Genomic DNA, 57,671 nt, shown 5'->3' with positions numbered 1-57,671 from the left:
GCTCATCACCTCGGTGCTGGGCATGCTGACCATCGCCAAAAACACATCACGCTCAAGACGCACCAGATTGTCCAAGCGTTGACTGACCGCCTTGATCTGTGCGTATTCTTCAAGGCGCTCGATCAGCTCTGCCTTTGGGTCACGCTCATCGCTTGGCACCTCAGGCGTGGGCAGCAGCAGTTCAGATTTGATCGCAATCAATGTGGATGCCATCAGTAAGTAGTCGCCCGCCAGCTCAAAATGCTCGGTATCTAGCTCACTGATATAAGCCAGATACTGCTCTGTGATAGGCAAGATGGGCATTTGCGTGAGATCGACGTTGTTTTTTTTGACCAGATACAATAAAAAATCAAGTGGCCCGGCAAATTGCTCAAGCCAAATGGCAAAGGCACCAGGCGGCACGTACAGATCATCGGGCAGATGTTGTACGGGCGTTTGATAGATACGTAGCGGTATTTGGCTGATAGCGTTGCTGTCTTTTTTGTCAGGCGTGCTAGCAGACAAAGCCGCTTTATCTAAAGCGGCTGATGGTTTGGTCGTTGAGATTTGCATGTTTAGCACCTGTCCTGATGGCGACGTACTTTGCCACGTAAGGAGCTATTTAAGTTTGGCAAGTGGACGTATTCCAATAGCACGGCGCGCCTTATCTAACTGTTTGCGGCTATGACGGCGCGCTTTGTTTGCCCCCATTTGCAGGATTTCTTCAAGCTCTTTGGGGTTGGCCATCAGCTCCTCATAACGCGCGCGAAATGGCGCAATCTCACTATTTATTTTATCAAACAATACTTGCTTGGCATCACCCCAGCCGATACCAGCGGCATACTGTGCGCGCATATCAGCGATTTCTTCAGCAGTGGCAAACGCTTTGTAAATCTCAAAGAGTGCTGAGTCATCAGGGTCTTTTGGCTCATCAGGCAATTGCGAGTTGGTGACGATTTTCATGATGGCTTTGTGCATTTGCTTTTCAGCGCTGACTTGTGGATTGGGCTCACCAAATAGAGGAATGGTGTTGCTATAGCTTTTGCTCATCTTACGACCATCAAGCCCTGTCAGCAGAGGTATGTCTTCATCAACGACCGCTGAGGGGAGGGTGAAGAGCGGTTTATAGCGATGGTTAAAGGTGCCAGCGATGTCACGCGCCATTTCGATGTGCTGTACTTGGTCACGGCCTACAGGGACGTGGGTGGCGTTGAACATCAAGATGTCCGCCGCCATGAGCACAGGATAGCCAAACAGCCCCATGTTGATGCCTTGATCTGGATCGACATCGGCTTTTTCTGTATTGATATCGACCGCCGCCTTATAGGCATGGGCACGGTTCATGAGACCTTTGGCGCATGAGCAGTTCAAAATCCAAGCCAGCTCTGGTATCTCAGGCACATCCGACTGACGATAAAACGTCACACGCTCAGGGTCAAGACCACAAGCAATCCACGTCGCAGCAATGATTTTGGTTGACTCATGGATGACGGCAGGATCGTAGCAGCCGATGATGCCGTGATAGTCGGCCAAAAAGAAAAACGCCTCATCGTCGCTATTTTGGATCGACTCAATCGCTGGACGAATGGCACCGACATAGTTACCTAGATGCGGGATACCTGTCGGTTTGATGCCAGTGAGGATGCGTTTGTGTTCTTTATTAGGGGCGTCAGTTTGATTAGTCATGAAAAATCCGTGGTTGGTTTACTTTTTAATTTATTAGAGTGATATTAGTATTTTTACTTAAGTAAAAGAGTGGTATTGACGTCAACGACTCAATTTGATGGCGCAAATTATAACAAATTTAGCTACTGCTTTGTTTGAGTATCAATGTCTACTTATAAATATCTGTACGGCCATCAGGGCCGTTTTTGAAGCGGCGATGGAACCACATCCACTGAGTCGGATCAATACGAATCAGTCCTTCTAATATCTCATTGACACGTGTTGCATCAGCCACCTCATCATTACTGGGATAGTTCTCCAGCGCTGGGGTAATGGTCAGGTGATAATGAGGACGTTTGCCTCGCGGTAGGTTATCAGGCGTTTGCCGATAGGTATGCAGTGCCATGAGCGCAGGTGGATGCTGTTTGTCACCCAGTTTTGCCATACGTCTGGCGGCGGTAATGGTGGCTGCTGGTACGCCAAAAAACGGTGCCATCACCCCTTGTTTGAGGCCATAATCCTGATCGGGTGAGTACCAAATCACGTGTCCAGCTTTGATTGAAGTGACCAAGCTGCGCATATCGCGGCTAGAGATTTGCTTACCAAAGATAGTGGTGCGGCCGTTGTAGATAAACCAATCGAGCAATGGATTGTTTTGAGGTCGATACATACAATCGACAGGGAAAAACTGCGCGCTTAGCAAGCCGCCCAAATCCAGCATGGTGTAATGAGCACCCAACAAAATCACAGGGCGATTGTCGTTTTGCGCATTAACCAAATGCTGTAGTCCTGAGATTGAGACAGTACGAGTAAAGACATTGGGGCGAAACCAAGCACACAAGGTCTCAAACACACCGATGCCCTGATTGACAAACACTTGCTTTGCCATCAGCTCGCGCTCAGCTTCTGGTTTTTCTGGAAAGGCCAGCCTAAGATTTATCAGCGTATCACGCCGACGCGTGCCTGCTATGGTATAAACCAAAATACCTAGCTTACGGCCCAACCAAAACTGCCAACGCAGCGGTAGATATATCATCGGTAATATAAAAAAGAATAATAGCCAAATGCCCCAGTATTTGGGCAACAAAAACTGCCATTCAAAAGGCTTTTTTTCTGCTTGTGTGGTGCGTTTGTGGTTTTGTGTGATGGTCGGCGTACCGGCAGGGATGGCAGGTGATTTGCTGTTGTTTTTGGCCGTATGATTAGGCGACGCAGGGCGTGAGCCTGATACATCAGTCTTTGGGTGCTTGCTGGGGTCGTATTGTTCTGGCGCTTTCATAATAAAGATGAGGTAATAAAAGTTACTATCATGATGGGGTAGTGCTGAATACTTTGCAAGGTGGTTTTTGCGTGTAGCAGGTTTTTGTAGAATAGTCTTAGACACATAGCCATAAAAAAACCTTATAAGCTGTGACCAGCTTATAAGGTTTTGCAAATCTACTCTGTGGCTTAATGCGGATAGGACTGTGTTGAGATAAAGTGGCCAATCGCAAAAAGATAAGAGATAGCTTTGATTAACGTTTTGAGAATTGTGGGCGTTTACGTGCTTTACGTAGACCCAATTTCTTACGTTCGACTTGACGTGAGTCACGAGTAACAAAACCAGCTGATTTTAGAGCAGGCTTTAATGTTTCGTCAGCTTCGATCAATGCACGCGTGATGCCGTGGCGGATTGCGCCCGCTTGACCACTGATACCACCGCCTGCAACGGTTACGTATAGATCGTATTCGTTAGCAGAGTCTAGTAACTCTAGTGGCTGACGAACGACCATGCGTGAAGTTTCACGGCTGAAGTATTCATCAAGTGGCTTGCCGTTAACAACGATAGCACCAGTACCTTTCGCTAAAAAGACACGAGCAGTAGACGTCTTGCGGCGACCAGTTCCGTAATTGCGTTCCATAAGTGACTCCTTAGATGTCTAGTTCTTTAGGTTGCTGTGCAGTATGTGGATGTTCTTCCCCGGCATATATCTTTAGCTTCTTAATCATCGCATAGCCAAGAGGACCCTTTGGAAGCATACCCTTAACTGCTTTGTATAGAACATCTTCAGGCTTATGTGCAATCAGCTTGGTGAAGTTGGTTTCTTTGATACCACCTGGGTAGCCACTGTGACGATAGTACTTTTTATCTTGTGCTTTTTTACCCGTTACCGCGATTTTTTCTGCGTTGATGACAACGATAAAGTCACCAGTATCTACGTGCGGAGTATAAGAAGTTTTATGCTTGCCACGTAAGCGAGTAGCAATTTGAGTGGCTAAGCGACCAAGGGTTTTGCCGTCAGCATCTACGACATACCAGTCATGGGTCACTTCAGCTGGTTTTGCACTAAGTGTTTTCATGATAAAACCTTAAAATTAGAATTCGTTGAGAGTTTAGCTGGGAACGGGGCTCTCAAAAAACAGACTGCACATTATAAGCAGTAGCGCCTACGCTTGCAAGCTGCATTGGGGTTTATTTTTGCCTTTATGCATCAAACTGCAGCGTTTGGCCAGTTTTTAAGCGGTTTTAGACATTTTGTAGGTGTTGTGTGATTTTGCTAAAAGCGGTGAGGCAAAGAAAAGCGATTTGCTCATCACTCACTTTTTGCAAGCACGGTGCAATTATGACGGTGCCAGCCGATAAAGTCCAGCGACAACTTGGCCGACTTTGGTTTGTTTCAGGCAATCAAAGCTGATGCTTGTCGGCTCTGTCTGCGCCGCGCAGGTCGTTGATTGGCTAAGGTGATCGGCCAACTGCTGCAATTGATCCTCTAGTGCTTTGTCCGCCTCAAGATACAGCAGCGTGTCACTTGTGATCAGCGACTGCTCGATGAGCGTCGTCAAGATAGGCTGCCATAAGTCCTGCGCATATGGCGGATCGATAAAGACGATATCAAAGTGACGTTGCAAGGTTTGAGTGTGCGTCAGGACATGTTCGGCTGCACCTTGGATAACCTGATAACGATGAGTCTCTAAGTGTAGCTGCGTGGCGCTTTGCTCAAGTAAGCGGCATTGGGCAGAGTTAGGCTCGACAAAGGTAGTGTGCGCGCCGCCGCGGGACAGTGCTTCAAACCCCAATACCCCGCTGCCTGCACAGCTGTCGAGCACATAAGCGCCGTGTATATCAGCCAGCAACCAGTTAAATAATGTCTCGCGCAGGCGGTCGGGCGTCGGACGCAAGCCTTCGGCGTCGACGAATCGGACGATACGGCGCTTGTGTTCACCACCGATGATACGGACATCTCCGGCGCTGCTACTCTTTGCCAGATGGCTGGTTTTGGGTGTGCGGTTTTTAGCGGCGCGTCTGCTTGAGGGTTTTTTTGTCATGGCTTGGGTTACCGTGTCTGATCGTGGTCTTTATTTTGCTTATTATTCCTATGTATCCTATTGTGCCGCTGCATTGGCAGTTTGCTCTGCTTGTGCTTTTTCTTCTTTATCACGCAGCGCATCACGCATGGCTTTGTCAAACGCTTTTTGACGTTTAATGGCTTTTAGCTCGTCTGCTGTCGGTGGCAAGATAGGGTCGTCGTGCCGCTGTAGTACCCAATAATCAAAGAGCGCGCGGCCAATTGGGGCGGCAACGGTACTACCGCCGCCACCGTTTTCGACCAGCACCGCCAGCGCGATTTGTGGGTCATCGACAGGGGCAAAGCCACTAAACCACGCGTGGTCCCAGTGGCGCTTATCGAGCGCAGACTTATCATAGCGTTTGCCTTGAGCGATGGATTTGACCTGTGCGGTACCCGTCTTGCCTGCGATGCGATATTCTGAGGTATAAATACGGCGTCCGGTGCCGTTTTTTACCACGCTCTCCATCGCGTCATGCATGCGTAGCCAGTCTGAGGGCTTGCCATTGTAGTCGATTTTGCCATCAGGTTTGCTGATGATCTTTACATCTGCTGCGCCGTCGCTACTTTTGAGTAGATGCGGGGTGATATGTTGCCCTTTGCTGGCCGTCATGGCGGTGGCGTTGGCTACCTGTAGCGGCGTCGCCAAAAAATACCCTTGACCAATACTGACTGAGATGGTTTCACCCGGTAGCCAGTCTTTATCATAAGTTTCTTTTTTCCACTTCGGCGATGGCATGATACCTGAGCGCTCATGCGGCAAGTCAATACCCGTCTGCTCTCCAAAACCAAAGCGCACCATCCAGTCATGCAGGCGCTGAATACCCATCTCATAGGCGAGTTTATAGTAATAAGTGTCCACCGACATCACCACCGATTTTTTGAGGTCGACTGAGCCATGACCACCGCGTTTCCAGTCACGAAAACGGTGACTGTCGCCTGGCAAGCTAAAATACCCTGGGTCATAGATAGAGGTCTCCCACTCTCGTAGGCCATAATGCAGTGCGCCCAAGCCTTCAAAGGGCTTGATGGTAGAGGCAGGGGGATACATGCCCTGCAGTGCACGGTTGTACAGCGGCTGATCTGGATCATCACGCAGGTCGCCATAATCTTTAAAGGAGATACCAGAGATAAAGGGATTTGGGTCGTAGCTTGGATTACTCACAAACGCCAATACGTCGCCTGTTTTGGGGTCGATGGCCACAATGGCACCGCGGCGGCCATCTAGCTGCTGCTGGGCGACTTTTTGTAGGCCATAATCTAAGCTCAAAGTGATGTCGTTGCCCGCGATCGGTGGTTTGGTGTCTAGTTGGCGAATGATGTTGCCGTGCGCGTCGGTCTCAACCGATTGATAGCCTGGCTGCCCTAAGAGGATATCTTCATAATAATCTTCGATACCGATTTTACCGATGAGGTCAGTGCCTGCATAACGATCCTTGTCGATACGCTTGGTCTCTTTGTCATTGATACGGCCAACATAGCCAATGACATGAGCAAATAGCTCATCATAAGGGTAGGAGCGGGTCAGCTTACTTCGAATCGTCACGCCCCGAAAAAACGGTTTACGCTCGCTAAACTGCGCCACCTGCGCTTCGGTTAGGTCAATCTTGATGGTGACTGGATCGTTTTTGGCTTTATTCAGACGTGCCAAAATATCGGTGATATCCGTCTCTGTCAGATCAAAAATAGGCGCCAGTAAGTTTAAGGTGCGCTCAGGGTTTTCGACCTCATCAGGGCTGAGCATCGCGGTAAAGACAGGTTGATTGTCGGCCAAGATAATGCCGTTGCGATCATAGATATAGCCGCGGCTCGGCGGCGCTGAGATCAGCTTGATACGGTTGTTGTCCGCTTGCGTCGTATATTTATCATGCGCATAGACCTGCAGATAGCCATAACGCAGTATCAGACCACCCAAGCCTAGGAGGATAATAGCGCCAAAGATGATAATGCGATTGGTAAAAATACGATTGACCTGTTCGGTATTGGGAGTCAGCGGTTTATTCATAAAAATCAAAGCCCAAACGGTCAGCGAGTCAATAAAGCTGAGTCAGCAAAACATGGATAACAAAAAATAAGCAAACAAATAGACAGGTTTGCCAAAGCGCGGTAAGAATAAAGGATAATGCAAAGGGTTTCAATCACATAGATGGTCTTTGCTCAAAAAGACATCTTAGCAACTGACTGGCTGATATCTTATGCGGTTGGTGGACAAATTATAACAGAAGCCATGCGCGGGCGCAGTACTCGTCAGCGGGTTTGTCACGATTATCTGCTGTCAGGCGCTATCTGGCCGACCACCATCATCAGGTCCATATAAAGTGAATATCAGTAGACACGACCTAAAGGGCGCGATTGCTATGTTGGGTTAGCTGTATCAGCGCTGGCAGTGGCTCACCGTTATTTGTCAGATGAGTCACAACTTGCGCGCTGTGACGTGTGCTAATAAATAGCAAGTATGCTAAAATCAGGCGATTTGTTTTATAGTCGTTATGATGGCCGCGCGTCTTTTTGCCGCGCTCGAAGTTTGCTAACGCTCATTTACTAGCACCGACAATCAACCTGTCAGGAACCAGATAAATCATGGACGTAACTTCATTGTGGCAGACAATCGCTGAGCATCCAGAGTTTTTTGCCATGCTAACCATCCCGCCGGTGACCGCCTTTGTCACTTGGGCACATGTGTGGATGGCGCTCAAAATGCTGTTTTATCCGATTAAGTTTTGGGGTATTCGTATCCCAAACTTTCCGTTTTTTGGTTTGCCAGGTATTGGCTGGCAGGGTATCGTGCCGCGTAAAGCCGGTAAGATATCGGGGGTTATTGTCGATCAGACATTATCAAAGCTTGGGTCGCTTGATGAGTTTTTTCAGGCGATGGAGCCTGAGCAGATGGCAGCCTTTATCACGGAGACGGTCGATAAAAACCTTGAGGTGTTGATTGATGAAATTATGCTCGATCATTCGCCAGCCTTATGGGGCAATTTGCCATATGCTGTCAAGCGCCGCGTCTATGCCCAAGCGCACAAAGAGCTGCCAAGCATCATGCAGTCCTTGGTGACGGATTTGACGTACCATGTCGAAGATCTCGTCGATATGCGTCAGATGATTGTCAATAAAATGGAGAGTGATCGCCGCTTGATGGTCAATATGTTTTTGAAAGTTGGCCAAAAAGAAATAGATTTTATCTGGCATATCAGCGCTTTGATTGGGCTGGTTTTTGGTATTATCCAGATGTTTATCTTTTTGGTGGTGCCGCAGCATTGGACCGTGCCGTTTTTTGCGGCGATTTGGGGCTTTTTGACCAATTGGATTGCGATTTGGATGGTGTTTAATCCTGTTGAGCCGCGTTTTATACCTTATGTGAAGTTTTTTACAGTTCAGCGCTGCTTTCCGTTTATTCAGCCGCAAATGCCGCACATCGCCCAGTACCGTTTGCAGGGCGGTTTTATGAAGCGGCAAGAAGAGGTCTCTGAGGTGTTTGCTGAGATTGTGGTGCGAGACTTGGTGACGTTAGAAAACATCATGAATGAGATGATGTATGGCGTGCGCGCGCCGCAAACGCGTGACTTGATGAAGTCGCATTTATATCAGGTGTTAGAGTCGCCTGTGATCAGTACTACGCTGCGTGTTGGACTGGGCCGCCGTGAGTATGGTCAGCTAAAAAACACCATTATTGACAAGTCAATCGTGGCCACGATGGTGCCGCTGCGTGATCCTGAGCTCAATGAGAGCCGTGCCAGTAAAATATTTGGGATGTTTCGCGATCGGATTCGGGCACTGACGCCAAATGAGTTTCAAAACCTGCTGCGTCCTGCCTTTAAAGAGGACGAGATGACGCTGATCATCCTTGGTGGTTTGACAGGGTTTTTGGCAGGCTGGCTGCATTTGGTCTTGGTGTTTTTTCCTTCAGTACAGTGATCTGTCATGGGCGCATCGCTGAGTATAAATATAAATAGCAGATACGTTTTTTGTATCAATAATTCCTATTGATACATCACGACAATAGTAGCGAGTTTTACAGCTTCTATAGCCATTAAAACCGCCGTTTTTAACCGTAAACTATGACCGCATAAAGGACTATTTCGCGTTTGCCAGTGGCCAAAAGGCTATTGGCGAATCCTTAATTGTATCCAAGGTAAACAAGGTTAGACCGTATGTTAATCACAGAATTGGGTTATTTTGCCTTGCTGGCCGCCTTTATATTGGCGATTTTGCAGGTGGTATTACCAACCGTTGGCGTCATGCGCGATCACGTTGCTTGGCAGCGTCTCGCGCCCAGTCTCGCGTGGGCACAGTTTGCTGCCATGATTTTTTCATTTGTTGCGTTGATGGCAGGCTTTTATTTCAATGACTTTAGTCTCGTCTATGTCACGCAGCACTCTAATACTTTGTTGCCTTGGTACTATAAACTCTCGGCGACATGGGGCGGACACGAAGGCTCGCTCTTGTTGTGGATGACCATCATGGCCACGTGGTGCGCGCTGGTCTCCTATTTTAGCCGTGGCTTGCCGTTGTCGATGCGCGCGCGCGTGCTCGTGATATTGGCCGGTGTGCAGGTTATGATGCTGGCGATGCTGATTTTTACCTCGTCGCCATTTGATCGCACCTTGCCCAATTTGCCCGTAGATGGGGTAGATCTAAACCCACTTTTGCAGGATTTTGGGCTGATCATTCACCCGCCGATGCTGTATATGGGCTATGTGGGCTTAGCTGTGCCATTTGCTTTTTGTATGGCGGCATTGTGGGAAGGGCGTTTGGATGCAGTATGGACGCGTTGGTCGCGTCCATGGGCGCTAGCGGCTTGGGGATTTTTGACCGTTGGTATCGCTCTTGGCTCTTGGTGGGCGTATTATGAGCTTGGCTGGGGCGGCTGGTGGTTTTGGGATCCTGTAGAAAACGCCTCACTCATGCCGTGGCTGGCTGGTACGGCGTTGCTGCATTCGCTGGCGGTAACCGAAAAACGCGGGGTCTTTAAGGCTTGGACGATTATGCTGGCTATTTTTGCCTTTGCGCTGAGCTTGCTTGGTACTTTTTTGGTGCGCTCAGGGGTGATTACCTCGGTGCACTCATTTGCTGCCGACCCCACGCGCGGGCTGGTGGTTTTGATGATTCTTGGTATCGTTGTGGGCGGCGGCCTGTTGATGTTTGCGGTGCGCGGTTGGCGCTTGACGGTTGAGAGTCAGTATCAGCTGATCTCACGAGAGTCGCTTTTGGTGATTAACAACGTTATTATCTTAATTGCTACTTTGGTGGTATTGCTGGGTACGCTATATCCGATTATCGCTGATTCCTTTAATCTCGGTCAGGTCTCTGTCGGCCCTCCGTACTTCAACGCGCTGTTTGTGCCACTGACGTGGCTGCTGCTCATCGCGATGGGTATGGGCTCAAACATTCGCTGGAAAAAAGACAGCCGTCCGCTCTTGGGCGCTGGCATGGTGATTGCCGCAAGTAGTCTGGTACTGGCTGCGATTATCACCTACTTTGCCAGCCCCTCTGCCATGCTCAATATTGGCGTGACATTGGCGATCAGTTTTTGGGTGTTGTTTTGGATGGTCGTTGATTTCAAAGACAAAACCAAAAACGCCCCGAGTCGTCTGCAGGGGCTGCGCCAGCTACGTCTGAGCTATTGGGGACAACAAACCGCGCATATTGGTGTCATCATTGCTGTCATTGGTGTGGCCTTTACCAGCACGCTCAGCATCGAGCGTGATGTGGCACTAGGGCCAAACGAGAGCGTCCATGTCCAAGGCTATGACTTTACGGTTAAGGACTTTCGCGAAGTCAAAGGCAGTAACTTTGATGCTACTCAAGCTGAAGTATTGGTCAGCAAAGATGGGCGCGATGTCACGACTTTGTATCCTGAAAAACGTAACTATATCATCAGCATGATGCCAATGACCGAAGCTGCCGTTGATGCCAGCCTCATGCGTGACGTCTATGTGGCGCTTGGTGAGCCTATCGCTGCTGACAGTAACGAATGGGCAATTCGTATCTATGTGAAGCCACTGATTCGCTGGATATGGCTAGGCGCAATCATCATGGCCTTAGGCGCGCTGCTCAGTATGCTTGATAAGCGTTATCGCTTTAATAAGGACAAGACACCTGCGCAAGTCGCTGCCAAAAAATCAGGCTTTGCCACGGTTGCCGACTTGGACACACCAGCACCAAAGAGAGGGGCGTAAACACATGAGCTCATCCAACCATTCCTCTGAAAATAGCACCCAAAAAACCTCGGTACAGGGGCCTAAAACCATGAACAAAAAACAGCTAAAAGTATGGTTTTTGATTCCGCTGATTGTGTTTATCGGCTTACTCGTTATGCTGTATATGCGTCTGGGTAAGCCCACGGATATCGTGACCAATACGGCGCTTGAGCGTCCGGTGCCGCCTTTTGAGTTGCCATTATTGTCAGACACCAGCCGTATCATGACCAACGACAATTTGCCCGATCAGCCATTTTTGCTCAATGTCTGGGGCTCTTGGTGTCCCACTTGTATCATCGAGCATCCTTTTTTGATGCAGCTAGAGGAGCGCGGTGTCAACTTGGTGGGCGTCAACTACAAAGACGATATCGGTGATGCGCTCAGCTATCTCAACCGCGGCGGCGATCCGTTTTCGATGTCTATTCAAGATTTATCTGGTCAGTTTGCTTTGGATTTGGGGTTGACCGGTGCGCCTGAGACCTTTGTGGTCGATGGGAAGGGTGTTATTCGCCAGCATATTATTGGGGAAGTAAACGAGAGCAATTGGCAAAGCCGTATTACCCCTTGTCTTATGGTGCTCAATGACGCCAATGATAAAAACATCAGCCCAGATCCAGCTCAGGTTGCGGAGGCATGTAAATGATGGCCAATCACTTATCTACTTTGATACTGAAGCTAGCCGGCGTTGTCCTAGCGTGCTTGCTCAGTAGCGTAAGTTACGCGGCGATAGAGGTATATGATTTTGACTCTGTACAACAAGAAGCTCAATACCGGGGGCTAATCGAAGAGCTGCGTTGCCCGAAATGTCAAAACCAAAACTTGGCCGGCTCTGATGCGCCGATTGCTCAAGATTTAAAGCAAAAAACTTACGATATGGTAAAAGACGGTCGTAGTGACGGTGAGATTCGCGCTTATATGCAAGAGCGCTACGGCGATTTTATCAGCTACAAGCCGCCTGTACGTCCATCGACATGGATTTTATGGTTTTTTCCGCCATTGCTACTGATTGTATTATTGATAGGGTGGTTTTGGCAAAGCCGTCGCCGCCAGCTGGTAGCGAGCGGTCAGAGTAGAGTGACGGTAGATAATACCGCCTCGGAGCTGACTGCCGCCGAAAAAGCCGAACTTGATCGTCTGCTATCGCGTGCCAAGAGCACCGATAATGATGCTCATGACACCACAAGCCCCGAGGACAAAAAATGACCATATTCTCTACTGCTGGCTTATTTATTGCTCTAAGCTTACTGATTGCCTTACTCCTTGCTGTTATTACCATCATGCCATGGCTGCGCGCCGCGCGTACATCAGGCACTTCTGTGGACAATCAGCTACTAGATATCAACGTGGCGGTGTTTCGCGAGCGTCTGGCAGAGCTACAAACAGACAAAGACAGTGGCACCATCGATGATGCTCACTACCAAAACCAAAAGCTCGAGCTTGAGCGGCAATTATTGGATGCCCAACGTGAAGTCACGCCGATGGTCACCCCTGGTATCAAAAGCCGCTTGATCCTCATGGTTTGGGTGCCTGTATTGGCTGCGCTGGCGTATCTGATGGTGGGTGACCGAACGCCTGTGTTTGAGCTGTGGACGGCCGAAGACAAGGTCGGAAAAGTCGCTGATGACTTGTTGACTGGCAAAATCGATCAGCCACCTGTATGGGCAATCGAAAACGGCCAGCAGCTTATCAGCGCGATGCAGACCAATGTCTATCGTCATGCTGATGACCCCAATCGCTGGATGCGTTTATCTGAGCTGTTTTTGTCATTAGAAGCGACAGATTCGGCGCTAGAGGCATTGTCACGTGCTTATCGCTTATCGCCTGATAACGAGGAAATTGCGACGACCTATGCACAGATCAGCTTCTTTGCCAATAAAGGCCAACTAGACGCCACCAGTCGCCGCGTCTTGCAGGACGTGCTGGCCAAAAACCCACGCCACGAAGGCGCGCAAATGCTGATGGCCATGGGCGAGGCGCGTAGTAATAACTTTGAGGAGGCACAAGGCTGGATTAAACGTCTGCGGAGCAGTATCGCTGCCAAACCTGGCGACCATACAAAAGCCTTAGCCAGCCTAGATGAGCTCAGCGCCAATGTCAGCGCCCAGCAGCAGCAAGCCTCAGAAGGTGTAGAGGTAAGCATTAGAATCAGCGCCAGCCTGTTGCCACTTGTCAAGGCGGACGATGTATTGTTTGTGGCGATACGTGATGTCAATGGTGGACCGCCATTTGCCGCCAAGCGCTTACCGATCAGCGTGATCAAACAAGGCGAGGCCACTATCAGTCTAAGCGATCTCGATGCGATGATGCCTGAGCGCACCTTGCAATCGGCGCGTGCAGACAAGGTACAGCTGGCAGTGATCGCTCGTATCAGTCATAGTGGCACCGCGGCGGCTGAGTCAGGCGACTTATCTGGCAACCCTGTGGTCATTAGTGCTGATCAAAATCAGGCCAATGTTGAAATCAATCAACAAATTCCCTAGTATTTATAATGGTTGTTAGTAGCGACTATTACCCACTCAGTAAGCGCGCTGTCGTCGTCACAGCAGCGCGCAACTGCATTATATGAACAGAGAAGTCATTGCGAGTTTTTACTGCAGATAATGAAAATACTTGAGCTTTGTCAAGCCACAAGGTAAGGTAGCTTAGCAACCAACCAATCCCTAAGTATTTATTAGTCCCAAAATCCTACCTATTAAGGAGAGTCGTGTAATGATGCGTATTATTTTGCTAGGTCCACCAGGCGCCGGTAAAGGTACCCAAGCCCAGTTTATTTCTAAAGAGTATGATATTCCGCAGATCTCAACTGGCGATATGTTGCGTGCAGCAATCAAAGAAGGCAGTGAGCTTGGCAAACAAGCCAAAGACATCATGAATGCTGGTGGTTTGGTTTCTGATGACCTTATCATTAACCTAGTGAAAGAACGTATCGCCAAGCCTGACTGTGCCAATGGTTGTATCTTAGATGGTTTTCCACGTACGATTCCACAAGCGCAAGCGCTGGCTGATGCGGATGTTGCAATCGACCATGTCATCGAAATCAGCGTACCTGATGACGAAATCGTCAAGCGTTTGTCTGGCCGTCGCCAGCACCCAGGCTCAGGCCGTGTTTACCACGTCGATCACAATCCGCCAAAGGTCGAAGGTATCGATGATGTGACGGGTGAAGCGCTGATCCAGCGTGAGGACGATCAAGAGTCGACCATTCGTGATCGCCTAGCGACATATCATCAGCAAACCTCAGCGCTGGTAGATTTTTATCAAAACAAAGCGGCTGAAGGTGGTGATGCGCCGAACTACGATAAGTTTGACGGTACGCAAGCGATCGACGATGTCAAACAACAAATCCTAACGGCGCTCAAGGGTTAATCTTGTTATAAGATAACCGATGCCGTGATTGAAAGCCCTGTTTCTTAGCAGGGTTTTTTTGTGGCTGATACGCATTCATATAGCCTTGCCCGCACAACCCTGCTCACACACGACCATACTCACAAAAAAGCCGCTTACCTATGATAAGTAAGCGGCTTTTAATACGCATTTAACACAACAGCTGTCTGCCTTAGCAGCTCACCGCTTATGCATTACCTTGCGCATCAACTTGTGCTTGCTGCTGGCTTTGTGCGTAGGCTTGGTCAAAGTTCACAGGAGCGAGTAGCAACTGCGGGAAGCTACCACGTGTGACGATGTCGCTGATGACTTCGCGTGCATAGGGGAATAGCACATTTGGGCAATAAGCACCTAGAATTTGACCGATTTGGTCTTCTGGAATGTCTTTTAATAAGAAAATACCCGCTTGATGTACCTCAGCGATAAATGCGGCTTCGCCTGCGTTTTTTGCAGTCACGCTGACGGTCAAGACGATTTGATAATGATCGTCGTCTAGCTTTTCTGCGTTGCTAGAGAGATTGATGTCAAGCTCTGGGTTCCACTCTTTGGTAAATACACTCGCGCCTGGCACTTCAAGTGACATGTCTTTTACATAAATGCGCTCTAGTGCCAATTGTGGTTGTGCTTGTTCTTCAGCCATGATAATTCCTCTAAAATTAAATCAAATGATTGGGCAAGTTATGATTAAAAATACTGTGGTTAAAAATACTATGACAAAAGCTTCATCATAAAAGTCTTATGGTAATAGTAGCCGAGATTGAATCAAAAAGATCAATCTCGCCGTTTTATCACACGCATTGCATAATACCGTGTTTTATTTTGCCGCTGCTTATCATTACACAGCTGATGACAAACCGCAAAACAAGGTTGCAAAAAACTTGTGAATTAACCGGCCAATAGCTCGTCAAGCTTGCCTTGTTGGTTCAGTTGATTGAGCTCATCAAAACCGCCGACAAAGGTATCACCCACAAAAATCTGTGGCACAGTGCGATAGTTATTGGTCTTTTGCATCAATGCGCGGCGCTCTTCGCTCGTCATATCGTGCATACCGATTTCTTCATAATCGACGCCTTTGGTTTTTAGTAGTTGTTTGGCGTTAGAGCAGTACGGGCAGATAGGCGTGGTATAAACTTTGACAGATACAGTCATGATAAATCCTTATTGGTCAGTATGGTCGTCAGTAATGACTTTATTATAAAAAACTACGCATAAAAAATATGAATAAAAAACGAAATGCTTAACAGACCCTAGTTATTATAAAAAATACGATAAACAATCATGTGATAAAAATGATGATCATCGGTTACTCACAAGTAAACGTGCGAGGTATTGGGCCGGGCTTATTAGTACAGTGGGGATGTGTCAGGCAAATTCAAGCGAGATGGGCCAAAAAGGCGCTGCAGTGATATAACTATAATCGATTCTAAATAAAAAAGTCATGTGTTTATTAACCAGCAAGGCCGATAAAAATTTCTAGTGTACTGTACCTACACCGCTCGATACTGCAAAAATTTCTATCAGCCTTGCTATAACATTGTTATAGTGAAATGACTATATTACATAAAAAAAGACACCTAAATGCGGTGTCTTTTTGATGGTTACTGGTACTAAATAATGCAGCACCAGCTATTTGTTCAATGACGGCTTGGCCTTGCCTTTGGTTTTTGACTTGGCATCTTTTAAACCAACAAGCGGCATACCAGCTGCCTGCCAGCCGCCAATGCCGCCTTCTAAGCGATAAACGTCATCTTTGCCAATCATTTGAATGGCTGCGCCTGCCTGTACGCCCATGTCGCAGATGATCACCACTGGCTGCTGGATGGCGCGGATTTCTTCTAGGCGATCTTTTAGCTCAGTAAAAGGTATGTTGCGGCTGCCTTGAATATAGCCGGTCAAAAATTTCTTTTTGGCGCGAATATCGATCAGCTGCGCGTTTTGCGAGTTCACCATCATACCAAGCGTGTTGGGCGATATTTTTCTACCGCTACGTTTGTTTTCGATGGTAAAAAACAGCACAGCAAGTACGGCTAATATACCAAACAAAAACGGGTGGTTGCCCACAAATTCTAGCGCACGATCCAAACCATACCTCCAAAAAATAAGTGTTCTATTAAGCCGAGAAGACAGCTCAATGATTTTGAACAAGGCGCTATTATACCGATTAGGTCATCTATAGTAAATGTATGATGAGCAACCTACAGTTTAATAATGCGGATTTAATGAATCGCGTTGTTAATAGGGCTTGGTATCAGCCTCTTCGCTCAAGGTCACCAGGTTTTCGACTCGGCGCTGTAGCACATCACCATCAGCTACCGCTTGCCATAATGCGCAGCCTTTACTGTTGTGAGTGTGACGACAGTCACGGAACTGACAGTCACCAGCGAGCGGGGCAAGCTCAATAAAGCCTGAGATAATATCATCAGGAGTCAGATGCCAAATCCCGTACTCACGAATGCCAGGGGTGTCGACGATACCGCCCTCAGTCAAGTCCTCTGGATTAAACGGCAATAAGCGACTGGTGGTGGTGGTATGCTGGCCAAGTTTCGAGTTTTCGGAGATGACGTTGACCATTTGCCCTGACTCAGGCAGTAGCGCATTGATAAGGCTGCTTTTACCGACGCCAGACTGTCCAGCAAAAATCACCAGTTTTTTATCTATATGACGCTTTAGCTCATCAAGACCTGTTTGGGCGTCGCTACCAGCGATGTTTTCAGGACAGTCAACCGACGTCAGTACGCTCTCGTAACCAAGGGCCGCGTATTGTGCCAATATCTCACTGGTATCGACGCCGTCTTCTTGCGCGAGTAGGTCGGCTTTGTTCAATACCAATAGCGGCTTGACGCCCGCGTGATGACAGACCACCAAATAGCGATCGATCAGGGACGCCGCCGCCGCTGGTAGTGGCGCAAACACGATTGCCAAGATATCGATATTGGCAGCGACAGGTTTGAGCTTATGATAACGATCAGGACGCGAGACAAGAGAGGTACGCGGTTTGACCGACTCGATACGGCCAAAGCCGGTATTGGGGTCAGCTGTCCAGCGTACGTGGTCGCCTGCCGCCAGCATAGGCAGGTTGGTACGCACATGACAGCGCCAGATATCGCCCAATTCCAGCGCTTGCCAAAATGGCTCAGGATCATCAGGCGCAATCTCTGGCTGCACCGGTAACACCGCAGGCAAGCTGGTGATTTGTACTTCTAGCTGCTTGCCATAATGCGCCATGACCACGCCATCCATCAAACTGTCATCGAGGCTGTCTTGACTGTCGAGCTGCTGTTTGTCAATGCGACGAATCTGTTGTTTAGTCAGTTTGCGTTGCCGTATTAATGCCATGGTTTTGACCTATTATAAAAATATTGCTAAGTGTAGCGTGAAAATTTGCTAACATACAGCCTAAACCGTCCGTGGCAGATAGTGGTTTTGTAATACCAGGGCTGATTTGGCACTGTTAAATCCCAAGCCCTCATCTTGTCACCGTAGATAAAACGGCACTTTTTATATAACAACTTGCTCCAAACATTATTGACCATAGGATATTTTATGACTACCGGCGACCATCCCAATAAAATTAAGATCAAAAATCAAGGCAAAAAAGGGCTGGTATGGATTGACTTAGAGATGACCGGACTTGACACCTTAAACGATGAAATTATCGAGATTGCCACTGTCGTCACTGATGAGGATTTAAACGTACTGGCAGAAGGGCCAGTGTTTGCGATTAAAGTATCTGATCAGGTGTTAAATAAAATGGATGACTGGAATACCAAGCAACATGGTCAGTCAGGTCTGATCGATCGGGTGCGCCGTAGTAAGGTGACGCTGGCAGAGGCTGAAGCGGAAACCATTAAGTTTTTGAATAAATGGGTCGATAGCGGTAAGTCGCCGATGTGCGGTAACTCGATCTGTCAAGATCGTCGCTTTTTGGCGCGGCAAATGCCAGAGCTGGAGCGCTTCTTTCATTATCGCAACCTTGACGTGTCATCGATTAAAGAGCTGTGCTTTCGCTGGCGCCCTGATATCTTAAAAAACTTTGAAAAAGGCGGCAGCCATCTCGCATTAGACGATATCCGCGACTCTATTCGTGAGCTTAAGCATTATCGTCAGCACTTTTTTAAACTGATGCCTTAATAAGATTGATAAGTTAAGCTCGATAAGTAATGAGCCTGCATTTGATAAGTGAATAGCCATAAGATAAAGGGTCTGCTAAATAGTTAGCAGACCCTTTATTTTATGACATCTTTTTATTACATTGTTTGGTTTGTAAAAAAAGAAGCTAGACCAGTGAGCTAAATTCAACCAATTCAAAGTTAGCTTTATTGCTATCTGAGTGTGCATTAGTGATCGTCACACCAATCACTGCGTTGACGATTGGTTGCCGCTTCTCTTTATCGATTAAGCGCCAGTCACCCAGCACGTAGCGTTTTTTATCATCGGTCGCTTGATGGATATCTGGACGATGGGTATGGCCATGTAGCAGCGCATCGCTATTAGCCACGGCATGTATCACCGCCTTATCGTTGACGTCCATAATGTGAGCGGCTTTATTGGCGTTGTTTTTCTGGCTTTTTTGGCGCATTTTTTCCGCGATGGCCAAGCGTTTTTCTAGGGATTTATTAAGCAGATACCACTGGGTTAGACGGTTGCGCATGATTTTTCGAAAAAACTGATATTTTTTATCATCAATACAAAGCGCGTCGCCATGCTCGAGACGGTAGTGTTGCTGCTCGATGGTTAACATATACGGCTCATCAATCAGCTCCCCGCCAAACAGGTTGCAAAACGGCTGACCTAGCAGAAAATCACGATTGCCATGCATCACCAATATCTCACAGCCCTTGATGCGCAGTTGTTTTAATTTAGCGATAAGCGGGGTGAGCCAGTGGGTTTGGCGCGCGGCATCTGACAGCGTCAAATAAGCGTCATCGCCGATCCAGACCTCAAACCAATCGCCTAAGATAAACAAGCATTTTAGAGCGGGCAGGGCCAGACAGTCATCAAGCAGTGCCAAAAAAGCCTGCACTAAGGCAGGCTCCTCTGGCGATAAATGCAAATCGCTGATGAATACTTGCCGCACCTGATGTGGGCGGGTCGTTATCAGATGATTGAACGTTTGCATTTATCATAATCCTTGTCGTCTATTGTCAGACTATCAGTAACACTTACTTATCACGACCTACTGAGAAACGATGGTCGCAGAGTTGATAACGACAGGCTCTTTTGGCACATCAGCATGCATGCCGAAGCGACCGGTTGGTACGCCGCGCATTTTGTCGATGACATCCATACCGCTGGTGACTTTACCAAATACTGTATAACCCCAGCCTTGCATGTTTTTGCCAGAGTGGTTTAGGAAGTCATTGTCTTTGACGTTGATAAAGAACTGGCTGGTCGCTGAATGTGGATCTTGCGTACGCGCCATGGCGATAGTGCCCTTGTCGTTCTTTAGGCCATTGTCCGCTTCGTTTTCGATGGGAGCGTTGGTTGCTTTTTCATTCATCTCAGCGTCCATACCGCCGCCTTGAATCATAAAGCCATCGATGATGCGATGAAAAATCGTGCCGTCATAATGGCCAGATTTTACGTAGTTTAAGAAGTTTTCGACGGTTTTTGGTGCTTTTTCTTCGTTGAGTTCGATGACGATCGCACCCATATTGGTGTCTAGCTCTACTACTGGTGGCATGTCTACCATGTGATATTCCTTTTTGATTGCAGCGCCTTAAATAACGCTGTCAAGTGGTGGTTAAAAGTTGGTGACTAAAAGTTATGGCTAGTCTAACGGCTTTTTTGTCGTCTGTCATGTATCAGGCTGTTAATGCCTTTGCGAAACCTGATAGAATAACGCAACGTTATCTTTTATCAGTCTTTTTTAATTTATCATTTTTGAGCGTGGTAACACGCGCTGAACACTTGCGCTAGGAGCAATGAGTAATGAGTGAGCACTCAAGCAATAATGCACAAAAAAACGACTTTATTCGTAATATCATTCGTGATGATGTCAATGCGCAAAAACACCCCCAAATTGTAACGAGATTTCCCCCTGAGCCAAACGGCTATTTGCACTTGGGTCATGTCAAATCAATCTGTCTAAACTTTGGTATTGCTGAGGAGTTTGGCGGTGTCTGTAATTTGCGTTTTGATGACACCAACCCAACCGCAGAAAAACAAGACTTCATCGACAATATCGAAAACGATGTCAAATGGTTAGGATTTGAGTGGGCAGGCGAGGCGCATCATGCCTCAGGTTATTTTGATCAGCTCTATGCGTGGGCGGTGCAGCTTATCGAGCAGGGCGACGCTTATGTGGATTTGCAGTCGCCTGAACAAATCCGCGACAACCGCGGCTCATTTAATGAGGCAGGCACGCCATCACCGCAGCGTGATGCCAGTGTCGCAGAAAACTTGGCGCGCTTTAAAGATATGAAAGACGGCAAGTTTGCCGAAGGCGAAGCGGTGCTACGTGCCAAGATTGATATGGCAAGCCCTAATATGAATATGCGTGACCCTGTCATCTACCGTGTCATGCACCAAGCGCATCATCAAACCGGCGATAAATGGTGCATCTATCCGATGTATGATTTTGCCCATCCGCTCTCTGATGCGCTCGAAGGTATCACCCATTCATTGTGTACGCTGGAGTTTGAAGACCATCGTCCGTTTTATGATTGGGCGGTAGAAAAAATCGGCTTTGAGGTGCCGCCGCATCAGTATGAGTTTAGCCGCTTAAACGTTGATCACACCATGACCAGTAAGCGCAAGCTCAAACAGTTGGTCGATGAAGGGGTGGTAAGCGGCTGGGACGATCCGCGTATGCCGACCATCGCGGGTATGCGCCGCCGTGGTTATACGCCAGAGGGTCTACGCGATTTTTGTGAGCGCGTTGGCGTGACCAAAGTCGATAGCGTTGTTGATTTTCGTCTATTAGAATTCAGTATCCGTCAATCACTCGAGACGACGACTGCGCGCGGTATGGCGGTGCTCAAGCCTTTAAAAGTGACGATTACGAACTTTAGCGATGCGGTCAGCAGCTGGGAGTCACAAAAGGCCGATAGCGTCAATGCACGCTGGGATGAAGATGCTCAGACTCTATGGCTCAAGCAGCCAAAACATCCTAACGTCGATATGGGTGAGCGTGAGATTCCCTTTACCGAAACCCTTTATATCGATCAAGGCGACTATGAAATTGAGCCGCCAGCCGGTTATAAGCGCCTGTCACCAGAAAAGCCAGAAATTCGCCTGCGTAATACCTATGTGCTGGCCGTGACTGAGCATATTACTGACGATGCTGGCAATGTGACCGAGCTAAAAGCAACGATTGATCCTGCGACATTGGGTAATAACCCTGAAGGCCGCAAGGTCAAAGGCGTGATTCATTGGGTGTCAGCCAGCCTTGGCGTCCCTGCGACCGTACGCATGTATGAGCAGCTATTTAGTGTCGAGGATCCAGGTAGCGCCAGTGATGTGCATCAAGTGCTCAATCCCAACTCATTGACTGAGCTTGCAGCAGTGGTTGAGCCGTCACTTGCCAATAGCGACGCGGGCACGCGCTTTCAGTTTGAGCGTGAAGGTTACTTTATCGCCGATAGCGAAGAGCACACCAGTGATAAGCCGGTATTTAACCAAATCGTCAGCTTACGCGACAGTTATAAGCCAGCTTAATGCATAGCCTTTGAGCGTGCCCTTAGGGTTTAATGTCAAATTATTATGTCAAATCATTGCCCTTTTATACTGACCCATCTCTAGTGCGCTAGGGGTGGGTTTTTTATGAATTTTGCTTGTGGGATACAGGCATGGTAGTTTAATGCGCTATGCTACCTATATACTGGTTTACTTAGTGATAAATGGAATAAGCGAATTACAATCCTTCACAAGACATTCATAACCAGTTTGGTACTATAAAGTGAGTTTTATTGATGCACTAGACGGGATAAGCAAATGATCAAACCGTCTCGCACATTGCAATAATCGGTTTATAATAATAGGGCGCATAAGACAGTAAGCTCAGCGCTCATCATTCATATAAATAAGGAATTTAGTATGGCACATTTACGTTTAGGCGACACCGCACCAAACTTTGATGCAACCACCACAGAGGGTGATATTAATTTTTATGATTGGGCGGGTGATAGCTGGGTGGTATTGTTTTCGCATCCTGCCGACTATACGCCAGTTTGTACTACTGAGCTTGGCCGCACCGCTGCATTGGGCGGTGAGTTCCAAAAACGCAATGTCAAGCCGATTGCTTTGTCAGTGGACGGCTTAGAAGATCACAAAGGCTGGGTCGGCGACATCGAAGAGACACAAGGCACAGCGGTGAACTTCCCTATCATTGCAGACTCTGATCGCACGGTTGCGGATTTGTATGACATGATTCACCCAAATGCTGATAACACCGCGACAGTTCGCAGCGTGTTTATCATTGATCCAAACAAAAAAGTACGTCTGACCCTGACCTATCCAGCCAGCTGTGGGCGTAACTTTGATGAGATCGTTCGGGTCATCGATGCGCTACAGTTGTCTGATGAGTATAATGTTGCCACGCCAGTCGACTGGAAAGATGGCGACGATGTGATCATCCCGCCAAGTGTCAAAAACGAAGACATCCCTGCCAACTATCCAAAAGGCCATACAGAAATTAAGCCCTATCTACGTACCACACCTGCCCCTAATAAATAAGTGTCAGGGAATGGCAAGTCGCATGATACAAAGCCTCACGACGTAAAGTTGTGAGGCTTTTTTTATATCTCAACTGTCGTATTTATCTTGCTTTAGGACTCTGCTTTGGCAAAAAACAAGAAAGCTTTGCTATGATGCCCCGAGTAGGCTATAACTATGGTATAGAGTCTATTCTAAATAAAAGAGCCATGCGTTTATTAATCAGCAATGCTCATTACTTATTATAATAATGGCTGGCAGGGCTGAATCGTTATCTGTTTATTTTACAAGGAGTTTACTATGAAAAAACTATACGTTACTCGTACTGCCCCAAATCCGCGTAAAGCTTTGATACTCTTGGCGTCAAAAGGGATTGATGTCGATGACATGGATGACGTCGATGTGATAGATATCGACTTTGCAGCCAACGAGCAGATGTCGGCGGAATTTACCAAGATCAATCCGATGCAGACGGTACCGGTCTTGACCTTAGACGATGGGACGGTGCTTAATGACTCACAAGCGGTCTGCGAGTATCTAGACCGCGTCTATGGCGAGCGCTCAGTGATGGGGAATGATGTGGTACAGCGCGCGCAAGTTTGCTCCATGCGCCGCATCGCTGAGTTTGAGGTGTTGTACAACCTGATGCTGGCGTTTCAGCACAGTCATCCTTCCAAGGCTCAGCGCGTCGAGCAGGTTCCTGAGTTTGTCCAGCCATCTATCACCCGTGCTACCAAAGCCATGGGCTATTTTGAGAACGCTTTAGTAGGTCGCGACTATCTCGTGGGTGAGCAGTTAAGCTTTGCTGATATTGTGCTGTATTTGGGGTTGGATTTTGGCAAAATACTTAAAGTCGACCCAAGCGAGCAAGGTGAAAACCTAGCGCGTTTTTATCAAAAAATGAATGAGCAGTTTAGTATCAAAAATATGGCAAAAGCCAAGCCTGTAGATGGCAGTAAGTGACGAGAGATTGACACGAGAGATTGATAAGTAGTCGGCTGCTTACTTATTAAGTGTACCTTAATTAGCTGCTCAATTAACCTTTCAACTGCTGACAGCTTATATTCAATTAAAACAGCCTATCTCATGATTGGCTGTTTTTTTATGCAGTGTTAATAAGGCGTTATAATCAAGCCAAGATGGAAGCTGCAAGATAGTAACTCATGACTACTAGCACTAAAACATGGATTTGGGAACTATTTTTAAAAGATGTAATAAAAATAAACATTTTATTACATAGTGCAGTAGACTCAGCGTTATAGTGAGCAATCTGTCCTGAGCTTTTAGACGTTGCATAAAAAGCTTTGTAATAGAGCTTAAATGATATTTGACAGTTTTTTGGCCACATCTGTTTTATACAAGAAAAGAAACCAAGCTTACTAAGAGGTACGTTGTATGGTAAGTAAAACCGCAAAACCCGCTTCGAAATGGCTGCTATTACCAAGCATGCTAGTAGCAAGCCTAGCGCTGGGCGCTTGTCAAAAATCCACTGCGCCTGCTGATGGTGACACGGTGGATCGTCATGAAGCGGCGGCAACCAGTGAAGCAGATGGCGATACGCCAATAGACGAGATGAATGTAGAGAGTACGGATACAGACGATGGCCATGACGATAAGCTGACGACAGAGCAAAAAATGATCGCAAACCTATCGCGCTATCGTTGGACGCTATCGGATATCCAGAATGCTGGCAGTGGGCCCTCGGTATCTATGCTGGCTGATATCAAAGACCAAGTATCATTATTGTTTAACCAAAATCAAGGGCAAGACACTTTGAGCTATAGCGTTGGCTGCAATGCTATGAGCGCGGTTTATCAGCTGCAAGGTAATACGTTGACCACCGAAGAGAGCATGAGTACACAAATGCTCTGCCAAGATCTCAATGAGGCTGAAAATCGTCTGAACACATTGATGCAGGGTACGAGTGAGCTGAGCGTGACGACCGAAGAGCGGCCCTTACTCACGCAAGTGACCAGCGATGAGGTGACGTTGACTTGGAAAGGGCGGCTGACCTCACAGGCGAAATATAATAGCAAAGGAAAAACCGTCTTTTGGGCCGTCAATGCCAAAAAAGCCCCTTGCACCACTGAGGGGACGCAGCAGTGTTTACAAGTCAAACCCATCACTTATGATGATCAAGGTATCAAGACCAGTGAAGGTAAATGGGCTGCGTTCACGGGCGAAATCGAAGGCTATCAGCATGACGGTAAGCATGATGAAGTGCTGCGTCTCCAGCGCTATCAGCTGGATGCCGAAGACGCAGTATCAACAGGTGAAGAGTACGCTTATGTACTCGATGCCGTGATAGAAAGTAGCGTGGTAGAGTGAGGCTTTTAAGGTAAGTAAGTTGGTCGTTTTGGTTATTTAAAACGAGGGCTAGATAGCCAAAATGACATAAAAAAACACGCGTTCAAATGACGCGTGTTTTTTTATGTCTGATGGTTTGTAGACAAATAGCTTGATGACTTAGCGTAAATTGCCCAAGTCTTCTTCTGTCAGCCGCCAGCGGCCTTTTTTCTTAGAGCTGCCGCGCCCGCGCATGGCGCTGTTTAATATCAGTTTGTTCATCGAATGGCTGGAGTGGGCATGACAAATCGCACAAGCAAGGCCGTCGGCGGCATCTTGCTGTGGCACGACGTCTAACGATAGTATACGGCATACCATCTCCTGTACTTGCTCTTTGGCCGCTGCGCCATAGCCGCAAACCGCCTGCTTGATCTGACGAGCAGTGTACTCCGACACCTCTAAGTCTAGTGCTACCATCGCGGCGATGGCGGCACCGCGGGCTTGACCGAGCTTCAGCGCTGAGTCTGGGTTTTCGGCCATAAATACTTGTTCGATTGCCGTATGAATTGGCTCGTCAGTATATTTTAGATGGTGCTGAGTAATACGCGTCAACCCATTAAAAATACGCTTTAATCGCTCAGGCATCTCCTTAGTATCTGTGCGAATGGTGCCTGCATCGATATAGGTCAGTTTGTCGCCGGTTTGTTGCACGATGCCATAACCGGTCATACGCGAGCCTGGGTCAATCCCAATAATAATTGCCATAGTATTCCGTCTTACTTACATTTTGTTTTATATCTTAAAAATCCGCTATAAGTTTGATAGTATAGCAATCAATCCCCATATACATCATATGTTAGCCATCTTAATTTGTATGGCGCTTTATTTATTGGTTTTTATTTTATAGGACGACACTTTATGGGTCAGATCGTTGGTATCGCCATTGTTTGGTTTATTATTGAGATGCTGCTGTGGTATTTGCTTGCTCAGTTTATGAGTGGCTGGTGGGTATTTATGTGGTTTATCATCGCCGCTGTCATCGGTGTGTCACTGATGCGCAAAGGCATGGCCGCGCTCAACCCGATGGCGCAGCAGATGAAAGCAGGTGGCATGATGAATCCAGCGATGCGCCCGCAAGAGTCTACCATGCTAAAGAGTGTGGCGATGGCGGCAGCCGGTATTTTATTACTGATACCAGGGGTGCTCAGTGATTTACTAGCGTTATTGGTTGTGTTGCCGCCTGTACAAAAAAAGCTGAAAGATGCGGCCAACAACTATGTCATGAATAATCAGCAAAAAATGATGGAAATGATGGCAAAACAAATGGGTGGACAGATGGGCGGTCAAAACCCATTTGGTGGCATGGGCGGCCAAAATCCGTTTGGCGGTGCAGGTGGTATGGGTGGTCAAAACTCCTTTGGTCAGCAGTCGCAAAACCCGTTTGGCGATGTCTTTAAACAGCATACTACCGTAGATGGTACGGCCAAAACCGTGCCTAAAGATGTGAAAAAAATCACCAAGTCTGCCAATGATGAATCATAGCAAGCCGTAAAGCAGATAGCAAAAAGCCCCTTTCGTGATGAGCGAAAGGGGCTTTTTGCTGGTCTTGATGACTTATTTATCATTTGTATTTTACAAGCGATAAAATAAAGAGAAGACCGAATAGAACAACCGAAGTGCCGCCGCAAGATGGTGACCCATGAACCGTGAAGTTCAGGGCGGATGCGTCACTGCCTCTGCAGGTTTCCTGATACACCGCAAGCGGTGCAGGCATACACAATGAGGCAATAGGTACCACATCCTAGTAAAGCATTATCGGCTCAGGGAATAAACATCTACTAGCCAACACTTCAGAATAGTTTCATCTTAACCAATGAAAAGTGTGATTGCAAGTAACAATTACAGATTGCTACGTAGTGAAAATTTGTCAGTTTTTCAGCAATTTTCAGATATGTGCTAATATAGAGGGCTTTCAACACCCTAAGACAGCATTATAGGCGTTCATTCACTTGAGGAGCGGTAATATATGACCACGAACCAGCAACCATCAGAGTCTATCGATGACAATCAGGCACCACTTAATGACAAAAACGGCGGACAAAACAAAAAAACACCGCATGTTTTGATGATATTGGACGGCTTTGGTCATCGTGAAGAAGATAAGGACAATGCCATTGCTGCGGCCAATATGCCAAACTTGGATAAAATCTATCAGCAATACCCACATGGCCTGATCTCTGCCTCTGGAGAAGATGTGGGCTTACCCGATGGTCAGTTTGGCAACTCAGAAGTGGGACATATGAACCTCGGCGCTGGCCGCGTCCTTTATCAAGACTCAACGCGTATCTCAAACGAGTTGGCCAACCGTGAGTTTTATAAAAATCAAGCGCTGGTCGATGCAGTAAAAGCGGCAAACGACTTGGGCGGTAATGTGCATATCATGGGCTTGCTTTCTGATGGTGGGGTGCACTCGCATCAAGGCCATATCGAAGCGATGTGTCACTCAGCGCTGGTACATGGTGCCAAAAACGTCTTTGTGCATTGTTTTCTAGATGGCCGCGATACGCCGCCTAAGTCTGCTGATAAATATATCGATCGCTTGCGTGACCATATCGGTAAGCTCAATGCCCACTACGAAGGTGGCCGCGTACAGATTGCCAGTATCATCGGGCGCTATTATGCCATGGACCGTGACAATCGCTGGGAGCGCGTCCAAAAAGCCTATGAGCTGATCACTGAAGGCAAAGCTGACCGCTTGGCAACGCGTGCCGATGGTGCTGTACAAGCCGCTTATAAAGCGCGCGAGACGGATGAGTTTGTCAGTCCGACGACTGTGATTGGCCGTGATGAAATGCCTTATACAGTTGAAGACAATGACGCGCTGATCTTTATGAACTTCCGAGCTGATCGTGCTCGCGAGCTTACCCAAGCGTTTGTGCTGCCAGATCATGAGTTTTCAGGGTTTGCCCGTCAAAAGCAGCCAAAGCTGGCCGCCTTTGTCATGCTGACCAAATACTCTGATGTGCTGGCTGACAATCCTCACACCAGCATCGCTTATCATCCCGCCTCATTGACCAACACCCTTGGCGAGTATCTGCAAAACATTGGCAAAACGCAGCTACGTATCGCCGAAACAGAAAAATACGCTCATGTGACGTTTTTCTTTAGTGGTGGCCGCGAAGAGGAGTATGAAGGCGAGACCCGTATCCTAGTACCATCACCTGATGTGGCCACTTATGATCTGAAGCCTGAAATGAGCGCCCCTGAAGTGACGGATAAGCTGGTCGAGGCGATTGAGTCTGGCAAGTATGATGTGTTAGTGGCCAATTATGCCAATGGTGATATGGTCGGGCACACGGGCATCTTTGATGCCGCGGTGCAAGCGGTAGAGGCGCTCGATGTTTGTATCGGCCGTCTTGAGACTGCTGTGCGCACGGCTGGCGGCGATATGCTTATCACCGCTGATCATGGCAACTGTGAGCAAATGCAGGACTATGACAGTGGGCAAGTGCATACTCAGCATACCACCGAGTTGGTACCGCTGATTTATATCGGCGAGCAAAAACTCACGGTGCGCAGTGGGGGTAAACTCAGCGATATCGCTCCGACAATTTTGACCCTGATGAGTGTGGATGCACCAGCTGAAATGACAGGTAAGAGCCTATTGGTTCCAGCGTCGTAAGCCTGTTTTATGATCATACGCCACCCTCATGAGTAGCGGCGTGTTGCTCATTGCGGTGAATGACGATACTGTGGCTATGCTGTGAGTTGTGCTGTAGCGGTAATATGGCTATGGTAAGGACAGACAGACGTTGTACCGTTATATTATAAGGAGAGATCATGATTGTCTCTCCTTTTTTTCGCGATATTTTTAGGTATTTTTTTAGGTGTTTTTTTATTATCACGACCGCAGTCTACCAATGACAGTTAACGATTTACATACTGAGGGTTTGCAATACACTACTAGTCTTAGCTCTGCTCTTGATGCTATCTTATAAAATCGCTATCACAGATATTTTTATAATAAAAATTACGATATTTTATGATTAACACGAGTATTTTATGCGTCCTATTTATGCCATACGCTCTTTTCTCATCAAAAAAATCAATCGCGATATCAGATGTGTACCTAGCACGCCTGCTGTATGTAAGCCTGTCTTTATGGCAGCGCTGCTAGGGCTGGTCGGTGTCAATATCTCTCAAGCGGCCGCGGCGCCCAGTCATCATTCGGCGCAGAAGCTGCAACTGATCGGCTTAAATACGGATGAGATAGATCCTGCAGAAGACAATCTATCAGATATCGCCGACATGCTAGAGGCCGCCGACGATATCGATGACTCGATAGATAGCGTTGCCGATGAAAGCGTGCTCAATGACGAGGCCGAGGTAATCGATACCGCGATACCGCCGGAGGTTGCGCATGTGTCATTGAATGCTATTTCTCCTGAGACGCTCAAGACCTTTGTCGCTGTGGTCGATTTGGTGCGCCGTGAGTATGTCGATGCGGTCAACGATGAGACGCTGTTTAATAATGCCATGAGCGGTATGTTGACCAAGCTCGATAGTCATGCTGAGTTTTTGGATGCTGAGGCTTATGAAAACCTGCGTGCCTTTACCGAAGGCGACGTAGGCGATGTCGGTATCAAGGTCAGCTATCAGCCACAAGAAGGCTACTGGGTTATCACAGAGGTCATCGATGACTCACCTGCTGATAAAAAAGGCATCGCAGTCGGCGATTATTTGCATCAGGTGGGTGAGTTTAAGCTTGATGAAAATCGCCAAACCAATGACGTTGAGCAACTGCTAACGGGTATCGCTGGCACGCAAGTAGATGTGGTGACTTCTAAAGCGGGTCGCCGTAAACACACTACCACTTTGCAGCGAAATAACAGCCATCCGCAAAACATTGAGATAGAGCTGGTCGATGGTATTGCGGTGGTTAGGCTACCAGCCTTTCAAAACGATAGTCGTGACAGGCTGCTTGAGGGTTTGATCGATCTAGACGCGCCGGTTTCAGGCATTTTGTTGGATCTACGTGACAATCCAGGCGGCGTGCTTACCTCGGCGGTGAATGTCGCCAGTCTGTTTATGAATGATACTGATGTGGTGCAGGTACAAGCGCGCCAAAACGAGCCGCGCGTGCTGTCCACGACAGGTGAGGCCATCCTTAAGCCTCTACCTATGGTAGTGCTACAAAATCGCTACTCGGCTTCGGCGGCCGAGGTGCTTGCCAGTAGCCTGCAGGCGCAGCAGCGCGCCACTATCCTTGGGGAGGTCAGCTATGGCAAAGGATCGGTACAGTCGGTGATTCCGCTAAACGATGAGCAAGCGGTCAAACTGACGGTCGCCAACTATATGACCGCCACGGGTAAAAAGATAGATGAGATCGGGGTGACACCTGATGTGATGCTCTCTGGAAATGAGAGCACGTGGCGACAGCAGGCTCTTGAGCTGGTCAAAGAGCGCGCCTTAACGTCAGGCGTTCGTTTTGTCCGAAAGCCCAACCGCGCCCAGTGAGCCCAATCTAGATCATATAATGGTCGCCCGTGCCATAGATCGTCTCTGGTCCTTATTCAAGCTGGTCTTCATCGATCTCTAGTTTTTTCATGCGGTAACGTAAAGAGCGAAAAGTCGTGCCCAGCAGTTCAGCGGCTTGGGTTTTATTCCAGCCTGTTTGCTTTAGTGCGGTGATGATCAGCTGTTTTTCTTGCGCTTGTAAATAATGCTCTAAGCCTTGGGCGGGCAAGCCTAAATTGTTGATGTTTTTTGTCTCGTTTGGCGCTTGTGCGGCCTGATTGGCCGTTTTTATGTTTTCGGCGCTGTCGCCCTGCGCCGTTTTTGGGTGATTGGCTGCCGCACCTTTGATGACAGAAGGGTAGTGCTGAGTATGGGTGCGATAAGGATGCAAGTTACTGGCCGAAGTCGGGGCTTGGATAAGTTGACCCTTCTCATCGTGTGCTGCTGAGCTGTCTATGGGCGCCATTTGTCCCGATGGACTGTTTGGTAAAAGCGTGTCTGCTGAAGCGGGATGAGTGCGGGCGGCAGGTGTTTCAGCTGTTGGTGCTGTGCCTTGCGTAGCTGAGCTCATCGCTTGCGGCTCTGTATCCGCCGGCGTCAACGCTGGCAGGCCCAGATGGTTGACATCGATATTTGGCGTTTCTGCTAGGGTTACTGCACGCTCAAGCAGGTTACGCAGCTCGCGCACGTTGCCTGCAAAGTCGTGATGTTGCAAACGCTCACAGGCGGCTGTCGTCAGTGAGGGCGGCGTCTCCAATTGCCACTCTTCAGCGATCAAGGCCAAAAAGTGTGTCGCTAGTACAGGTATGTCATCACGGCGCGCGTTGAGCGTCGGTAGTTTTAATTCAATGACGTTAATGCGGTAGTAGAGATCTTGGCGAAACGTGCCAGCTTGCACCAGCTGGGACAAATCTTTATGAGTTGCAGACAATATGCGGATATCGACAGGTATCTCTTTGGTATCACCGATGGCTCTTACCGTTTTTTCTTGAATGGCGCGCAGTAGTTTGACCTGCATCGCTAGCGGCAAGTCAGCCACTTCATCTAAAAATAAAGTCCCGCCATTGGCTTGCTGAAAAAGGCCTTGTTTGTCAGCGACCGCGCCCGTGAAGCTGCCTTTTTTATGGCCAAAAAACTCTGACTCCATCAGCTCGGAGGGTATGGCGCCGCAATTCACAGGCACAAAGCTACCATCACGGCGTGGACTGAGGTCATGAATCAGTCTGGCGACCACTTCCTTACCTGTACCCGACGCCCCTGATAAAAACACCGGTGCTTGCGAGCGCGCCAGTTTTAAAATGGTGTTTTTCAGTGGTAGCATCACCGCTGAGTCGCCGATCAGCCTACTATCGAGGAGTTTTTGCTCAGGGGTACACTCAGGCGCGGCCTCGGGGTCGTCACCTTGGTGAGTGACTTTGAGGGCGTTTTCGACCAGTTGGCGCAGGCGCGGCAGCTCAAGTGGTTTATTGACAAAATCAAAAGCGCCAAGCTTGAGGGCTTCGATGGCCAAATCCATACTACCGTGCGCTGTAATAACGGCAATCGGCGTGTTGGTGCTGCCACTGATTTCTTTGACCAGCTCCAGCCCTGAGCCGTCAGGGAGCTTGAGATCCGTTAAGCAAAAGTCATACTCGCGCTCTTGCCAGTAGTCTCTTGCTTGTGACAATGTATAAGCCACATCACTTTTGATGCCCATCTTGGTTAAAGTGATTTGCATTAATCGGCACAGATCTACTTCATCATCAACGACTAGCGCGGTTTTTGTCATACATCATCTCATCGTATTCGGTAGCGAAAAATTATCAAAGCATCTATCACAATTGCAGTTAAGTACTTACAAATGCTCAGCTTATCAGTGCGGTATTGGTACACAAATAGTAAGGTCGTACCAATGCATTTTATACATGGGTGCGGGCATTGATGGCAGGTGCGATGAGGCGAAAGCAGGTTTTTGGGTGTTCAGGCACATATAGCAAGCGAGCTTGATTGGCTTCGCAAAAGGCTTGTGATAGATACAACCCAAGTCCTGTCCCTGCTTGATCTGTGGTAAAAAACGGATTGAACAGGTGCGGTAAGTCATGCTCGCGGACCCCAGTACCACCATCTAAAATATCGATTATAACATCGTTATCTGCACAATAAATCTCGATTTCCACAAAGGCATGAGGGTGGGCGTAGCTACTATGACGCAGACCATTGTTGATTAAGTTGATCAACACTTGCTCTAGTTGGTGGGTATCAAAGGAGATGGTCGGCTGGGTCTTAACACGCAAAAACACGTCATGCCCCTGAAAATGGTTTTCTAAAAACGCAGGCATCCATTCGGCCAGTACGATGGGCTGCTGATTTGCTTGCTGCTGACGCGACAGCTTTAGGATGTCTTCTATAATGCGATTGACGCGTTTGGTCTGCGAAAATATCATTTTATACAGCTCATGATTGGCTGCGATGTGCTCATCACTATAATCAGGGGCAGGGCTTGTCATGTTATCTACTGGTGGGTGACAGATTTCAACGACGTCCTCCATGAGCAACTGGCTGGCTTGTGAGATGGTGGCCAGCGGGTTTCTAATCTCATGAGCAATACTGGCCGTCAGCTGTCCTAAAGACGCCAGTTTTAGCTGCTGAGCGTTGGCTTGCTCACGGCGCAAATCTTCGAGCATGACCAGTTTACTGCCGTCTTTTAGAGGGATAATCTGTACACGTAGCTTGCCAAACACCGATACATTGGCCACGGCAGGTAAGTCATAAGTAAAGGTACGCGACTGTCCTGCTGCGACAGTCAAGCAGGCTTGAAGCAGCTGCGGATGCTGCTCGTCAAGTTGCTCTTCAAAATCTGCTAATTGGGCAGCAGATGCGCTATCGAGCCTGCGCCTATCGTTTGGCGTATGACTTTTGCTGGTAGTAGGTAAGGTGAGTGATGGACGATGAGGGATACTGAGCAGCTGATACGCGGCAAGATTTGCCAGCACAATATGCGCCTGATCGATGACAATAACACCATTGACCATTTGAGTGATGACCTCTTGGTTGATGACATTTAGGCGCTCAACTTCCTTGGCATGACGGGCGGCCACTTTTTCTAACTGCACCAAACGCTGAGAGATAGACCAGCTCAAGCCACCCACCGCCAAAAAACTGGCAGACATCAGCAGTGCATCGCCTAAGTTGGTCAAGCTCATACTATTGGCAATGGCATAAAAAAACTGCTGATAAATAACAAAAATAATCGCCAGTAAGGTGATGATCAATGCTTGAGAGCTGTGAAGTAGCATAAAGCTTGCCGCTACCACTACCATATATAGCATGGTCAACTGCAAATCAGGCGCACCTGCGGTATAAAGCAGCAAGCTTAAGATGATGACATCCAAAGCCAAGCCAAAGGCCAGCTGCTGGCGCATGTGTTTGTTGACCACATAAAACAAACCGAGCAATATCATGCTAAGCAGTACATAAAAGCTCAGGGTGGTTTGTTGCAAAAAACTGGGCAAAGACGCGCCGCTATCAGCACGCGCGGTGATATAGACCATGAGCATAGAAAACAAGCTCACAGCAAAGCGATAACTGCTATAAATAAGTCCTAATTTACGCAGCTGCGGCAATGGCAAGGTGTCATTGGGGGGCGCTGAGCGGGTGATGGTCGAGACAAAACGAATAGCAGGTTTCATAAATTCACCGTCATGGACAATCTTACTTGCTGGCTTACAGGGCTGTCTGGCTTAGCTGGTTGACTTACTAAGCAGGCAAGTAGGCGAAGATTATGGCTGAATCAGACCATGACGGATCGCTAAATGTGTCAGTTTGACATCGCTATCGACCCCGACTTTTTCATAGATACGGTAGCGATACGTATTGATGGTTTTGACACTGACAAACAGCTGATCCGCGATTTGCTGTGGGCTTTGGCAGTTGACGACCATCATCGCTACTTGTTTTTCGCGATCACTGAGCAAATCAAAGGGCGAGCTGGCATTGTCTGATAGCAAGACGTCTGCTAGCTGCTCTGCGACATCTTGGCTAAAATAGCGGCCCCCTTGATAGACTTTTTTTACTGCCCGTATCATTTCGTCTAAGGGTGTGCCTTTGGTGATATAACCGTTGACCCCAGCTTTGATCAGCATAGAAGGATAAGGCTGCGCCGACATACTGCTGACCGCCAAAATCTTGATACCCATGTCTAGCTGAACCAAACGTTTGGTGGCCTCAAGCCCGCCAATATTGGGCATATTGACATCGAGTAATACCACATCAGGGTGCAGCTGTTTGGCCATTTTGATCGCCATGTCGCCGCTATCGGCCTCACCGACCACCTCAATATCCGCACTGTCTGACAACATACGGCTGATACCCATACGTACCAAATCATGATCATCGACTACCAATACTTTAATCATCACTATACTCTTTACTATTTGTCAGAAGAAGGGATACTGCCTAGCATAAATCACAGACAAAAAACTGTCTAAGTTATTTTTTAGTTTTTGACGATGTAAAATACTGCTAATATATTATGTGGATGTTGTTGTTTAATATATCAAATTTTGAATAATTGCCATGCTTTGGGTTAAAATATATTGCTAAAATGTGAACCAATGTTTCTATAATATAAAGTGGTTGTAGCAAAATTTGAATTGGGACAAAATAAACCATTAAATCAGCTTGGTACATTAAACTTAAAAGCAAACCATGATACACTAAAAATACAAAAACTCTATACGAGTACTTACAAACCTATTCATAAACGCTATGAACGTTTTTGGCGTCAGATCGTATGTATCTGGCGTGATAGCGACAGCAGGAGGCACAATGAAGCAACTACCATTAACCAAACAGCAACTGATCGCTGCCATGATTTCACTGAGTTTGGGTGGTGTGGCACAAGCTGCACTTACGATTAATGGTAGCGCTGATACAGAATCTAGCGCGCGTATCAGCTGGGGCGGTGCCGATAGCTTGTCTGAAGCCCGTAAGATTATGTACAAATCGACAGGCTCTGCTATCAAAAAAGTCGATACCGGTTATGGCACCACCAATATCACCAATGCCAACAGTTTTGGCAGCAGCAATAATAGCTATACCAGTAGCAATCGCTACAACACCACCTATCGCGGCGCCTTTGGCAGTAGTGATATGATTCCGATCAGCACAGACTCGCGTAGTGTGGCTGTGATTGATGCCGAAACAGGCGAGTCTATCTACGAAAAAGACGCGGATATTGCCCGTCCAATGGCCAGTATCACCAAGGTCATGACGGCGATGGTGGTACTAGATGCCGGTCTGGATATGCGTGAAGAGATTACCTTAGACGCAGAAGACTTCGTCGGCCCCAAACGCGCAAGCTCTCGTCTAAAGGTAGGGGATCGTCTCAACCGTGCCGAAATGCTGCTCATGGCCTTGATGAAGTCGGAAAACCCAGCCGCAAAGAGTCTGGCGCGTAACTATCCAGGTGGATATAGTGCCTTTATGCGAGCGATGAACCGCAAAGCGCAAGATTTGGGTATGACGACTGCCTTTTTTGGTGATCCAACGGGTCTTGACAAGCGTAATGTGGCGTCATCAAATGATTTGGTCAAGATGGTGCGCGCTGCGGGTAACTACGATGTGATTCGCCGCTTCTCCACCACCAAAAGCTATGATTTCTTTGTATCAAATTACTCTCGTGGCAACCGCACATATAAAGCCAACAATACCAGCAGCTTAGTACGTGAGGGTGGCTATCCTATTGGTATCTCAAAGACCGGCTTTATCAATGAAGCAGGGCGCTGTGTGGTCATGGAAACGAGGGTCAATAACCGTCCAGCCATTATTGTTATTTTGGGCGCAAACAGCTCAGCCACGCGCTGGGGCGATGCCAAAAATATCTTAAACAGCTTGGCCACGCGTCGTACTGTATAAGTGCGGATGACATTGATGTCAGTATACAAACACACATACGCAAGTATATAGAGCAAAAATAGACAGGTAAAATAATTCAAAGGGCTGTTATATCGTATAACGGCCTTTTTTATATCAAAAAGGATACTCGTGGTATGAATCACTTGCAATCGGCTGTCGTACCTCAGCTTTATTTACTGACGAACGACGATGAGTTTGAGCGACTCTATCAAAAGCTAGAGGCCGCGCTGGCAACAGGGCTGGTCGGTCTGCTGCAAGTACGCCGTAAAAAAACAGCGGCATTGCCAGATGGTGCGGCAACACTGTTGGCAGAAGCCAAGCAAATCGTCGAGCTGGCACGCAGATATCAGGTACCAGTCGTGATCAATGATGATAGTGCGCTGGCGGCCAAGCTCGGTGTTGGGGTACACCTAGGTCAGCAAGATGGCAAGATGGTCGATGCCAAGCGCCAAATAAGTCCGGATCAGATTATCGGTCGTACGTGTCATGGACAAGTGGCACTGGTCAAAGAAGCCAAGCAGCAAGGCGCAGACTATGCGGCCATGGGTGCTGTTTTTGCTTCTACGACCAAGCCCAAAGCCGATACCATCTCGTACCAGCAGCTAAAAGAAGGCTGCCAGCAAGGCATCGATATCTGCGTGATAGGCGGATTAAGTGCTGAGAATGTCGGCGCGCTGGCAGGTCTGCCCATCAAATATGTGGCTGTCGTTGGAGACATTATGGATTTGCCTGTTGCGCAGATAGCGCCTCGTTGTCAGCAGTGGCAGCAAGCGTTTGCAAAGTGGCATGCCGCTGCCGGTGACGTAAAGGTCTGATGACCAAGTATAGTTAATCCAATATAAAGTCGCCCTAAAGTAGGTTAACTATATAAGCCACAAGACCAAATAAATCACAAGGAGAAGTCACAAGAATAAGTCAAAAGCCATTTGCTATTTGGCGTGTTGCATACATAACGTAGCATAGGGAAGGGCTTCTAGGCGCTGCTCTTCGATTGCCTCGCCGCATACTTCGCACTCTCCATAAGTGCCGTTTTCGATACGGCTTAGCGCGTTTTCTACATAGATTAGACTTTGGCGCGCCTCAGCCATGAGGTTTTTTCGCATGTCGTTTTGACGGTAGGAGATGGCTTGGTCTTCCCAGTGCTCGTTGAGGTCGTCCTGTGGGTTTTGGATATGTTCTTCGATTTTGTCGATGCGAGTTTCGTACTCTTCTTTGAGTTTTAATAGGTTTTGTTTTGCTGTTTTTAGATCGATACTCATGGTTTTCTCCTAGTAGGTTGTTGTTATTATTCACTAAACAGTTAGGCTAGCGCCTGTGTTTGGCAGAGCCTGCGTTTATTCTGGTCTAGCCTAAGGTCATCGTAGTGTAGATTTATCATAAACAGCGCAATCCATGAGTGCCACCACGAAATGTTACTGGTTTTATAAAATGCCGATTTTTATCATCAGTTTGTCAAGCCGGTTTTGTTTGATTGTCTGCTGAGTAATATTTAATCCATGCTTTGATAGGAGAGCGTGGTAGAAAACTGCTAGAATACACCGCCACAAATTCTTACTAGAGTGTTTTTGATCGGCCTGAGCGCTACCACTCGGGCGGCATAGTGCGGCATCGTATCCATGGTGTCAGTTTTATTTAGGATTGACCATAAATATGTGGTAGTAGGACTTATTGAGCAGTCCACTGTAGATTAACAATAGATGATGTAGAGGAGCAGTTAATGAATTTTTTGCGTATGAGTGAGCTGAGCTTAACGGAGAAGGTTGTCTTGATTCGAGAAGACTTAAACGTGCCAATCAAAGATGGCAAAGTCAGCAGTGATGCGCGCCTACAAGCAAGCTTACCTACCATTAAGATGGCGCTAGAAAAAGGCGCGGCTGTGATTGTCTGCTCACATCTTGGGCGTCCAACCGAAGGTAGCCCTGAGGCCATTTATTCATTGGCACCGGTCGCTGACTATCTGAGCGACAAATTGGCTGCGCCTGTGCGTTTAGATACTGACTATCTGACTCAAGGCGTGTCTATCAAAGCGGGTGAAGTGGTACTACTAGAAAACGTCCGTTTTAACAAAGGCGAGAAGAAAAACGAAGCCGCTTTGGCAAAAAAATACGCAGATTTGTGCGATGTGTTTGTGATGGATGCCTTTGGTACCGCGCATCGCGCGCAGGCATCGACAGAGGGTGTCACTCAAGCCATGCGCCAAGCAGGCAAAAAGGTCTGCGCAGGGCCGTTGTTGGCCGCAGAGCTTGATGCGCTAAGTTTGGCGTTAGAGACACCAGCTCAGCCAATGCTGGCTATCGTGGGTGGCTCAAAGGTATCGACCAAGCTTGAAGTGCTGCATAGCTTAGCTGAGGTATGTAGCCAAATCATCGTTGGTGGCGGTATTGCCAATACGTTTTTGGCGGCGCAAGGTCATAGCGTTGGTGCGTCATTGTATGAAGCGGATTTGATAGATAGCGCTCGTGACATCATGAGCAAAACTGAAATTTTATTGCCTGAGTTTGTGGTGGTGGCTGATAAAGGTGATATTGATTTTGCCGACTTTACTGGCTCATTACAACAAGCCACTGCGACCATTAAGTCCGTCGATGCTATCGGCGACAACGACATGATATTGGATATCGCGCCAAAAAGCGCTGAGCGCTTGGCTGAGGCTATCATCAATGCCAAGACCATTTTATGGAATGGTCCAGTTGGAGTTTTTGAAGTGGATGCTTTTGGGCAGGGCACGCAGATATTGGCCGCAGCGGTCAAAGACAGTGCTGGGTTTTCTATCGCAGGCGGCGGTGATACGCTAGCTGCCATTGATAAATATCAAGTGGCGGATGGCGTCAGTTATATGTCTACAGGTGGCGGCGCTTTCTTAGAATTTGTCGAAGGTAAGGTGCTGCCTGCAGTTGCTGCCCTGCAAATAGACGCGTAAACCTTTAACGTTACTTAGCATGTTAGTAACACTAGATGTACAACCATGATGAATCATCTAAGGTAGGCTGTGGAAATAAGAGGATGGCCATCAATATAGTGTTCTGTATGACAGACTTCGGTATTGATGGTCGCCGATTATTATTAAGTCGTATTTATTTGTTTATACACTGAAAATTATTATTGCATGTCTTATTTGCACTCTATAAAATAGCGCAACCATGTATTTTGACATGCTTTATTTACGAGAGGTTTATTATGTTAAAACGTCATTTGTTACTTGCTAGCGTACTTGCTGGTACTTTTGCTATCACTGCGTGTAGCCAACAAACAGAAGAAAACACTGAAGCTGCTGTTGAGTCTGCCGGTGATGATGTCGCAGCCAACACTGAAGCCGCCGCTGTAGAGACAGAAGCTGCTGCTGCAGAAGCAGAAGTTGCTGCTCAAAATGCTGGCACTGAAGTCGCCGAAAGCGCTGAAACTGCTGGCGCGGCTGCGACAGACGCTCTAGAAAACACAGGTGATGCAATCGCTGATGGTACCAACAAAGCAGTAGCAAACACTGCCGAAGCGGTAGCTGATGGCGCAAATGCAGTGGCTGACGGCGCAAATGATGTCGCAGTTGATGCTGAGCAGCAGTACTAATAGGTTCGATAATCAGTAGCTTGTCAAAACTAGCAGTAGCTTGTCAAAACTAGTCGCTTAGTAAATAAGCATCGTTTGACCGGTTCAAACCTTTTTTATCACTGTTTGACTACTGATAGATTGATGTACAGCTCGCTAAATAAGCAGTTTTTTATGACTGCCCTATAATGGTTGTCTCATAAAACAGCTGCTTTATAAGCCCTCAAAATACTACAAAAGCCTTGGCGATTGCCAAGGCTTTTTGTATGGTGATGGCGAAACGCTACAAGCATTTCTTTATAGTCAATCCGTCATAAAATAAATAGTCAGGCAACCGCTACGAAGACAAGGCAATTTTTGCTATAATCAGCGCACGATAATGAGCGTCTATTATTGCCAGTTGCCAATGGTTTTGCCAGACGGGCAGTTTTGACCTCATTGAGTGTACAGCTTTGGGCGAGTCATATAGGCAGCGCTATGTTGCTGCTATCATTTCAAAAGCTATTTTACATACTATCCAAAATTTTAATCAGAGAGCGTTTTATGGCCTTAATATCCTTACGTCAACTTCTAGATCACGCTGCCGAGCATAATTACGGGGTGCCTGCTTTTAACGTCAATAATTTAGAGCAGATGCGTGCAATCATGATGGCGGCCGACGCCTGCGACTCACCGGTCATCGTCCAAGCCAGTGCTGGCGCTCGCAAATATGCAGGCTCGGCGTTTTTGCGTCATCTGATTATCGCTGCTATAGAAGAGTGGCCGCACATTCCTGTAGTGATGCACCAAGACCATGGCATGTCGCCTGCCATTTGCCAACGCTCTATTCAGCTTGGTTTTTCATCGGTGATGATGGACGGCTCACTGGGTGAGGACGGCAAAACCCCAATGGATTACGATTATAACGCTAGCGTCACACGCGAAGTGGTCAAGATGGCGCATGCGTGCGGCGTTTCTGTCGAAGGTGAGATTGGCTGTTTGGGTAGCCTTGAGACTGGCATGGCGGGTGAAGAAGACGGCTCAGGAGCAGAGGGCGTGTTGGACCATGAACAGCTATTGACCAGTGCGGACGAAGCCGAGCAGTTTGTCAAAGATACCAATGTCGATGCACTCGCCATTGCGATTGGTACCAGTCACGGTGCTTATAAGTTTACACGTCCACCGACAGGCGATATCCTATCTATCGAGCGCGTCAAAGAGATTCATGCCCGTATCCCAAACACGCATTTGGTCATGCATGGCTCGTCCTCTGTGCCGCAAGAGTGGCTCAAAGTCATCAACGAAAATGGCGGTGATATCGGTGAAACATACGGCGTGCCAGTTGAGCAAATCGTCGAGGCCATCAAACACGGTGTGCGTAAAGTAAACATCGATACCGATTTGCGGTTGGCTTCCACAGGCGCTATCCGCCAGTTTTTGGTAGAAAACCCAAGTGAGTTTGATCCACGTAAATATTTCAAAGCCTCTATGGTCGCGATGTCTGACATCTGTACCAACCGTTTTGAGGCCTTTGGTTCTGCTGGTCAAGCGCACAAGATTCGCCCAATCAGTCTTGAAGGTATGGTTGATTTTTATAACTAAGCCTGACAAGTAGGGCTGAGCTTATCAAAGAAGGCGTTTGTCATATCGATATGCAAACGCCTTTTTTTCTCTAAATGCTTGGGTGTAAGCGCAAGAGGTTTACGTGTACGTTTTTGCATAGGCGTTTTTAAACCAAAATATTGAGTATTAAGCGTAGAGTATGGCGCGGTTTATTTTTTATAATGATAGGTAATGGATGATGATTGGACTGATTACAGGGCAGGTCGCGTACCTGATGGCACCAACGGCATGTATTTTGACCGCATCTGGCGTGGGGTATGATATCGAGCTACCATTGCCGTCATTTTGTCAGTTACAGCTCGATCAGCAGGCTCGTATTTGGACGCATTTGCATGTGCGCGAAGACGCGCAGCTGCTCTATGGGTTTATCGATCGCAAAGAGCGCGAAGTGTTTCGTCAGCTTATCAAAATCAATGGTGTGGGGGCAAAAATGGCGTTAGCGATGCTATCTGCTATGTCGGCCGCCGAGCTTAAGATGCATGTCGAGCAAGAGTCAGAGAGTGCACTGACGCGTATCCCAGGGATTGGCAAGAAAACCGCACAGCGGTTATTAATTGAGCTCAAAGACAAGCTAAAAAATATCGAAGTCGACAATGATTTGTTAGAGCTGCCAACGCAGGTAACCACAGCTTCTCACGAAGGCAGCATCATCGCTGAGGTCGAGGGCGCACTTATCAGCCTAGGTTACAAAGAAAAAGAAGCGCAACAAGCGATTAAAGCGGCTAAGCGTAGTGGAGATACGTTTGCTGATACGCAAAGCTTACTAAAAGCGACTTTGCAGCAGTTGTCAGGCTTTTAAGGCAGTTTTTATTATTAATTAGGGTATGCCGAATATGCTTGACAGCGACCTAGCATAGTTGACTTAAGATAAGCGACATCGATTGTCGCTTATTTTTGTTTACGTCTGTGCTTTCGTGCGCTGGTGCTTTATGATGTTTTGTATGATTTCACATTTTTAATATAATGAAAAAACTATGACGCAAGATCGTTTAATTAATCCGCTAGAGGGCGCCGGTGATGCGCCTGACGCAAATATTCGCCCAGCACTACTGGCAGAGTACATTGGCCAGCCTGTCGTGCGTGAGCAGATGGAAGTATTTATCGGAGCGGCGCGCGGCCGTGATGAAGCGTTGGATCATACGCTTATCTTTGGGCCACCAGGGCTAGGTAAGACGACTCTGGCCAATATCATCGCGCGCGAGCTGGGTGGTAACCTGCGTTCAACCTCGGGGCCTGTCCTTGAGCGACCTGGTGACTTGGCTGCTATGTTGACCAATCTAGAGGAAGGTGATGTGTTATTTATCGATGAGATTCATCGGTTAAGCTCCGTCATCGAAGAGATACTCTATCCTGCGATGGAAGATTTTCAGCTGGATATTATGATTGGTGAAGGGCCTGCAGCACGCTCTATCAAGCTGGACTTGCCGCCATTTACGCTGGTAGCAGCGACCACGCGCGCGGGGCTTTTGACTTCACCTCTGCGAGATCGTTTTGGTATCGTTCAGCGGTTAGAGTTTTATAATATCGCAGATCTGACTACCATTGTGACACGAGCGGCGCGCTTGATGCGCGTGCCGATGAGTGAAGACGGTGCGGTCGAGATTGCGCGCCGTGCACGCGGCACCCCAAGGATTGCCAACCGTTTGTTGCGCCGTGTACGTGATTATGCCGAGGTCAAAGGCGATGGCCGTATCAATGGCGCGATAGCAGGCAGTGCGCTGGATATGCTGGCGGTCGATAGGCGCGGTCTTGACCATTTGGACAGACGCTATATCGAGATATTGCAAGAGCGCTTTGATGGAGGGCCGGCAGGGGTTGAGGCGGTAGCGGCGGCAATGGCAGAGGATCGCGGCACGCTTGAGGATGTCATCGAGCCGTATTTGATTCAGCAAGGTTACGTTTTACGTACGGCTCGTGGCCGCGTATTGACGCAGATGGCCATTGACCAGATGTTATAGGCCAGATGAGATGATATAAAACTGGCCAAAACACCTTTATACAAAAAGCGCCGCCTTTTGGTTGATTAAAAGGTGGCGCTTTTTTATTTAAATCAGAGACGTCGCTATCAAGTCATTCAATGAAAAATTGTCATATCGGATAGCCTATAGGTCGGCGTAGGCTGTTAATCTGCGACCATGGTTTTTGGCCATATTTTTCCAGGATTAAGGATGTTGTTGGGGTCGAGCGCTGATTTGATGGCTTGCATCAATACTAAGGCATTACCATGCTCTTGTTGCATGTATTTTTGCTTGCCTTGACCAATACCATGCTCACCTGTACACGTACCATCCATCTCGATGGCGCGCATGGCCAGGCGGCTAATGATGCCATCGGCAGTAGCGATTTCCTCAGGGTTATCGGTATCGACCAATAATAAAACATGAAAGTTGCCATCACCCACATGTCCGACGATAGGGCCAATCATTCCTGATGCCTCGATGTCTTTTGCCGTGGCGCTGACGCACTCTGCCAAGCGCGAAATAGGCACACAAGCATCGGTCGATAAGGCGCTGGCTTCAGGCCGTAGGGCAGAGCTGGCATGATAGGCATTGTGCCGCGCTTGCCACAGACGCTTACGTTCGGCCTCGTCTGTGTCCCACGCAAAATCGCTACCGCCAAACTCTTCGATGATGTCAGTAAAGATTGTTGCTTGCTCAGCCACGCCCGCGTCCGTGCCATGAAACTCCACAAACAAAGTTGGCGTCTCAGTCAGGTCTAGATTGGCATATTGATTACAGGCTTTGATTTGCATGGCATCGAGTAGCTCAATACGGGCAACTGGCAAGCACATCTGGATGGTAAGCATCACCGCCTGACAAGCGTCCTCAATCGTTGGGAAGTGGCAGATGCCACTAGCAATACATTCGCTAATACCAAACAGCTTGAGCGTGACTTCGGTGACAATGCCTAGCGTCCCTTCTGAGCCGATCATAAGCCGTGTTAGATCGTATCCAGCGGCCGACTTTTTGGCGCGTGTGCCTGTACGTACGATCTCCCCGTTGGCGGTCACGACTTCTAGAGCGAGCACCACATCTTTCATGGTGCCGTAGCGCACAGCGTTGGTGCCAGAGGCGCGAGTGGCCACCATGCCACCGATACTGGCATTAGCGCCTGGGTCTATCGGAAAAAACAGCCCCGTATCGCGCAGGTAGTGATTGAGCTGCTCACGTGTGACGCCAGGCTGTACGGTCACGGTCAGATCTTCATTATTGACTTGTAAGATTGCATCCATAGCATGCATATCGATACATAGCCCGCCAAAAGGCGCGTTTAGCTGACCTTCTAAGGATGAGCCTATACCAAAAGCAATCACTGGCATCTGATACTGGTTGCAAATCTCGACAGCCGCGGCGACCTCATGTTTATCCTGCACGGTCAACACCGCATCGGGTGGCTGGTTGGCAAGCCATGTCATGGTATGACCATGCTGCTCGCGTACCGCTTTATTGACACTCAGCTGTTTGCCAAAGCGTGCCTGTAGCGCAGCTATGGCCGTACTGTGATCGGGCGTAGTGCTATCGTGCGGCTCGGATGCGGGTAAGGCGGATAGGGCAGGCATGGATGACTCCTACATATATGATTTGTTAGACAGCATGTGTTTTTATTTTTTGGATGTAGACTAGGGGGTGTCCTCAATCTAATCGATAGCTATCCAAATGAGCTAAAAATGGCTAAATCTGGCCAAACGGTGTCAAATAGCTGACGAATATCTCGATATTAACGGCGATATTTTCCTTATTTGGCGGCAATTTATCTCATTTTTATCGCCATTTTTAAAATGAGGAGACGCCCTAAAACAATATACGCTAATGGCATAACGAGCGCTAAAAGAACAATTAGGCCAGTACCCGCCAAACAACCACGACGATGGCCAATAGATAAAAGACAGGCGCAAACCAGCCGACTTGCGTGGCAATCGCAATAAAGATAGCAAAGCCTGAGAGTGCCAGCCAGTCGCGACGACGGTCATTGAGCATATCCGCTCGGATTTGCTGTATTTCTCTGAGCTGACTGTCTTGCCGCGACCCTTGAGTGGCAAGGCTCTGTAAGCCTTGATCGAGTAGTTTTGGGATATCCGTGGTCGATAATAACAGCTCTGGCAACTGTTGGCGCAGCTGTTGTAAGTTGCGTACAGGGTCGAGCTGCTCTTTGATCCAGCCGCTAAGGATGGGCTTGGCAAGCGACCAAATATCAAGCTCAGGATATAGGTCGCGCCCCAGTCCCTCGACATGTACCAAGGTTTTGAGCAGTAGCATTAACTGTGGCGGAATACTCATATGATGACGACGGGCGATATCCAAAATCTGCATCAATACTCCAGCAAAATCGATGTCATTAATGGATTTTTGTAGCATCGGACCGACGGTGCGTTTCATGTCACGCATGAGTGCATGCTTGTCGGCGTTAGGTGGTATCCAGCCTGCACGGCTGACAATATCTACCACGGCCGTGAAGTTGTTATTCATCACCGCCAGCAGCATCCGCGCCACCACCAGTTGATCATCTCTTGACAGTGTACCCATGATGGCACAATCAAGGCCGATATAGCGCGGCTCATGCCCAAGCTTTGCCGTATCATTGTATAAATCTTTGACAGGTGGCGTCTCAACGAAGACATTACCCGGATGCATATCGGCATGAAAAAAGTTATCGCGAAATACTTGGGTAAAAAATATCGTTAAGCCTTTTTCTGCCAGTGTCGCACGGTCATAACCCAGCTTATCAAATACCTCGACCTGCGAGATAGGAACGCCTTGGATGCGCTCCATGACCATGACGTTTTTGGCGGCATCATAAACTTCAGGCACATACATGAGTGCCGAGCCTAAGAAATTATTACGCATCTGCGTGGTATTGTCCGCCTCCAAGGTCAAGTCCAGCTCATTGAGCATCACTTGGCGGTAGTCTTCGACGATATCGATGATATGTACCGCGCGCGCCGCTTCGATACGCGCTGATGCCCAGCCGGCCAGCTCGCGCAGTAGTTCAAAGTCAGAGACGATGGTGGCGCGAATATCAGGCCGCACCACCTTTACCACCACTTCACGACCATCATGCAAGGCCGCGGTGTGTACTTGGGCGATAGATGCCGCCGCTAGTGGCTTGACATCAAAGCGGGCAAACAATGTGTTGATCGGTTGACCGAGGCCGTGTTTTGGGTGCTGAATCTGAGCAATGGCAACGTCAGCGTCGAAGGGTTTGACTTTATCTTGTAGCTGCACCAACTGCTCGATGATCTCGGGTGGCACCAGATCACGGCGCGTAGAGAGTAGCTGGCCAAGTTTTAAAAACAGCGTGCCCATGTCTTCTAGGGCGTACTTGATGGCGTTGGGCTGATGTTTTTTGCCCCACGCGGCAGGGTGTAGACGAATCAAGCGCGCGATAGGCTGTAGCTGCGGCATCTCTTCTAAAGACAGGTGCGTATCGATACGATAAGTGGCGGCGATACGCCAAAGCTCAAATAAACGGGCGCGGTGAGATAGTAGCATGAGAAATAAGCACTCTAAAAAATTCAAAAATAGGGTAGCGCGGTGCTTAGGGTTTGTTAAATATTCAACACGCCCCAGACCAGTTACTGATGAAACGAGTTGTTAAGAAAACGTGATTGCTCTTCTTTGATGGCCGCAAGTCTCGCTTCTTCGCGCGCCACATCAGCACGTAGCTTGAGGAGCTGCTGCCTGAGATCATTAACTTCTGCCACCTCAGCGGGGTCAGGTGCAGCATTGCCTGCCACATCATTGGCCCAATCGCTGACATCATCAAATGCGCGTTTGGCACTATGTCGCCAGCTGCTTTTTAGCTGAGAGATGAGCAGGTGTAATTGGCTGGCCATGGGCTTGCCGATGAAAGGCTCCAGCTGCCCTGCCACGTCAGGGTCAAACCCTGCGACCAGCTGCTTTAGCTGCATGAGTACCTTATAGTCGCCTGCGATAGGCAGGTTGCCTTCGGTGCCGCGCATCAGGTTGAGTAGTTGGGCAGGATTGTCGACTGTGATGGTACAATCTGGTCGGCTGTGACCGATACGCGCGCGCTGCCTACTGGCTTTTTGCCGCTCATCCATAGTACCACTTGGCTCAAACACACTGTCCGTGGTCACAGGCTCAAAGCGCAAACGCTCATGGCTAAACAGCACGTCTAGATGAATCTCAGGCACGGCCATCTCTAGCCGCAATACTTTACCAGCAAGCGGGGCCAATCCTGCTTTGGTAATGTCATCGCTAGCGATAGCAAGGTTAATCAGCTTTTCGGCACCAGCCAAAAGTAAAACAGTCAGCATAAGGCTCTCGCGTGTTTGGTGAAGCGCCTAACAACAGCGCTAAGTTTATAATAATCAACGATTACAGAGTGTGGCGGCTCAATAATCACCATCGTTATCCTATCATGCAGTATGAAAGACGCAGCGTTAAGTACTACTTACTAAACGCTAAACAATAAGTGCTAAGCAATATTACGCCTTAAAACCGCGATGTACCGCGACGATACCGGCGGTGAGATTGTGATAATCACAGTTTTCAAAGCCAGCTTGTTGCATCATTTGCTTTAATGTCTGCTGATCAGGATGCATACGAATCGACTCTGCTAAGTACTGGTAACTTTCAGAATCATTGGCAATCAGCTTGCCCATCATCGGTAGCGCTGTAAATGAATACAGATCATAGGCTTTAGACAGTGGCTCAAAAACGGGCTTTGAGAACTCCAAAATCAACAAGCGACCACCTGGCTTTAGTACGCGGTACATGGCTCGCAGCGCTGCGTCTTTGTCTGTGACGTTGCGTAGACCGAAGCTGATGGTCACCAAATCAAAGCTTTCATCATCAAACGGTGCCAGTGTTTCAGCGTTGGCCAATACAAAGTCTACGTTATTGCAGCCTGCATTGATCAGGCGCTCGCGGCCGACCTCTAGCATGGCTGCGTTGATGTCTGATAGTACCACATGGCCGTTGCGACCCACTTCGCGGCTAAACACTTTGGCCAAGTCGCCGGTGCCGCCAGCGATATCGAGCACCTGCTGACCGGCACGCACGCCTGATAAGCTAATCGCGTAACGCTTCCATAGACGATGGATACCAAATGACATGAGGTCATTCATGATGTCATATTTTTTGGCAACAGAAGTAAAGACATCAGCGACACGTGCTTGTTTTTCTGCTTTATTGACTGTCTTATAGCCAAAGTGCGTTTGCTCATTGCCATCGGTTTCAGGCGTGTGCGGGTTGTTGATGTCATCGCGCTGGTTAAATAGCGTCTGCTTGGCAGTTTGCGCTTGCGCAGTGCTAGGGTCGGCACTGTCATTGATCGTATTAGGCATAGTGGTTTGTTGACCTTGTGGGGTTCCGGTGGGTAAGTCTTGGACTTGGGTAAAATCATGGTGCTGGCTGCGCTGAGCATCTGTCTGCCGCGCTTGTGCTTGCGCTGTGATGTCTTGGTTATGACGGATGCTTTCTTTGACGAGACTGTCTTGCAGCTCGGCCTGCTTGGATGGCTCGTGGGTGTTAGCGGCGCGGTTGGCGTTATCTGTGCTGTCGGTCATCATGGTGTCCTATTCGTTATTGTTATGATTTTCTTGGTAGGGCGTGTTGGTATTAGCCAATCTACACTATCAGTCTATGATACACCAAACCTCATTGGCTTACCGTCATTATCCGCGGCATGCACTTGCTCGATAATCAAAAGCTCCTGCTGGCAAAATGGCTCGATAAAATGACTGACGCTTTTGAGTGGTTTCATGGCCTGAAAGCCTGTGTCAATGAAATCATACAGTGGTTGAAAATTATAGCGATAGGCGGTGCCTTTGGCTAAAGCAAAGGCTTTTTTGAGCATAAATGAGTTTAAATGCTTGTCTGTGCGATAACAGACATCTTTGAGATTGGCGATTTGGACGCGGCGTGCTTCTGCTTCATCGACAGCACGATAGGCGGCCAGCATATTGTCTTCGGTCACTGGCAACTCTTGGGTCAGTAACCACTGCGCTAAATGCAAATCCAGCTCAATCGCCAAAATCGCCGCTTGAATGCCCATACTGCCAGCCTCAAGTGCCGACTCTTTTGCCAAGCGCTCAAGCTTTTGCGCTTTAGGTAAAATGCGCTCCAACTGTTTGGCCAGTAGCTTAAACTCATCGCCGCCGTATAGCTGGGTCAAAAAATACTCAGCCATCAGTTGGTTTTTGGGCTGAGAAAACAGCTCATGGTGCGTGTGTTTGATGCGCGTTTGTTGCCATGACTGTACGTCTTTTAGTTTATTGTTCAGGGCATCGTCTTGATGGTAGGGCAGCGCCCAAAAGCGGGTCAAGTGTTGTTGTAAGTTGGCTAAAGCGGCCATGGCAATCAATCCTATAAAATCAATAATATTATCAAAGTGCTGATAAATGGCGTGGTGTTACCTGTCTGTCAATGACATATTTTAATGGTTTTGTGCGCAAAATAATTTTTAAAACGCTATAAATATTTTAAAAACCGTATAAAAATACCGTCATTATAACGACAATGTCAGAAAGACAAGGTCAAGATGCAGTACGGTCAATTCGCTATAAAATCGATACGCTCATATCAACGTGCAACTTGTTATGAAGCGGCTTTATAGCCATGTATCTGAATAGCCATGTATCTGATTTATTTAGACGCAGCTATATCTTACGTATCTCTAAATGACAACCTGTAGCAAACGGACGTATCGTAAAAAGTGTTCACCTTAAAAGAAAACAAAACAGAATACAAATGCCAAACTGTTACCCAAATGGTTACACAGCAACGTTATTTAGTCTATTGACTGAATGCTAGTATAAAAATGGCTCAAGATTTTGCAAGATTGATGCAAGGAATCAGCATTTGATGAGCTTATAAAAAGCCAACTAGGACGGAGGATGCGATGTCAAAAAACAACCATGCCGCAGAGAAAAGTGCACAAGCTGGCCGCGCGCCATCTGATAAACAAGTCATCAGTCAGCGTCTCAAACCCAATCCGCTCAGCCAGTTTTCTATGGACAAAGATGCCCTGCGACTGGCATTGGTCACGGCGCAATACGCCCTGCGGGCAACGCGGCAACAAAGCCCGCCTACCCATGACAAAGCCACAGGACTGCTGGTACTGGTCAACGGGATGGAGCAAGCGGGTAAAGGCACCGCAGTCAAGCAGTTAAGAGGCTGGGTAGATCCGCGGCTACTAAAGGTCGAGGCGACCGTTGGCGATTGCCCACTGGATTATCAGCCGATTTGGCAAACGCATACCAAAGTGCTACCACGTCACGGTGACGTGATGGTGTATTTTGGGAATTGGTATGCTGACCTGCTGTACGACGTCATGCGTATGACCCGCGCAAAAGACACTGCCGAAATAGTCGCTGGGACAAAGAGTCAAAACAGACAAAACGATGAGCCATCATCTTTGATGTCTCGTATGACCACCAAGTGGCAAGACTATCTACAGCAGCAGCTGGCGAAACTAACTGCCTTTGAGCAGGATTTGGCGGCCAACCAAACGCGACTGCTTAAATGCTGGTTTCATGTCGATGTCGATACGTTGCAAAAACGCCTGACGGACAAAACAGCAGACCCACAGTTTTTGTATCAAATGGACTGGCACGACAGACAAGTAGTCGATACCTTCAATGAGGTGGCCACCGCGCTGCTTAGACAACAACCAGACTGGGTCATCATCGATGGGGAGGACAAGTCTGCTGCCGCCGATCATTTTTGTCATGAGGTGCTGCACGCCATGCAAGAAGCGCTGGCAAGTAGCAAGACGAGGGATGATACTAAGGCCAAGTCTCATCCAAGCACCTTCGTGCCAGTCGCCATTCCCAATCAGCTACAAGATATCACTAGCACAAAAATAGACAAGTCTGACTATAAAGAGGCGCTGGCGGCCAAGCAAGCGCGTTTGGCTGCGCTACTGCGTGCGCGCAACGGTCGGCATGTCGTCTTTGCTTTTGAAGGCATAGATGCCGCTGGCAAGGGCGGGGCGATCAAAAGGCTAGTAGCGCCGCTCGATCCGCGCGAGTATCAGATCTATAATATCGGGGCACCGATGCTTCATGAGCTGCAGCATCCTTATTTGTGGCGCTTTTGGCATAAACTGCCCAACGAGCACACTGACCGCATCAGTCGTATTGCTATCTTTGACCGGACTTGGTACGGGCGAGTGTTGGTTGAGCGTATCGAAGGCTTTGCTGACGCGGCGGCATGGCAGCGTGCCTATGATGAAATCAACCGTTTTGAGGCCGACTTAGCTGATGCAGGCACGCTGGTGATAAAATACTGGCTGGCCATCGACAAAAAAGAGCAGCTACAGCGCTTTGAGGCACGCCGGCAGACACCGCACAAGCAGTATAAGCTGACGGAGGATGATTGGCGCAATCGCGATAAGTGGGAGAGGTATGTACAGGCGGCCGCTGATATGCTGGCACGGACAGACACAGACAAGGCGCCATGGTGCATCATTGCCACCAACGAAAAGCGCCAAGCGCGCCTGCAAGTCTTGGATCATGCCATCGAACAACTATCGTCGCTATAGGCGTATGGCGTAAATAAGCGTATAATGGCGTAGGTAAACACGGTATCATCTGCCCTAACCATGAGCAGTTACAAAACTATAGGCAGTTACAAATCTTGTAATATCATCATGCATTATGTGCTTATATTGAATATAATAGGCGCGTAACGTTTCTTGCTACACCCAACAAAACGTAGCAAATAGAGTCTTGTGACCTGTATTGGTGCCTTTGGTAATACACCGACCATCACAGCTCTGACAACGCTTATCATAATTAGCAGTTATCAAGTACTAACATTATCATCACAAAAATCTAAGCCGCAAGATGCTGTAATCAGACGATTGAGCAATATCCCTTGCGGCTTTGTGACATGTTGCATTAAGGGTTTTACCTTCGGCACGCTTGTCTTTAATCGCATATAATTTCAATCAGCTTACGCAGGACGTATCAACGTATGGGTATTAGCAGCAGCTCTACAGGGCCCGCCAAATCAGTCGGCTCTATGAGAATAAATCTATTTTTTGCCATTTTACTGATTGCGATGACCGCCTACTTTTTATGGTGGGGTCTAGATTACACAATGCGTCAACAAACGACGCTATTTATTGTCGCCACCGCTTTTGGTGTCTTTATGGCATTTAATATCGGTGGTAACGATGTTGCCAACTCCTTTGGCACCTCGGTGGGCGCAGGGACGTTGACTATCCCGCAAGCGCTCGGGGTCGCCGCGATATTTGAAGTATCCGGCGCAGTGCTGGCAGGCGGGGAAGTGACAGATACCATCCGCAAAGGCATCGTAGACTTAGATGGTCTGACCGTCACGCCCAACCAGTTTATTTACGTCATGCTCTCAGCTCTGGTTGCGGCCGCATTCTGGCTGTTGTTTGCCACGCGCAAAGGCCTGCCAGTATCGACCACGCACTCTATCATCGGCGGGGTGGTTGGTAGCTCTATCGTGTTGGGCTTTGATTTGGGTGGCAGCGCGACGGCACTCTCGACAGTCGATTGGGGCACGGTTGGCACCATTGCCATCTCATGGGTGTTATCGCCTCTATTGGGTGGTATCTTGGCCTATATATTGTACGGTCAAATCAAGAAAAACATCATCGAGTATAACGATAGAACCGAGGCTCATATTGGTGAATTAAAAGCCAGTAAAAAAGTCTTAAAACAAAATCATAAAGAGTATCTGGAGCGTCTGACCGAGTCGGAGCAGCTGGCTTATACCTCAGCGATGCTGCGCGATCAAGAAATCTACAAAGATGATGATTGTGTCGTCGAAGATTTAGAAACGGACTATTACAAAAAGCTGTATGAGATCGAAAATGAGCGTAGCAGTCTAGATACGCTAAAAGCACTCAAGCAATGGGTGCCGATGATTGCTGCGCTTGGCGGCGCGATTATGACGTCTTTGGTGGTGTTTAAAGGTCTTAAAAACGTCAATAATAGCCTGACGACGCTACAAGGTTTTTTGATCATGGGTATGATTGCTGCCTTGGTCTGGTTGGCCACCTTTATCTACACCAAAAGTATCCGCGGTAAACATAAAGAGGATTTGACCAAAGCGACCTTTATTATGTTTAGCTGGATGCAAGTATTTACGGCCTCCGCTTTTGCCTTTAGTCATGGCTCAAACGACATTGCCAACGCCGTCGGCCCGTTTGCGGCCATTATGGATGTCATCCGCACCAATGAGATTGCCTCACAAGCGGCAGTGCCACCAGCGGTGATGTTGACGTTTGGGGTGGCGCTGATCGTCGGTCTTTGGTTTATTGGTAAAGAAGTTATTCAAACTGTCGGTACCAATTTGGCAAAAATGCATCCCGCTTCTGGCTTTTCAGCAGAGTTGGCCGCCGCTGCCGTCGTGATGGGTGCCTCGACCATGGGCTTGCCAGTATCGAGTACGCATACGTTGGTCGGTGCGGTATTGGGGATTGGTATTGTCAACAGAGACACCAACTGGGCGCTGATGAAGCCAATTGGTCTGGCGTGGGTTGTCACTTTGCCAGCTGCCGCTACGATGTCTGCGATAAGCTATGTGGTTCTAAAAAATATCTTTTAACCAACAAAAGCGGCAACCATCATGCAAAGATACGCTTGCAGATAGGTGGCCAGTGTTGTACACGAGCACACTCTCATAAAAAACGCTTATCAGCCTAATGCCGATAAGCGTTTTTTTATAAATGTAGAACCTATCCTATCTTAGCGCTCAGTCACAGACAGTGGATGGGACTAATCCGTACCAAACTGCTGACGCTTTTTGGCGAAAAAGCGATCCAAGCGATCCATGGCGTTTTCTAGATCATGGATATTGGGCAAAAACACCAAGCGGAAGTGGTCAGGTTTGTCCCAGTTAAACCCGGTGCCTTGTACCATCAGGACATTTTCTTCTACCAGTAGATCCATCATAAAGGCCATGTCGTCTTCGATAGGGTAAACCTCAGGGTCCATTTTGGGAAAACAATAAAACGCGCCCTGCGGCATGGTGCAAGAAATACCTTTAATGGCGTTGAGGCGAGTGACGGCCATTTCACGCTGCTTATACAAGCGCCCCGTCTTTGAGGTCAGCTCTTTCATGCTCTGGTAGCCGCCCATCGCCGTTTGAATCGCGTACTGGCCTTGGACGTTGGAGCACAAACGCATGGACGCCAGCATATCTAAGCCTTCGATAAAGTCGGCGGCGTGCTGCTTTTGCCCTGAAACCAGCATCCAGCCGGCACGAAAGCCTGCGATACGGTGCGACTTTGAGAGACCATTATAGGAGAGTACCAGCACGTCATCCGTCAAGGTGCTCATCGGTGTATGCACGGTATCATCATACAGAATACGATCATAAATCTCATCAGCCATGATGATCAGATTATGCGCTTTGGCCACTTCAATAATCTGTCGTAGCAGCTCGTCGCTGTAGAGCGCCCCTGTGGGGTTGTTGGGGTTGATCACGACGATGCCTTTGGTTTTGGGCGTGATTTTAGATTTGATGTCTTCGATATCTGGGTGCCAGTTATCGTCTTCATTACAGCGATAATGGACAGCGGTGCCACCAGCCAGATTTGCCGCGGCCGTCCACAGTGGATAGTCTGGCATCGGAATCAGTACTTCATCTCCATCATTCATCAGCGCCTGCATGGTCATCACAATCAGCTCAGACACGCCGTTGCCCAGATAGACGTCGCGCACATCGACGGCAGAGAGCAGCCCCTTTGATTGATAATAGTGCAGCACGGCCTTTCGCGCCGAAAAAATCCCTTGCGAGTCTGAGTAACCAGTCGCCTCTGGCAGGTTCATTGATACGTCGCGCAAAATCTCATGCGGAGCCTCTAAACCGAAGGGCGCAGGGTTGCCAACGTTGAGCTTCAAAATACGTTTGCCTTCTGCTTCCATTTTATTGGCAGTCTGAAGTAGGGGGCCACGAATGTCGTAGCAGACGTTTTGTAATTTGTCAGACTTTTTTATTGTATTCATAAAGGGATCGCTTGTCTGGTTGGTTGGTGAAGGAGCTTGTGTCATGGCTGCATCAGCTTGGCTGATTGGTTTTTGGGATTGACTGATATGCTCGTCTAACACGCGATATTGGCCACCGGATTGAGCTATCGCTAGCTCAGGGGCGCTGTTAGGGCGGGGCAGCTCTGTATCGGCTGCACTCTCACCGCGCAGCAAATACCCTTCGCTACAGCCCAAAATACGTGCCAATGTCGGCAGCTTGGATGAGACGATACCGTTGGTGCCACGCTCCCAGTTAGAGATAGCGCCGCGACTGACCTTAGCGCCAGCGGCAGTCATCGCTTGGGCTAGCTGCTCGGCGGTCAGCCCTTTATCACGGCGCAGCTGCACCAGTCGCTCAGCCTGAGTGCTCTTTTTATTGTTATCAGCCATTACATTTAAGCCTATATATATGTGGTAGTGCGAGTCTTACGCATCAATAAATCTGTGATTGCGGCGCATAAATGTTTAACGCCAATGCAAGATATTATTGCATTTTATCTATCAATGCAAGCCGTATCTATTGGCTTATTTTACAATGCAAGAATAACTTGCAAAATATATCTTTAAGCGGTGCCCTGAGTATATCTGTAGCTTTTGCCAAGCTATCCGGTTTTTAAAGCATGACCAATTCGCCTAACCAATTTGACTATATAAGACGCTCATAAATTGCCAAAGGGAGAAGCGCTGCTTTCTTATCATTTTTATTACAGTGCTCATCAGACTTGAGAGGTAGAATGATATTGTTGTAGTAGACACCTTGAATAATGCTGGTTGTATCAACAAATACACAGCATCGTTGTTATTATCATGGGCTTAACTGGCTCTGTATTTCGGTAGTTTTATAGCGAGATGATGTTGTAGCGAGATAATGTTATAGCGATTAACCACAAAAAATCAGACAAAACCGATAAATAAGGATAAACCATGCAAGACAACCAACTTAGCAAAGAAGAAATCAGTCAATTGACCGACGCTGACTGGCGCGAGCGTTTGAGTAGCGAAGAGTATCATGTGATGCGCGAAAAAGGCACGGAGCGTCCGTTTACTGGCGTCTATAATGATGTCAATGACGAAGGTATCTACCGCTGTAAAGGCTGCGGTGCAAAGCTATTCGATGCTGACAATAAGTTTGATGCAGGCTGCGGCTGGCCAAGCTTTGATCAAGGTATCGACAATGCCGCTATCGATGAGCATGAAGACAACTCATTAGGTATGCGCCGTACCGAGGTGACCTGTAGTAACTGCGGCGCGCACTTGGGTCATGTGTTCCCTGATGGACCGCGTGAGACGACAGGTATGCGCTACTGTATCAACTCGGTCTCTATTGATTTGGATAAATCTGCAAAGTAACCTGCTTGTATGATTTTACCGCAGAGCGTATGAATGGCATCGCGCACGCATTTTTTTGATTATAAAAAAGTCTTGCTGGTCGTCAATGCGGCCAGCAAGTGCCGATTTACCCCGCAGTTTGAAGGGCTAGAGGGGTTGTGTCCGCAGTATAAAGGTCAGGTTTTTCATAGATATAGTCGATTCTCAATAAAACAGATATATTATATGTCAACGTGGAACTGGTATAAATTTTCCTTGCGTGCTGTGCCTGCGCCGACAGAGGCTGCGTAAAATTTATCCCAGTCCCACTGTATC

49 protein-coding genes and 1 other RNA gene (1 of these 50 running past the window's edge) are annotated in these 57,671 nt (G+C 48.0%); 24 read left to right on the top strand and 26 right to left on the bottom strand.

Translation table 11 applies throughout. From position 1 onward, the window contains the following. The 7 genes from J3491_RS07135 to mrdA form a co-directional block, all read right to left on the bottom strand. Positions 1–552, bottom strand: partial view of a segregation and condensation protein A gene (locus J3491_RS07135; RefSeq protein WP_207969656.1) — the 5' portion only. It extends 366 nt beyond the left edge of the window; 552 of the gene's 918 nt are visible here — the first part of the coding sequence; the start codon lies at positions 550–552; the stop codon falls past the left edge of the window. Positions 553–597: 45 nt separating this feature from the next. After that, complete coding sequence (locus J3491_RS07130) at positions 598–1,665, bottom strand: tryptophan--tRNA ligase (RefSeq protein WP_207969655.1); 1,068 nt, start codon at positions 1,663–1,665, stop codon at positions 598–600. A gap of 148 nt (positions 1,666–1,813) precedes the next feature. Beyond that, entirely contained in the window at positions 1,814–2,923 is a 1,110-nt protein-coding gene (locus J3491_RS07125; protein WP_207969679.1) for an LpxL/LpxP family acyltransferase, read from the bottom strand. A gap of 235 nt (positions 2,924–3,158) precedes the next feature. Further along, positions 3,159–3,545 carry a 30S ribosomal protein S9 gene (gene rpsI / locus J3491_RS07120; RefSeq protein ID WP_075100631.1) on the bottom strand — a complete coding sequence of 129 codons (387 nt, stop codon included), beginning with the start codon at positions 3,543–3,545 and terminating at the stop codon, positions 3,159–3,161. Positions 3,546–3,555: 10 nt separating this feature from the next. After that, positions 3,556–3,984: a 50S ribosomal protein L13 gene (rplM, locus tag J3491_RS07115; RefSeq protein WP_207969654.1), complete on the bottom strand. Its 429-nt coding sequence runs from the start codon at positions 3,982–3,984 to the stop codon at positions 3,556–3,558. 261 nt (positions 3,985–4,245) lie between these two features. After that, a complete protein-coding gene (rsmD, locus tag J3491_RS07110; RefSeq protein WP_207969653.1) occupies positions 4,246–4,950 on the bottom strand; it encodes a 16S rRNA (guanine(966)-N(2))-methyltransferase RsmD in 705 nt (234 codons plus the stop codon). A 57-nt stretch (positions 4,951–5,007) separates the two neighbouring features. After that, positions 5,008–6,975 carry a penicillin-binding protein 2 gene (mrdA, locus tag J3491_RS07105; RefSeq protein ID WP_075100634.1) on the bottom strand — a complete coding sequence of 656 codons (1,968 nt, stop codon included), beginning with the start codon at positions 6,973–6,975 and terminating at the stop codon, positions 5,008–5,010. 575 nt (positions 6,976–7,550) lie between these two features. On the opposite strand from mrdA, the gene J3491_RS07100 reads away from it, so the two are divergent. From J3491_RS07100 to adk, 6 genes are all read left to right on the top strand, one after another. Further along, positions 7,551–8,885 carry a DUF445 domain-containing protein gene (locus J3491_RS07100; protein ID WP_207969652.1) on the top strand — a complete coding sequence of 445 codons (1,335 nt, stop codon included), beginning with the start codon at positions 7,551–7,553 and terminating at the stop codon, positions 8,883–8,885. Between the two features lie 236 nt (positions 8,886–9,121). Next, positions 9,122–11,149 carry a heme lyase CcmF/NrfE family subunit gene (locus J3491_RS07095; RefSeq protein ID WP_207969651.1) on the top strand — a complete coding sequence of 676 codons (2,028 nt, stop codon included), beginning with the start codon at positions 9,122–9,124 and terminating at the stop codon, positions 11,147–11,149. Positions 11,150–11,153: 4 nt separating this feature from the next. Continuing rightward, a complete protein-coding gene (locus J3491_RS07090; protein WP_100749915.1) occupies positions 11,154–11,813 on the top strand; it encodes a DsbE family thiol:disulfide interchange protein in 660 nt (219 codons plus the stop codon). Beyond that, positions 11,810–12,373, top strand: coding sequence for a cytochrome c-type biogenesis protein (locus J3491_RS07085; RefSeq protein ID WP_075100638.1), 564 nt, complete (start codon positions 11,810–11,812; stop codon positions 12,371–12,373). The genes J3491_RS07090 and J3491_RS07085 overlap by 4 nt, the downstream gene beginning before the upstream one ends. After that, complete coding sequence (ccmI, locus tag J3491_RS07080) at positions 12,370–13,650, top strand: c-type cytochrome biogenesis protein CcmI (RefSeq protein WP_207969650.1); 1,281 nt, start codon at positions 12,370–12,372, stop codon at positions 13,648–13,650. Before J3491_RS07085 ends, ccmI begins: the two co-directional genes overlap by 4 nt. Positions 13,651–13,882: 232 nt before the next feature. Next, positions 13,883–14,536, top strand: coding sequence for an adenylate kinase (gene adk / locus J3491_RS07075; protein WP_172953130.1), 654 nt, complete (start codon positions 13,883–13,885; stop codon positions 14,534–14,536). A gap of 205 nt (positions 14,537–14,741) precedes the next feature. Here adk and secB read toward each other — a convergent pair whose 3' ends face one another. The 4 genes from secB to rsgA all read right to left on the bottom strand — a co-directional run bounded on the left by secB (position 14,742) and on the right by rsgA (position 17,890). Beyond that, positions 14,742–15,194 (bottom strand): protein-export chaperone SecB, encoded by a 453-nt coding sequence (secB, locus tag J3491_RS07070; protein ID WP_075100642.1) that lies wholly within the window; start codon positions 15,192–15,194, stop codon positions 14,742–14,744. Between the two features lie 245 nt (positions 15,195–15,439). Next, positions 15,440–15,703, bottom strand: a complete 264-nt coding sequence (grxC, locus tag J3491_RS07065; RefSeq protein WP_075100643.1) for a glutaredoxin 3 — start codon at positions 15,701–15,703, stop codon at positions 15,440–15,442. A gap of 477 nt (positions 15,704–16,180) precedes the next feature. Beyond that, positions 16,181–16,636 (bottom strand): rhodanese-like domain-containing protein, encoded by a 456-nt coding sequence (locus J3491_RS07060; RefSeq protein ID WP_075100644.1) that lies wholly within the window; start codon positions 16,634–16,636, stop codon positions 16,181–16,183. A 150-nt stretch (positions 16,637–16,786) separates the two neighbouring features. After that, positions 16,787–17,890 (bottom strand): ribosome small subunit-dependent GTPase A, encoded by a 1,104-nt coding sequence (gene rsgA, locus J3491_RS07055; RefSeq protein ID WP_207969649.1) that lies wholly within the window; start codon positions 17,888–17,890, stop codon positions 16,787–16,789. Positions 17,891–18,097: 207 nt separating this feature from the next. Here rsgA and orn point away from each other — a divergent pair, with 207 nt between their 5' ends. Then, positions 18,098–18,685 (top strand): oligoribonuclease, encoded by a 588-nt coding sequence (orn, locus tag J3491_RS07050; protein WP_075100646.1) that lies wholly within the window; start codon positions 18,098–18,100, stop codon positions 18,683–18,685. A 145-nt stretch (positions 18,686–18,830) separates the two neighbouring features. Here orn and J3491_RS07045 read toward each other — a convergent pair whose 3' ends face one another. Further along, positions 18,831–19,673 carry a UDP-2,3-diacylglucosamine diphosphatase gene (locus J3491_RS07045; protein ID WP_207969648.1) on the bottom strand — a complete coding sequence of 281 codons (843 nt, stop codon included), beginning with the start codon at positions 19,671–19,673 and terminating at the stop codon, positions 18,831–18,833. A 57-nt stretch (positions 19,674–19,730) separates the two neighbouring features. Then, positions 19,731–20,246: a peptidylprolyl isomerase gene (locus tag J3491_RS07040; RefSeq protein ID WP_075103604.1), complete on the bottom strand. Its 516-nt coding sequence runs from the start codon at positions 20,244–20,246 to the stop codon at positions 19,731–19,733. Between the two features lie 239 nt (positions 20,247–20,485). Here J3491_RS07040 and J3491_RS07035 point away from each other — a divergent pair, with 239 nt between their 5' ends. From J3491_RS07035 to J3491_RS07020, 4 genes are all read left to right on the top strand, one after another. Continuing rightward, the gene (locus J3491_RS07035) at positions 20,486–22,213 is read left to right on the top strand and encodes a glutamine--tRNA ligase/YqeY domain fusion protein (RefSeq protein ID WP_207969647.1); all 1,728 of its coding nucleotides are present in this window, start codon (positions 20,486–20,488) and stop codon (positions 22,211–22,213) included. 378 nt (positions 22,214–22,591) lie between these two features. Further along, the gene (locus J3491_RS07030) at positions 22,592–23,230 is read left to right on the top strand and encodes a peroxiredoxin (RefSeq protein WP_075100650.1); all 639 of its coding nucleotides are present in this window, start codon (positions 22,592–22,594) and stop codon (positions 23,228–23,230) included. Positions 23,231–23,509: 279 nt separating this feature from the next. Further along, entirely contained in the window at positions 23,510–24,172 is a 663-nt protein-coding gene (locus J3491_RS07025) for a glutathione S-transferase family protein (protein ID WP_207969646.1), read from the top strand. A gap of 432 nt (positions 24,173–24,604) precedes the next feature. Next, positions 24,605–25,537 carry an META domain-containing protein gene (locus J3491_RS07020; protein WP_207969645.1) on the top strand — a complete coding sequence of 311 codons (933 nt, stop codon included), beginning with the start codon at positions 24,605–24,607 and terminating at the stop codon, positions 25,535–25,537. A gap of 138 nt (positions 25,538–25,675) precedes the next feature. Here J3491_RS07020 and ruvC read toward each other — a convergent pair whose 3' ends face one another. Continuing rightward, positions 25,676–26,260, bottom strand: a complete 585-nt coding sequence (gene ruvC, locus J3491_RS07015) for a crossover junction endodeoxyribonuclease RuvC (protein ID WP_075100653.1) — start codon at positions 26,258–26,260, stop codon at positions 25,676–25,678. Positions 26,261–26,413: 153 nt separating this feature from the next. Between ruvC and J3491_RS07010 the strand changes: the two genes are divergently transcribed. Then, on the top strand, positions 26,414–27,037 hold the full coding sequence (locus J3491_RS07010) for an FxsA family protein (protein ID WP_207969644.1): 624 nt from the start codon (positions 26,414–26,416) through the stop codon (positions 27,035–27,037). Between the two features lie 122 nt (positions 27,038–27,159). Here J3491_RS07010 and ssrS read toward each other — a convergent pair. After that, positions 27,160–27,355, bottom strand: a non-coding RNA gene (gene ssrS / locus J3491_RS07005) — 6S RNA. A 166-nt stretch (positions 27,356–27,521) separates the two neighbouring features. Here ssrS and gpmI point away from each other — a divergent pair. Then, positions 27,522–29,177: a 2,3-bisphosphoglycerate-independent phosphoglycerate mutase gene (gene gpmI / locus J3491_RS07000; RefSeq protein ID WP_207969643.1), complete on the top strand. Its 1,656-nt coding sequence runs from the start codon at positions 27,522–27,524 to the stop codon at positions 29,175–29,177. A 13-nt stretch (positions 29,178–29,190) separates the two neighbouring features. Here gpmI and J3491_RS06995 read toward each other — a convergent pair whose 3' ends face one another. Beyond that, positions 29,191–29,337, bottom strand: a complete 147-nt coding sequence (locus tag J3491_RS06995) for a hypothetical protein (protein ID WP_172953119.1) — start codon at positions 29,335–29,337, stop codon at positions 29,191–29,193. Positions 29,338–29,557: 220 nt separating this feature from the next. On the opposite strand from J3491_RS06995, the gene J3491_RS06990 reads away from it, so the two are divergent. After that, entirely contained in the window at positions 29,558–31,012 is a 1,455-nt protein-coding gene (locus J3491_RS06990; RefSeq protein ID WP_207969642.1) for a S41 family peptidase, read from the top strand. Between the two features lie 52 nt (positions 31,013–31,064). Here the strand turns inward: J3491_RS06990 and J3491_RS06985 are convergent, their stop codons facing one another. From J3491_RS06985 to J3491_RS06975, 3 genes are all read right to left on the bottom strand, one after another. Beyond that, entirely contained in the window at positions 31,065–32,780 is a 1,716-nt protein-coding gene (locus tag J3491_RS06985; RefSeq protein ID WP_207969641.1) for a sigma-54-dependent transcriptional regulator, read from the bottom strand. Positions 32,781–32,910: 130 nt separating this feature from the next. Next, positions 32,911–34,680, bottom strand: a complete 1,770-nt coding sequence (locus tag J3491_RS06980) for a sensor histidine kinase (protein WP_207969640.1) — start codon at positions 34,678–34,680, stop codon at positions 32,911–32,913. 90 nt (positions 34,681–34,770) lie between these two features. Further along, positions 34,771–35,406 carry a response regulator gene (locus J3491_RS06975; protein ID WP_075100658.1) on the bottom strand — a complete coding sequence of 212 codons (636 nt, stop codon included), beginning with the start codon at positions 35,404–35,406 and terminating at the stop codon, positions 34,771–34,773. A 412-nt stretch (positions 35,407–35,818) separates the two neighbouring features. On the opposite strand from J3491_RS06975, the gene J3491_RS06970 reads away from it, so the two are divergent. Next, a complete protein-coding gene (locus J3491_RS06970) occupies positions 35,819–36,907 on the top strand; it encodes a serine hydrolase (RefSeq protein WP_075100659.1) in 1,089 nt (362 codons plus the stop codon). A 134-nt stretch (positions 36,908–37,041) separates the two neighbouring features. Continuing rightward, a complete protein-coding gene (locus tag J3491_RS06965; RefSeq protein WP_207969639.1) occupies positions 37,042–37,722 on the top strand; it encodes a thiamine phosphate synthase in 681 nt (226 codons plus the stop codon). Positions 37,723–37,836: 114 nt separating this feature from the next. Here J3491_RS06965 and J3491_RS06960 read toward each other — a convergent pair whose 3' ends face one another. Continuing rightward, complete coding sequence (locus J3491_RS06960) at positions 37,837–38,166, bottom strand: TraR/DksA C4-type zinc finger protein (RefSeq protein ID WP_207969638.1); 330 nt, start codon at positions 38,164–38,166, stop codon at positions 37,837–37,839. Positions 38,167–38,624: 458 nt separating this feature from the next. Between J3491_RS06960 and J3491_RS06955 the strand changes: the two genes are divergently transcribed. The 5 genes from J3491_RS06955 to ruvB all read left to right on the top strand — a co-directional run bounded on the left by J3491_RS06955 (position 38,625) and on the right by ruvB (position 44,010). Beyond that, on the top strand, positions 38,625–39,827 hold the full coding sequence (locus J3491_RS06955; protein ID WP_207969637.1) for a phosphoglycerate kinase: 1,203 nt from the start codon (positions 38,625–38,627) through the stop codon (positions 39,825–39,827). 257 nt (positions 39,828–40,084) lie between these two features. Further along, positions 40,085–40,471, top strand: coding sequence for a hypothetical protein (locus J3491_RS06950; protein WP_075100663.1), 387 nt, complete (start codon positions 40,085–40,087; stop codon positions 40,469–40,471). A 522-nt stretch (positions 40,472–40,993) separates the two neighbouring features. After that, positions 40,994–42,031 carry a class II fructose-bisphosphate aldolase gene (gene fba, locus J3491_RS06945; RefSeq protein ID WP_075100769.1) on the top strand — a complete coding sequence of 346 codons (1,038 nt, stop codon included), beginning with the start codon at positions 40,994–40,996 and terminating at the stop codon, positions 42,029–42,031. 199 nt (positions 42,032–42,230) lie between these two features. Next, positions 42,231–42,851, top strand: coding sequence for a Holliday junction branch migration protein RuvA (gene ruvA / locus J3491_RS06940; protein WP_075100770.1), 621 nt, complete (start codon positions 42,231–42,233; stop codon positions 42,849–42,851). A 175-nt stretch (positions 42,852–43,026) separates the two neighbouring features. Next, positions 43,027–44,010: a Holliday junction branch migration DNA helicase RuvB gene (ruvB, locus tag J3491_RS06935; protein WP_075100664.1), complete on the top strand. Its 984-nt coding sequence runs from the start codon at positions 43,027–43,029 to the stop codon at positions 44,008–44,010. A gap of 164 nt (positions 44,011–44,174) precedes the next feature. Here the strand turns inward: ruvB and J3491_RS06930 are convergent, their stop codons facing one another. The 5 genes from J3491_RS06930 to J3491_RS06910 form a co-directional block, all read right to left on the bottom strand. After that, entirely contained in the window at positions 44,175–45,611 is a 1,437-nt protein-coding gene (locus J3491_RS06930) for an FAD-binding oxidoreductase (RefSeq protein ID WP_207969636.1), read from the bottom strand. A 277-nt stretch (positions 45,612–45,888) separates the two neighbouring features. Further along, a complete protein-coding gene (locus tag J3491_RS06925) occupies positions 45,889–47,541 on the bottom strand; it encodes an ABC1 kinase family protein (protein WP_207969635.1) in 1,653 nt (550 codons plus the stop codon). Between the two features lie 83 nt (positions 47,542–47,624). Continuing rightward, positions 47,625–48,329, bottom strand: coding sequence for a ubiquinone biosynthesis accessory factor UbiJ (locus tag J3491_RS06920; RefSeq protein ID WP_100749894.1), 705 nt, complete (start codon positions 48,327–48,329; stop codon positions 47,625–47,627). Positions 48,330–48,500: 171 nt separating this feature from the next. Continuing rightward, the gene (gene ubiE / locus J3491_RS06915; RefSeq protein WP_243456207.1) at positions 48,501–49,583 is read right to left on the bottom strand and encodes a bifunctional demethylmenaquinone methyltransferase/2-methoxy-6-polyprenyl-1,4-benzoquinol methylase UbiE; all 1,083 of its coding nucleotides are present in this window, start codon (positions 49,581–49,583) and stop codon (positions 48,501–48,503) included. A 74-nt stretch (positions 49,584–49,657) separates the two neighbouring features. Next, positions 49,658–50,371, bottom strand: a complete 714-nt coding sequence (locus tag J3491_RS06910) for a DUF8198 family protein (protein WP_198336594.1) — start codon at positions 50,369–50,371, stop codon at positions 49,658–49,660. A 546-nt stretch (positions 50,372–50,917) separates the two neighbouring features. On the opposite strand from J3491_RS06910, the gene J3491_RS06905 reads away from it, so the two are divergent. Then, positions 50,918–52,561, top strand: coding sequence for an ATPase (locus J3491_RS06905; protein WP_207969634.1), 1,644 nt, complete (start codon positions 50,918–50,920; stop codon positions 52,559–52,561). A gap of 434 nt (positions 52,562–52,995) precedes the next feature. Further along, positions 52,996–54,603, top strand: a complete 1,608-nt coding sequence (locus J3491_RS06900; protein WP_075100670.1) for an inorganic phosphate transporter — start codon at positions 52,996–52,998, stop codon at positions 54,601–54,603. Positions 54,604–54,773: 170 nt separating this feature from the next. Here the strand turns inward: J3491_RS06900 and J3491_RS06895 are convergent, their stop codons facing one another. Beyond that, positions 54,774–56,417 (bottom strand): aminotransferase class I/II-fold pyridoxal phosphate-dependent enzyme, encoded by a 1,644-nt coding sequence (locus J3491_RS06895; protein WP_207969633.1) that lies wholly within the window; start codon positions 56,415–56,417, stop codon positions 54,774–54,776. Between the two features lie 534 nt (positions 56,418–56,951). On the opposite strand from J3491_RS06895, the gene msrB reads away from it, so the two are divergent. Further along, the gene (gene msrB, locus J3491_RS06890) at positions 56,952–57,377 is read left to right on the top strand and encodes a peptide-methionine (R)-S-oxide reductase MsrB (RefSeq protein ID WP_100749890.1); all 426 of its coding nucleotides are present in this window, start codon (positions 56,952–56,954) and stop codon (positions 57,375–57,377) included. Positions 57,378–57,671: the final 294 nt, after the last annotated feature.

The organism is Psychrobacter halodurans (assembly GCF_017498075.1).
GTDB classification, from domain to species: Bacteria; Pseudomonadota; Gammaproteobacteria; order Pseudomonadales; family Moraxellaceae; genus Psychrobacter; species Psychrobacter celer.
Note: the sequence above shows the minus strand (reverse complement) of the source record. Positions and strands in the feature narration are given on the sequence as shown.

Coding starts and splice junctions, on each gene's coding strand:
- J3491_RS07130 (WP_207969655.1), bottom strand. CDS start 1,665: ATGACTAATCAAACTGACGCCCCTAATAAAGAACACAAACGCATCCTC.
- J3491_RS07125 (WP_207969679.1), bottom strand. CDS start 2,923: ATGAAAGCGCCAGAACAATACGACCCCAGCAAGCACCCAAAGACTGAT.
- rpsI (WP_075100631.1), bottom strand. CDS start 3,545: ATGGAACGCAATTACGGAACTGGTCGCCGCAAGACGTCTACTGCTCGT.
- rplM (WP_207969654.1), bottom strand. CDS start 3,984: ATGAAAACACTTAGTGCAAAACCAGCTGAAGTGACCCATGACTGGTAT.
- rsmD (WP_207969653.1), bottom strand. CDS start 4,950: ATGACAAAAAAACCCTCAAGCAGACGCGCCGCTAAAAACCGCACACCC.
- mrdA (WP_075100634.1), bottom strand. CDS start 6,975: ATGAATAAACCGCTGACTCCCAATACCGAACAGGTCAATCGTATTTTT.
- J3491_RS07100 (WP_207969652.1), top strand. CDS start 7,551: ATGGACGTAACTTCATTGTGGCAGACAATCGCTGAGCATCCAGAGTTT.
- J3491_RS07095 (WP_207969651.1), top strand. CDS start 9,122: ATGTTAATCACAGAATTGGGTTATTTTGCCTTGCTGGCCGCCTTTATA.
- J3491_RS07090 (WP_100749915.1), top strand. CDS start 11,154: ATGAGCTCATCCAACCATTCCTCTGAAAATAGCACCCAAAAAACCTCG.
- J3491_RS07085 (WP_075100638.1), top strand. CDS start 11,810: ATGATGGCCAATCACTTATCTACTTTGATACTGAAGCTAGCCGGCGTT.
- ccmI (WP_207969650.1), top strand. CDS start 12,370: ATGACCATATTCTCTACTGCTGGCTTATTTATTGCTCTAAGCTTACTG.
- adk (WP_172953130.1), top strand. CDS start 13,883: ATGCGTATTATTTTGCTAGGTCCACCAGGCGCCGGTAAAGGTACCCAA.
- secB (WP_075100642.1), bottom strand. CDS start 15,194: ATGGCTGAAGAACAAGCACAACCACAATTGGCACTAGAGCGCATTTAT.
- grxC (WP_075100643.1), bottom strand. CDS start 15,703: ATGACTGTATCTGTCAAAGTTTATACCACGCCTATCTGCCCGTACTGC.
- rsgA (WP_207969649.1), bottom strand. CDS start 17,890: ATGGCATTAATACGGCAACGCAAACTGACTAAACAACAGATTCGTCGC.
- orn (WP_075100646.1), top strand. CDS start 18,098: ATGACTACCGGCGACCATCCCAATAAAATTAAGATCAAAAATCAAGGC.
- J3491_RS07045 (WP_207969648.1), bottom strand. CDS start 19,673: ATGCAAACGTTCAATCATCTGATAACGACCCGCCCACATCAGGTGCGG.
- J3491_RS07040 (WP_075103604.1), bottom strand. CDS start 20,246: ATGGTAGACATGCCACCAGTAGTAGAGCTAGACACCAATATGGGTGCG.
- J3491_RS07035 (WP_207969647.1), top strand. CDS start 20,486: ATGAGTGAGCACTCAAGCAATAATGCACAAAAAAACGACTTTATTCGT.
- J3491_RS07030 (WP_075100650.1), top strand. CDS start 22,592: ATGGCACATTTACGTTTAGGCGACACCGCACCAAACTTTGATGCAACC.
- J3491_RS07025 (WP_207969646.1), top strand. CDS start 23,510: ATGAAAAAACTATACGTTACTCGTACTGCCCCAAATCCGCGTAAAGCT.
- J3491_RS07020 (WP_207969645.1), top strand. CDS start 24,605: ATGGTAAGTAAAACCGCAAAACCCGCTTCGAAATGGCTGCTATTACCA.
- ruvC (WP_075100653.1), bottom strand. CDS start 26,260: ATGGCAATTATTATTGGGATTGACCCAGGCTCGCGTATGACCGGTTAT.
- J3491_RS07010 (WP_207969644.1), top strand. CDS start 26,414: ATGGGTCAGATCGTTGGTATCGCCATTGTTTGGTTTATTATTGAGATG.
- gpmI (WP_207969643.1), top strand. CDS start 27,522: ATGACCACGAACCAGCAACCATCAGAGTCTATCGATGACAATCAGGCA.
- J3491_RS06995 (WP_172953119.1), bottom strand. CDS start 29,337: ATGATCTCTCCTTATAATATAACGGTACAACGTCTGTCTGTCCTTACC.
- J3491_RS06990 (WP_207969642.1), top strand. CDS start 29,558: ATGCGTCCTATTTATGCCATACGCTCTTTTCTCATCAAAAAAATCAAT.
- J3491_RS06985 (WP_207969641.1), bottom strand. CDS start 32,780: ATGACAAAAACCGCGCTAGTCGTTGATGATGAAGTAGATCTGTGCCGA.
- J3491_RS06980 (WP_207969640.1), bottom strand. CDS start 34,680: ATGAAACCTGCTATTCGTTTTGTCTCGACCATCACCCGCTCAGCGCCC.
- J3491_RS06975 (WP_075100658.1), bottom strand. CDS start 35,406: ATGATTAAAGTATTGGTAGTCGATGATCATGATTTGGTACGTATGGGT.
- J3491_RS06970 (WP_075100659.1), top strand. CDS start 35,819: ATGAAGCAACTACCATTAACCAAACAGCAACTGATCGCTGCCATGATT.
- J3491_RS06965 (WP_207969639.1), top strand. CDS start 37,042: ATGAATCACTTGCAATCGGCTGTCGTACCTCAGCTTTATTTACTGACG.
- J3491_RS06960 (WP_207969638.1), bottom strand. CDS start 38,166: ATGAGTATCGATCTAAAAACAGCAAAACAAAACCTATTAAAACTCAAA.
- J3491_RS06955 (WP_207969637.1), top strand. CDS start 38,625: ATGAATTTTTTGCGTATGAGTGAGCTGAGCTTAACGGAGAAGGTTGTC.
- J3491_RS06950 (WP_075100663.1), top strand. CDS start 40,085: ATGTTAAAACGTCATTTGTTACTTGCTAGCGTACTTGCTGGTACTTTT.
- fba (WP_075100769.1), top strand. CDS start 40,994: ATGGCCTTAATATCCTTACGTCAACTTCTAGATCACGCTGCCGAGCAT.
- ruvA (WP_075100770.1), top strand. CDS start 42,231: ATGATTGGACTGATTACAGGGCAGGTCGCGTACCTGATGGCACCAACG.
- ruvB (WP_075100664.1), top strand. CDS start 43,027: ATGACGCAAGATCGTTTAATTAATCCGCTAGAGGGCGCCGGTGATGCG.
- J3491_RS06930 (WP_207969636.1), bottom strand. CDS start 45,611: ATGCCTGCCCTATCCGCCTTACCCGCATCCGAGCCGCACGATAGCACT.
- J3491_RS06925 (WP_207969635.1), bottom strand. CDS start 47,541: ATGCTACTATCTCACCGCGCCCGTTTATTTGAGCTTTGGCGTATCGCC.
- J3491_RS06920 (WP_100749894.1), bottom strand. CDS start 48,329: ATGCTGACTGTTTTACTTTTGGCTGGTGCCGAAAAGCTGATTAACCTT.
- ubiE (WP_243456207.1), bottom strand. CDS start 49,583: ATGACCGACAGCACAGATAACGCCAACCGCGCCGCTAACACCCACGAG.
- J3491_RS06910 (WP_198336594.1), bottom strand. CDS start 50,371: ATGGCCGCTTTAGCCAACTTACAACAACACTTGACCCGCTTTTGGGCG.
- J3491_RS06905 (WP_207969634.1), top strand. CDS start 50,918: ATGTCAAAAAACAACCATGCCGCAGAGAAAAGTGCACAAGCTGGCCGC.
- J3491_RS06900 (WP_075100670.1), top strand. CDS start 52,996: ATGGGTATTAGCAGCAGCTCTACAGGGCCCGCCAAATCAGTCGGCTCT.
- J3491_RS06895 (WP_207969633.1), bottom strand. CDS start 56,417: ATGGCTGATAACAATAAAAAGAGCACTCAGGCTGAGCGACTGGTGCAG.
- msrB (WP_100749890.1), top strand. CDS start 56,952: ATGCAAGACAACCAACTTAGCAAAGAAGAAATCAGTCAATTGACCGAC.